Annotated in this window: 52 protein-coding genes (1 of these 52 only partly in view); 16 read left to right on the top strand and 36 right to left on the bottom strand. The window is 61.9% G+C overall.

Annotated elements, in window-relative coordinates:
- A protein-coding gene (locus tag NKJ23_RS16670; protein WP_352471919.1) for a glycosyltransferase family 2 protein crosses the window boundary here: on the bottom strand, positions 1-597 show its 5' portion. The gene continues 177 nt to the left of window position 1, outside the view; only the first 597 of its 774 coding nucleotides appear in the window; the start codon lies at positions 595-597; its stop codon lies beyond the left edge, outside the window.
- 113 nt (positions 598-710) lie between these two features.
- The gene (locus tag NKJ23_RS16665; protein WP_352681191.1) at positions 711-1,874 is read right to left on the bottom strand and encodes a glycosyltransferase family 4 protein; all 1,164 of its coding nucleotides are present in this window, start codon (positions 1,872-1,874) and stop codon (positions 711-713) included.
- Between NKJ23_RS16665 and NKJ23_RS16660 the strand changes: the two genes are divergently transcribed.
- Entirely contained in the window at positions 1,842-3,080 is a 1,239-nt protein-coding gene (locus NKJ23_RS16660; protein WP_352681189.1) for a glycosyltransferase family 2 protein, read from the top strand. The two genes, NKJ23_RS16665 and NKJ23_RS16660, sit on opposite strands and share 33 nt — an antisense overlap.
- A 30-nt stretch (positions 3,081-3,110) precedes the next feature.
- Here NKJ23_RS16660 and NKJ23_RS16655 read toward each other — a convergent pair whose 3' ends face one another.
- The 12 genes from NKJ23_RS16655 to NKJ23_RS16600 form a co-directional block, all read right to left on the bottom strand.
- Positions 3,111-3,806, bottom strand: a complete 696-nt coding sequence (locus NKJ23_RS16655) for a sulfotransferase family protein (protein ID WP_352502415.1) — start codon at positions 3,804-3,806, stop codon at positions 3,111-3,113.
- Positions 3,807-3,820: 14 nt separating this feature from the next.
- Complete coding sequence (locus NKJ23_RS16650; protein ID WP_352681187.1) at positions 3,821-4,615, bottom strand: sulfotransferase domain-containing protein; 795 nt, start codon at positions 4,613-4,615, stop codon at positions 3,821-3,823.
- 300 nt (positions 4,616-4,915) lie between these two features.
- Positions 4,916-6,094 carry a glycosyltransferase family 9 protein gene (locus NKJ23_RS16645; RefSeq protein WP_352681185.1) on the bottom strand — a complete coding sequence of 393 codons (1,179 nt, stop codon included), beginning with the start codon at positions 6,092-6,094 and terminating at the stop codon, positions 4,916-4,918.
- Positions 6,084-7,271 (bottom strand): glycosyltransferase family 9 protein, encoded by a 1,188-nt coding sequence (locus NKJ23_RS16640; protein ID WP_352681183.1) that lies wholly within the window; start codon positions 7,269-7,271, stop codon positions 6,084-6,086. The genes NKJ23_RS16645 and NKJ23_RS16640 overlap by 11 nt, the downstream gene beginning before the upstream one ends.
- 9 nt (positions 7,272-7,280) lie before the next feature.
- Positions 7,281-8,462 carry a glycosyltransferase family 9 protein gene (locus NKJ23_RS16635; RefSeq protein WP_352681181.1) on the bottom strand — a complete coding sequence of 394 codons (1,182 nt, stop codon included), beginning with the start codon at positions 8,460-8,462 and terminating at the stop codon, positions 7,281-7,283.
- Positions 8,463-8,468: 6 nt separating this feature from the next.
- Positions 8,469-10,256 carry an ABC transporter ATP-binding protein gene (locus NKJ23_RS16630; protein ID WP_198023529.1) on the bottom strand — a complete coding sequence of 596 codons (1,788 nt, stop codon included), beginning with the start codon at positions 10,254-10,256 and terminating at the stop codon, positions 8,469-8,471.
- 237 nt (positions 10,257-10,493) lie between these two features.
- Complete coding sequence (locus NKJ23_RS16625) at positions 10,494-11,036, bottom strand: class I SAM-dependent methyltransferase (protein WP_352681179.1); 543 nt, start codon at positions 11,034-11,036, stop codon at positions 10,494-10,496.
- Between the two features lie 462 nt (positions 11,037-11,498).
- Complete coding sequence (locus NKJ23_RS34670) at positions 11,499-11,753, bottom strand: DUF6894 family protein (protein WP_502902541.1); 255 nt, start codon at positions 11,751-11,753, stop codon at positions 11,499-11,501.
- 215 nt (positions 11,754-11,968) lie between these two features.
- A complete protein-coding gene (locus NKJ23_RS16615; protein ID WP_352681177.1) occupies positions 11,969-12,193 on the bottom strand; it encodes a hypothetical protein in 225 nt (74 codons plus the stop codon).
- Positions 12,194-12,456: 263 nt separating this feature from the next.
- Entirely contained in the window at positions 12,457-12,984 is a 528-nt protein-coding gene (locus NKJ23_RS16610; RefSeq protein ID WP_352681175.1) for a hypothetical protein, read from the bottom strand.
- Positions 12,985-13,011: 27 nt separating this feature from the next.
- Positions 13,012-13,260 (bottom strand): hypothetical protein, encoded by a 249-nt coding sequence (locus NKJ23_RS16605; RefSeq protein ID WP_352681174.1) that lies wholly within the window; start codon positions 13,258-13,260, stop codon positions 13,012-13,014.
- Positions 13,261-13,795: 535 nt separating this feature from the next.
- A complete protein-coding gene (locus NKJ23_RS16600) occupies positions 13,796-14,098 on the bottom strand; it encodes a DUF982 domain-containing protein (RefSeq protein ID WP_084640966.1) in 303 nt (100 codons plus the stop codon).
- 255 nt (positions 14,099-14,353) lie between these two features.
- Between NKJ23_RS16600 and NKJ23_RS16595 the strand changes: the two genes are divergently transcribed.
- The 4 genes from NKJ23_RS16595 (at position 14,354) to otsB (ending at position 20,344) form a co-directional block, all read left to right on the top strand.
- Positions 14,354-15,415 (top strand): glycosyltransferase family 4 protein, encoded by a 1,062-nt coding sequence (locus NKJ23_RS16595; RefSeq protein WP_352681172.1) that lies wholly within the window; start codon positions 14,354-14,356, stop codon positions 15,413-15,415.
- Positions 15,416-15,462: 47 nt separating this feature from the next.
- Entirely contained in the window at positions 15,463-17,625 is a 2,163-nt protein-coding gene (locus tag NKJ23_RS16590) for an amylo-alpha-1,6-glucosidase (protein ID WP_352646123.1), read from the top strand.
- Positions 17,626-17,804: 179 nt separating this feature from the next.
- Positions 17,805-19,586, top strand: a complete 1,782-nt coding sequence (locus tag NKJ23_RS16585; RefSeq protein ID WP_023674969.1) for an alpha,alpha-trehalose-phosphate synthase (UDP-forming) — start codon at positions 17,805-17,807, stop codon at positions 19,584-19,586.
- Positions 19,583-20,344: a trehalose-phosphatase gene (gene otsB, locus NKJ23_RS16580; RefSeq protein WP_352681170.1), complete on the top strand. Its 762-nt coding sequence runs from the start codon at positions 19,583-19,585 to the stop codon at positions 20,342-20,344. The genes NKJ23_RS16585 and otsB overlap by 4 nt, the downstream gene beginning before the upstream one ends.
- 17 nt (positions 20,345-20,361) lie before the next feature.
- Here otsB and NKJ23_RS16575 read toward each other — a convergent pair whose 3' ends face one another.
- The 3 genes from NKJ23_RS16575 to NKJ23_RS16565 are packed head-to-tail and all read right to left on the bottom strand — an operon-like array spanning position 20,362 to position 23,288.
- On the bottom strand, positions 20,362-21,033 hold the full coding sequence (locus NKJ23_RS16575; RefSeq protein WP_352681168.1) for an ABC transporter ATP-binding protein: 672 nt from the start codon (positions 21,031-21,033) through the stop codon (positions 20,362-20,364).
- Positions 21,030-22,271 carry an ABC transporter permease gene (locus tag NKJ23_RS16570; protein ID WP_352681167.1) on the bottom strand — a complete coding sequence of 414 codons (1,242 nt, stop codon included), beginning with the start codon at positions 22,269-22,271 and terminating at the stop codon, positions 21,030-21,032. Before NKJ23_RS16570 ends, NKJ23_RS16575 begins: the two co-directional genes overlap by 4 nt.
- Positions 22,272-22,277: 6 nt before the next feature.
- Positions 22,278-23,288 (bottom strand): efflux RND transporter periplasmic adaptor subunit, encoded by a 1,011-nt coding sequence (locus NKJ23_RS16565; RefSeq protein WP_502897767.1) that lies wholly within the window; start codon positions 23,286-23,288, stop codon positions 22,278-22,280.
- Positions 23,289-23,424: 136 nt separating this feature from the next.
- Here NKJ23_RS16565 and NKJ23_RS16560 point away from each other — a divergent pair, with 136 nt between their 5' ends.
- From NKJ23_RS16560 to NKJ23_RS16550, 3 genes are all read left to right on the top strand, one after another.
- Positions 23,425-24,117, top strand: coding sequence for a TetR/AcrR family transcriptional regulator (locus NKJ23_RS16560; RefSeq protein ID WP_352681166.1), 693 nt, complete (start codon positions 23,425-23,427; stop codon positions 24,115-24,117).
- Between the two features lie 27 nt (positions 24,118-24,144).
- Positions 24,145-24,537, top strand: a complete 393-nt coding sequence (locus NKJ23_RS16555; protein ID WP_352474256.1) for an MmcQ/YjbR family DNA-binding protein — start codon at positions 24,145-24,147, stop codon at positions 24,535-24,537.
- Positions 24,538-24,731: 194 nt separating this feature from the next.
- Positions 24,732-26,189 (top strand): NCS1 family nucleobase:cation symporter-1, encoded by a 1,458-nt coding sequence (locus NKJ23_RS16550; protein ID WP_352681165.1) that lies wholly within the window; start codon positions 24,732-24,734, stop codon positions 26,187-26,189.
- A gap of 30 nt (positions 26,190-26,219) precedes the next feature.
- Here NKJ23_RS16550 and NKJ23_RS16545 read toward each other — a convergent pair whose 3' ends face one another.
- The 5 genes from NKJ23_RS16545 to tpiA all read right to left on the bottom strand — a co-directional run bounded on the left by NKJ23_RS16545 (position 26,220) and on the right by tpiA (position 31,252).
- Entirely contained in the window at positions 26,220-26,759 is a 540-nt protein-coding gene (locus tag NKJ23_RS16545; protein ID WP_352448840.1) for a DUF1697 domain-containing protein, read from the bottom strand.
- Between the two features lie 11 nt (positions 26,760-26,770).
- Positions 26,771-28,399, bottom strand: a complete 1,629-nt coding sequence (gene pyrG, locus NKJ23_RS16540; protein ID WP_352681164.1) for a CTP synthase — start codon at positions 28,397-28,399, stop codon at positions 26,771-26,773.
- Between the two features lie 148 nt (positions 28,400-28,547).
- Positions 28,548-29,669, bottom strand: coding sequence for a L,D-transpeptidase (locus NKJ23_RS16535; RefSeq protein WP_352448838.1), 1,122 nt, complete (start codon positions 29,667-29,669; stop codon positions 28,548-28,550).
- 199 nt (positions 29,670-29,868) lie between these two features.
- Positions 29,869-30,321, bottom strand: coding sequence for a preprotein translocase subunit SecG (gene secG / locus NKJ23_RS16530; protein ID WP_254817294.1), 453 nt, complete (start codon positions 30,319-30,321; stop codon positions 29,869-29,871).
- A gap of 163 nt (positions 30,322-30,484) precedes the next feature.
- Entirely contained in the window at positions 30,485-31,252 is a 768-nt protein-coding gene (gene tpiA / locus NKJ23_RS16525) for a triose-phosphate isomerase (protein ID WP_352681162.1), read from the bottom strand.
- Between the two features lie 142 nt (positions 31,253-31,394).
- Between tpiA and NKJ23_RS16520 the strand changes: the two genes are divergently transcribed.
- Genes NKJ23_RS16520 through NKJ23_RS16500 form a run of 5 tightly spaced genes read left to right on the top strand, consistent with a single transcriptional unit; the run spans position 31,395 to position 36,825 of the window.
- A complete protein-coding gene (locus NKJ23_RS16520) occupies positions 31,395-33,287 on the top strand; it encodes a SurA N-terminal domain-containing protein (protein WP_352681160.1) in 1,893 nt (630 codons plus the stop codon).
- Positions 33,284-34,294, top strand: a complete 1,011-nt coding sequence (gene trpD, locus NKJ23_RS16515; RefSeq protein WP_352681158.1) for an anthranilate phosphoribosyltransferase — start codon at positions 33,284-33,286, stop codon at positions 34,292-34,294. Before NKJ23_RS16520 ends, trpD begins: the two co-directional genes overlap by 4 nt.
- A gap of 4 nt (positions 34,295-34,298) precedes the next feature.
- A complete protein-coding gene (gene trpC / locus NKJ23_RS16510) occupies positions 34,299-35,111 on the top strand; it encodes an indole-3-glycerol phosphate synthase TrpC (protein ID WP_352681155.1) in 813 nt (270 codons plus the stop codon).
- A gap of 2 nt (positions 35,112-35,113) precedes the next feature.
- The gene (gene moaC, locus NKJ23_RS16505) at positions 35,114-35,620 is read left to right on the top strand and encodes a cyclic pyranopterin monophosphate synthase MoaC (RefSeq protein ID WP_352681152.1); all 507 of its coding nucleotides are present in this window, start codon (positions 35,114-35,116) and stop codon (positions 35,618-35,620) included.
- Complete coding sequence (locus tag NKJ23_RS16500) at positions 35,620-36,825, top strand: molybdopterin molybdotransferase MoeA (protein ID WP_352681150.1); 1,206 nt, start codon at positions 35,620-35,622, stop codon at positions 36,823-36,825. The genes moaC and NKJ23_RS16500 overlap by 1 nt, the downstream gene beginning before the upstream one ends.
- A 7-nt stretch (positions 36,826-36,832) precedes the next feature.
- On the opposite strand, the gene NKJ23_RS16495 is transcribed toward NKJ23_RS16500, so the two are convergent.
- Together NKJ23_RS16495 and kynU are read right to left on the bottom strand one after the other, a co-directional pair.
- On the bottom strand, positions 36,833-37,663 hold the full coding sequence (locus NKJ23_RS16495) for a hormone-sensitive lipase (protein ID WP_352681148.1): 831 nt from the start codon (positions 37,661-37,663) through the stop codon (positions 36,833-36,835).
- A gap of 96 nt (positions 37,664-37,759) precedes the next feature.
- Positions 37,760-39,007 carry a kynureninase gene (gene kynU / locus NKJ23_RS16490; protein WP_352681147.1) on the bottom strand — a complete coding sequence of 416 codons (1,248 nt, stop codon included), beginning with the start codon at positions 39,005-39,007 and terminating at the stop codon, positions 37,760-37,762.
- A 448-nt stretch (positions 39,008-39,455) separates the two neighbouring features.
- Here kynU and lexA point away from each other — a divergent pair, with 448 nt between their 5' ends.
- Positions 39,456-40,190, top strand: coding sequence for a transcriptional repressor LexA (gene lexA, locus NKJ23_RS16485; RefSeq protein WP_352448829.1), 735 nt, complete (start codon positions 39,456-39,458; stop codon positions 40,188-40,190).
- Here the strand turns inward: lexA and NKJ23_RS16480 are convergent.
- Positions 40,184-42,649, bottom strand: a complete 2,466-nt coding sequence (locus NKJ23_RS16480; protein ID WP_352681145.1) for a ComEC/Rec2 family competence protein — start codon at positions 42,647-42,649, stop codon at positions 40,184-40,186. The two genes, lexA and NKJ23_RS16480, sit on opposite strands and share 7 nt — an antisense overlap.
- Positions 42,650-42,745: 96 nt before the next feature.
- On the opposite strand from NKJ23_RS16480, the gene gltX reads away from it, so the two are divergent.
- Together gltX and gltA are read left to right on the top strand one after the other, a co-directional pair.
- Positions 42,746-44,167: a glutamate--tRNA ligase gene (gene gltX, locus NKJ23_RS16475; protein WP_352681143.1), complete on the top strand. Its 1,422-nt coding sequence runs from the start codon at positions 42,746-42,748 to the stop codon at positions 44,165-44,167.
- 179 nt (positions 44,168-44,346) lie between these two features.
- A complete protein-coding gene (gltA, locus tag NKJ23_RS16470; protein ID WP_023674946.1) occupies positions 44,347-45,675 on the top strand; it encodes a citrate synthase in 1,329 nt (442 codons plus the stop codon).
- Between the two features lie 107 nt (positions 45,676-45,782).
- Here gltA and lpxB read toward each other — a convergent pair whose 3' ends face one another.
- From lpxB to pyrH, 11 genes are all read right to left on the bottom strand, one after another.
- The gene (gene lpxB / locus NKJ23_RS16465; protein WP_352681142.1) at positions 45,783-46,949 is read right to left on the bottom strand and encodes a lipid-A-disaccharide synthase; all 1,167 of its coding nucleotides are present in this window, start codon (positions 46,947-46,949) and stop codon (positions 45,783-45,785) included.
- Positions 46,939-47,841 carry an LpxI family protein gene (locus tag NKJ23_RS16460; protein ID WP_352448825.1) on the bottom strand — a complete coding sequence of 301 codons (903 nt, stop codon included), beginning with the start codon at positions 47,839-47,841 and terminating at the stop codon, positions 46,939-46,941. Before NKJ23_RS16460 ends, lpxB begins: the two co-directional genes overlap by 11 nt.
- Before the next feature lie 6 nt (positions 47,842-47,847).
- On the bottom strand, positions 47,848-48,681 hold the full coding sequence (gene lpxA / locus NKJ23_RS16455) for an acyl-ACP--UDP-N-acetylglucosamine O-acyltransferase (protein WP_352681140.1): 834 nt from the start codon (positions 48,679-48,681) through the stop codon (positions 47,848-47,850).
- A gap of 13 nt (positions 48,682-48,694) precedes the next feature.
- Positions 48,695-49,159 (bottom strand): 3-hydroxyacyl-ACP dehydratase FabZ, encoded by a 465-nt coding sequence (gene fabZ / locus NKJ23_RS16450; protein WP_023674942.1) that lies wholly within the window; start codon positions 49,157-49,159, stop codon positions 48,695-48,697.
- On the bottom strand, positions 49,152-50,210 hold the full coding sequence (gene lpxD, locus NKJ23_RS16445) for a UDP-3-O-(3-hydroxymyristoyl)glucosamine N-acyltransferase (RefSeq protein ID WP_352448823.1): 1,059 nt from the start codon (positions 50,208-50,210) through the stop codon (positions 49,152-49,154). Before lpxD ends, fabZ begins: the two co-directional genes overlap by 8 nt.
- Positions 50,211-50,391: 181 nt before the next feature.
- On the bottom strand, positions 50,392-52,755 hold the full coding sequence (gene bamA, locus NKJ23_RS16440; RefSeq protein ID WP_352625621.1) for an outer membrane protein assembly factor BamA: 2,364 nt from the start codon (positions 52,753-52,755) through the stop codon (positions 50,392-50,394).
- A 217-nt stretch (positions 52,756-52,972) separates the two neighbouring features.
- Positions 52,973-54,115 carry an RIP metalloprotease RseP gene (gene rseP / locus NKJ23_RS16435; protein WP_352455753.1) on the bottom strand — a complete coding sequence of 381 codons (1,143 nt, stop codon included), beginning with the start codon at positions 54,113-54,115 and terminating at the stop codon, positions 52,973-52,975.
- Between the two features lie 104 nt (positions 54,116-54,219).
- A complete protein-coding gene (locus NKJ23_RS16430; protein ID WP_352681137.1) occupies positions 54,220-55,053 on the bottom strand; it encodes a phosphatidate cytidylyltransferase in 834 nt (277 codons plus the stop codon).
- A 3-nt stretch (positions 55,054-55,056) separates the two neighbouring features.
- Positions 55,057-55,779 carry an isoprenyl transferase gene (locus NKJ23_RS16425; protein WP_352681135.1) on the bottom strand — a complete coding sequence of 241 codons (723 nt, stop codon included), beginning with the start codon at positions 55,777-55,779 and terminating at the stop codon, positions 55,057-55,059.
- A 32-nt stretch (positions 55,780-55,811) separates the two neighbouring features.
- Entirely contained in the window at positions 55,812-56,366 is a 555-nt protein-coding gene (gene frr / locus NKJ23_RS16420) for a ribosome recycling factor (protein WP_084640965.1), read from the bottom strand.
- Positions 56,367-56,457: 91 nt separating this feature from the next.
- Complete coding sequence (pyrH, locus tag NKJ23_RS16415) at positions 56,458-57,180, bottom strand: UMP kinase (protein WP_023674934.1); 723 nt, start codon at positions 57,178-57,180, stop codon at positions 56,458-56,460.
- Positions 57,181-57,369 lie beyond the last annotated feature (189 nt).

The following is a 57,369-nucleotide window of genomic DNA, read 5'->3' as shown; positions in this document are numbered from 1 at the left end:
GCCTATCGAGCTTTTTTTGCCCTCGGCAAGCAGTTGCGCGGCGGACGCTTCTGCGTACCGGCCGATCTTGTCGTGCGCATCTGCCAAGTCGGTAATGGAATCGTGCTCGATCGGCTGGGACAATCGGCTGACCTTCCCGTTCACCAATACCTTCTCGTGCACGGTGTCGTCGCTGAACCGCCCGGAGCGGCGACGGAAGAGCCTGAGCACCAGATCGGGCGACCAGCCGCTATGGCGGACAATGTGCCCGCAAAAGCGCGATCTTCTCGGTATTTCGAAGCCGTCATTGGCTTTTGGGTCGGCGATTGCGGCCCTTATTTCCGCGCCGAGCGGCGCCTCCACCCACTCATCGGCATCCAGCGAGAGGATCCAATCCCCCGTTGCCGCGGCCAGCGCACGGTTTTTTTGCGCGCCAAAACCGGGCCAATCGACGGTCATCAGAACCTTTGCCCCCAGAGCACCGGCAATCTCCCTGGTTCTGTCGCTGCTGTTGTTGTCGAGAACGACGATCTCATCGGCAAAATGGACCGACCGAAGGCATTGCGCGATGGATGCCTCCTCGTTGCGGGTGATGATAATGACCGAGAGCGCCGGCACGGTCAGAAGGTTCCGGCATCAAAGCTGCCACTGTCATTCGAATGCATCTGCAGCATCGGCTCCCGGCCCGTTAGCACACTGAGGGTACTAACCTAATTCAACAAAGTCGAAAATCATTTCAGATCAAGGCTTTCATACAGCGCCATCATTCGCTTGATCATGACATTGAAATCATAGTGTTCGGCCGCCGCTCTCACCCGGGCTGCGGTCTCAGGTCGTGACGACAACTGCAGCGCGTGCGCGAGCGCTGCAGCGAGGTCGCTTTCGCTGGCCGCATCGCAAACGAGCGTCGGCTCGAACCGCTCGACAAGCTCGCGCGCTCCACAGCCGGTGCTTACCACGGCGGGCAAGCCGCTGGCCATCGCTTCGATGACCACTGTGCCGAAAGGGTCATAGATGGAAGGCAGCACGGCAATATCGGCCGCGCCGTACCACGGCAGCATGTCTTTCTGCGGCCCCAGCATCCTGAGCCGTGCGCCGAGACCGAGCCTGTCACCGGCCTGCCTGAAGGCGTTGGCGCGCGAATCATGGCCGATGACCCACAATTCAGGCTCGCCATCGAGCCTGGCGACCGCCTTCATCAGTGCAAGAAGTCCTTTTCGCGCAAAGCCCGAGCCGACAAACAGGACGACCGGCCTGTTTTCGTCAACGTCGAGCCGCGCGCGGATTGTCGCCCGATGCTGCTGGCGCAGCTGCGGGTTGAAGCGGTCGAGATCCACCCCGTTGGGAATATGGTGCACATTTTCCGCCGGATAATCGTAGTGACGGACAATGTCCTCTGCCACCATCTTCGAAATGGCAATGACAGCTTTGAGCCTCGGGCTGGCGTAGGTTGCACGTTCAAGGCGCAGCGTCTGGCGGTGAAAGGGGCTCAGCGCCATTGCCGCCCTGCCAAGCCGCGTCTCGAAACGCCGCCGCTCGGCAAGATAGGCGGCATGAACGCCCTCCCCGGCCCGGAAAACATCGCAGCACGGGAGGCGATCGTTGCTCTGCACCAGCGCCGGTGGCATCTCGGCGATCTTGCGGCAGGCGGCTTGAGCAAAGGACGCCGCCCGCAGCGAACGCGGAAAGCGGCGGCCGGCACAATGGATGAATTCTATGCCTTCATAGCGCGGCCAGTCGCCGGAGAGCACGGCCACCGGCCGCTGACGCGCGGCGAATGCGGCCATGATGTTTTCCAGCATGATCTCGCCTCCGCCAAAAGGCGCATAACGCTGGCGCACGAACAGGATCGGCCTGTCGAATTGAATTTCGGTGCCACGAATGCCGGCGTACATGGGGTCTGGGCTCCGGCCTTGTTGCCATCTGACGATGTCTATAGAGGCCAGCTCGCATCGGCAACACTTGGAAAGCTCACCCGCCGGAACTCAGAACAGGCCTGTGTCCATTGTCCGCAACTGCTTGCGATTTGCCTAACGGTGCTGCATGTAGAAATTAACTGCAAACAGCGGATCAGCGCCAGCTCCAGCCGGGCGGTGACCGCCATGAGGGGAATCGATGGCTTGAGCAAAGCAACCTGGCCCGCCATTGTCCGCCGGACGATTACCGACACCGCCATATATCGGCTGAGACACACCTTCGGAAGACGGGCAGAAGTGTCATCGCTGCGGCCGATAACGCCCCTTAAAGCGAATGACCTGCCTTTGATCCTCGTCATCCGCAACGAGGCGGACAGGCTACGCCCGTTCCTGAAGCACTATCGCGAACTCGGCGTCACCAGATTCGCCGTCCTCGATGACCGCTCGACAGACGGAACAGCTGAGCTTCTGGCCGAGCAGCCAGATGTCGATCTATTCAGCTCGCCGATCACCTATTCGCAGTCGGACCTGGGAAACCTTTGGCGTCAGCGGATTGTGCAGATCTATGGTCAGCCTCGCTGGTATCTGACCGTGGATGCCGACGAATATCTTGTCTATGACGGTATGGATCAGCATCCGCTCGGTGCGATGGCCGACTGGCTCAAGCGGCGCGGAATGACACGCCTGCTGGCGCCGATGATCGACATGTATCCGAGCGGAAATATCTGGGACGTACCCTTCGATCCCATCGTGCCGCCATGGCAAGTTGCGGACCATTTCGACGGCAGCGGCTATGAGGTGACGAGGAGCCCCCGGCATCTCAAGATCACAGGCGGGCCGAGAACCCGGCTTTTCGCCAGGCAGCACAAGTTGACCAAGTTTCCTCTGATATATGTTGATCGCCAGACGATTTTTACGTCGATTCACTCACCGCTGCCCTACTGGCGAAACTATATAAAGGGATTGGCTGGCCTGCTTCATTTCAAGTTCTTCGCCGATTTCAACGACAAGGCGCAGGTCGCGGTGGCGGAAGGTCAGTATTGGAACGGCGCTTCCAAATATCGCCAGTATCATGAGGTATCGAGCGGTCAAGCCGCTCTCAGCGCGATGAGCGAACAGTCAATGCGGTACGAAGGCGCTCACAGCCTGTTCAAAACGGGTTTGATCGACAAAATTGATTGGTAGACGGCATTTCAAGCAGATGCCGAACCGACATCATGCATAACCGAATGCTTTCATAAGCTGGGCACCTCGTCCTTGTACCAGGTCCTGTAGCTCGGCGTTTCCAAGTTCGGAGCGCCATCTTCCGCTCCCGTCATAGATCGGCTGATTGACCTGTTGGTTCCGGAGCACCGCATGTGGCGTCTCGCCGCTGGCGTCGGTCGGCTTGAACCACTGCTGCGGGTTCTTGTGATAGTCGAGGAGATCCGGGCTGAAGGTTACGTCGAGAAAGCCGCATATCTGCTCGACGACTTTGGCCGGATTCTCGACCAGGTCCTCATAGCGATAGATCAGCACATCCGGCTTTCCCCGTTCCGCAAGAACCAGCGCGTTGTCGTTGATCCAGCGGTCGAGAGCCTCCGTTGGGTCGCCAAGTCGTTTGATCAGGGACGCTACGACGTCGCGCCCATCTCGCACCGGCATGACGAAACGCGCGCCGGGCACGAGCCGGCGAATGCGGGCGACACGGCGGATATGCCGCGGTGTCTTTTCAAGCAGCACGTTCTTTCCAGCATCGAGCGCCGCCCGCTTCAGTTTCCAGAAGCGGAACATCGCCAGTGGCGTCCACTTGAAGAAAATGTTGGTTTCCTGGAGCGGCAGGTAGACGTCGGGATGCGACGCAAGGATCGTCGCAATCAACGTCGTCCCGCTATGGCCGCAGCCGCAAATGAATCCGGTCCGCATCACCATGTCGGCAATGCTCCCTAACCCAAGGCGACCCGGGCGCGGTTATCGACGCGAGCGTAGCACAAGCCGTTCGTGCTAAAAACCTTGTCCAGCTTCTCCCAATATTCGAACTTAGCCAACTGCTCGCCACAATAGGCCACGTCGTCCTCGGAAAGATATTCGCCGTAACCGCCTATCTTGCCCTTGCGCACCTTGAAGCTTTCGGGATCATTCGCATCGCGCGGCTGTAATATCTTGCCGTATCGATCGGACAGATCACCGGTCGATTCACTCACTTTCATCTTGTCGAACGTTCGGTTGTTCGCCACCTCGACAAGCGTCCGATCGTCAGCCTGCTGGTTCAGGAATCCAAGGATCGCGCGAAGGACACCAGCCGTATCCCGATGCATATCTTCATATTGAAGATACCGGATTTCGCGCATCCGGGGCATGGCCGCGAACCAATGCAGATTAAATCTGATGATCTTTTCAATCCCATGATTGTCGCTTCTGATAAAATCGCTGAACGATCCCGCTGGAAGCATGTGGCGCTTCTGAACCTGAAAGTACCCTGAGACCACCGTATCTCTTGGATCGCGAACAAGCATTATTGTTCTTCTCTTCTTGTATCGAGATTTATTCTCCTTTAGGCCCGATATCGGTCGAAGTAACTTGTGGTCGGTTCCGTCGTGAATGTATTGAACTTCAACTCCGAGATCGTCCAGCATGACACGTAGCCACGTGCGCCCCGATTTTGGAAAGGATACGATAAGAGGAAGAGGCGGCGCTTTGGCCTGGAAAAATTTTAGAAAGGACATGTTTAGAAAGGACATGGAGAGACCTCCTTTAGATTATCAGAGCTGGCGCCCGAACCGCTGCCGGCCAGACCAACCCCATTACTGGGCGCCTAAGCCTACGGCTGATTCGAACACAAGGCAGAAATGCCGGCAAGAATTGCGATCCTCTGCGGGGCGAATTGGCCTTTACTATATCCCGGTTCGGAATGCCTTATGTTTTTTGGCCTGTTGCGACGACTGTTCGACGCGGGCGCTCCGTTCCGCGATCCGGCGGCCGAATCCTTAATGCGCATCGCGTCGAAGCGTATTCAGTGACGCGCTTTCGGACGACATGCATTAGCCACTTACTTTTGTGATCCATGGCGCCAGGATGGCCTCGGCCTCGCCCATCACCACGGACCAGGGGCGTTCCCGTTTCGAGACCAGCACGGCCGATGGATAGTAGGGCGTGCGGTCGCCCTCGACCGGCCAGGAGCGCTTGAAGCCGTCGCCCAGAATGAAAACCGAGGGGATGCCGAGCGCGCCGGCCAGATGCGCTCCGGTATTGCTGATGGTCACCACGGCGTCCATCGCGGCAACCTGCGCGGCGAAAAGATCCATGTCGACGAGCTGATCGACCGATCTGTCATGAAGAATGCGCTCCGGCTCACCGTCGGTCAGGATCTTCAGATCGGTCTCGATCTGGCCGTACTGCAGCGAGACGAACCGGAGGTCCGGTCGGCCGATCAGGTTTCGCCAGGCGGCAAGCGGCGGTAGGTCTTTGCCGGGATTGGAGCTGCCCCATGCGATACCGACCAACGGCCGTCCTTCCTTCCGGTAGCGGGCGCGAAGTTCAGCGACCCGGGCCGGATCCGGCTTAAGGGGCACGAAATGCTCGCGGATCGTCGCCTCGTCGGTTTCGAAAACGGCAGTCAGATGCTGGACGCCGGCGAAGGCCTGCGCCTCGGCATAGGCGGCCTTGCCGCCAGCGCCGACCGGCCGCACATCGGCGGTCGGAAAAGTGCGCTGAAAGAGCGGTACCAGGCGGCGCTCGACCAGCACGATCGAGCGGGCGGCGCGCGCCAGGGCACAGCCGACGGAACTCGCATGATGGATCGCGGTGGCCAGACCCTGCTTTTCGGTTTCCATCAGATCAATCAGCAGTGTCTGGCCAGAAATATCCTGGCCCAGCCACTCGCCATCGACGCGGCCGTTGACGATGTGGCGTCGGGCGATCCTGAGTTCGGCGGCTGCGCCATAAGCGCCCATCCGCATCAGCGCCTTGCTGAGCTCGTCGATCAGGTGGACCTCGCCCCTCGACTTCGCAATGGATCCAAGAGCCAGGGCTTTCGGCAGTGCCGCCGGCCAATCGCGGGACTCGACGCTTCGCCGATAATCCGCCATCTGATCGGCAATGTCGCCGTCGCGCCAGCGAAGGAAGAGCTGCCGGCGGTGACGTCGGAACCAGACCTTGTATTTGTAGCCTGCAAGCGCGACAGCGCGGCGCAACCGGCCGAGAAGTAGGCTACCTTCCATCGCCAGCTCCGCTGATGATTTGCATGACCCGTCCGCCTGCTTCCTGCACTGCCGACGCCCAGGCTCGGCCGCCTTTTCGGGCCAGTCGAACGCTCGGATATGCGGCGACGGTCTCGCCGAAGGCAGGCCAGGACAGTCGAAACCCGTCGTCGAGCATGACAATCGTCGGCACGCCGAGCGCTCCGGCCAGGTTGGCGCCGGTATTGCTGATCGTCACCACCGCGTCGAGCGCCGCAATTTGGGCGGCAAAGCGGTCCATGTCCGTCAACTGATCGACGGAAGCGTCATGGATGATGCGCCCCGGCGCGTGGCGCTCGAACTCGGAGAGGGCCGGCCCGACATCGCCATATTGCAAGCTGACGAGGCGCCCCGGCAGACTGCTGAACAGCGTCCGCCAATCGTCCAGGGCCGGCAGATCCTTGCTCTTGTTGAGGCTTCCCCAAGCAAATCCGATCAGGGGACCTGGGTCGCCATCGAGATAGGTGCCGCGCAGCTCGGCAACCAGTCGGCGGTCCGGCTCCAGCGGAACGAAGGGCGCGCGTGCCGCCGGGTCGTCCGGCCAGAAATGCTTTGCGAGCGTCTCGAAACCGGCAACGACATCGGCGTCCACCGCCGCCATGTCCTCTTCCCCTTCAATCCTGACATCGAGCGCAGGATATGTTCTGCGATAAAGCGGTGCCAGTCGCGGCTCGACGAAGACGATGCATCGACCGGCAGCCGCAGCTGCTGGACCAAGCAAAGACGCGAACTGGAAAAAGATCGCCAGGTCGCCTTCGCGACGATCGACGAGAAGCGTGCGACCCGCAAGATCACTGCCATCCCAATCGGGCCTGCCGCGCAGCTGCTTGCTCGCCGCCATCAACTGCCAGATGCGATTTCCTCCGTCGAGACGCCTCAGTCCACGCCCCGCTTTCTTGATCAGGCCGAGATCGCCAAGCTGCTCACCAAGCACGCCAAGCGCCAGTGCATGGTCGCGAGCAGTTTGCCAATCGCCACGCTGCACGCTTTCCTCCATCAGCCTCATATGCCGTTCGGCGCTTTCGTCGGCGTGGCGCGAAGGACGTCTAAGGAGTTCCTTTGCCCGCTCGAGAACCTTCTGCAGCCGCTTGCCGACGGCGCCCTGCGGGCGCAGATCGGCGGTTTTTGCCTTCTGAAGGATGGTTCGTCTGTTCTGCACGGCGATGTTCTATCGTCCCCGGGGAGCGTCGGAAAGCGTCGTCAGGATCGACGAGAGCCGCCGGCCGGCCTCGTCGAGCACCAGCGACCAAGGGCGCCCCTCCTTGCGAATGACAATGCCCTTCGGATACCAGGGTGTCCGGTCGCCGGTCACTGGCCATGCCGTCTGAAAATTATCGTCGATGAGGAAAACAGTCGGCACGCCAAGGGCTCCGGCAAGATGGGCCGCCGTATTGCTGATCGTCACGACAGCATCGAGTGCAGCGAGCTGTGCGGCGAAACGGTCCATGTCGACCATCTGGTCGACGCTGTCGTCAAAGATCAGACGCGCGTCGTTGCCGTTGCGAAGGCGCCGCAACGCCGGCTTGATCTGTCCGTACTGGAGCGAAACGAATGTCGCTTGTGTCTGGGCGATGAACCGTGCCCATTCAGAAAAATCAGGCACGTCCTTGGTGTGGGATTTGCTGCCCCAGGAGAGACCTGCCAGCGGCAGATACGTCATCGAGCGATAGCGCTTGCGGAATGTCTCGACGAGTTCAGGATCTGCCCGCAGCGGCACGAAGTCGGCAGCAAGTTTTTCGGCATCGCGTCCGAACACCCAGGCGAGATCTTCGAAAGTCGCACGTTTGTTGCCGACCACATCCTGCTGCGCCGGGACCACGGTCGCCTTCGGGAACGTTCGCTGCAGAATTGATACCAGGCGCGGCTCGACCCGAATTGTTGCACTTTGGGCATAGGCAGCGGCAGCGCCGGCCAGTCGCGCGTGGCGGATAACCCGGCCAAGGCTGCGCGGGTCATCCTCCACAAGATCGATCAGCAGTGTATCCGATCCGAGATTCTCGCCGGTCCACTCGTTGGCGCTTTTCCGTTTCCGCAGCCGGCGAGCGGAAAGCCGAAGCTCAGCTGCCCGCGCAAAGTTGCCAAGGCGTTCGAACGCCTGGCCCGCCTTCTGCATCAGCTCCGGGTCGCGATTATGATCGGCCGTGACAGCCATCTCATTGGTACCGGCTTCAAGGCCTTTCCAGTCCCTGCGCACGATCAGGGCCTCAACCTTGGCCTGCAGCTCAAGAATGGAACGAGGCTGCTTGGGACTGAAAAACAACCTGCGCACCGCCTTTTTGTACCGGCGCACCTGAAGGCCCAGTCCACCAATCACATACCGGACATAGGAACCGTGATAAAAGCTGGTCATCGGCCTTCAGCGCAATACGCTCTGCCGCAGCTTTTTGCCGCTTTCGACCATCGGATCGGGCGTCTCCAGGTGGAATATCGAACGATATATCTCGCTGTGCTTGGCAAGCTGGTCATGCGTTCCAGCATCGACAAGCTGTCCGGCGTCAAACACGAGAATACGATCGGCCGCCTTGATTGTAGACAGCCTGTGCGCAATGCAGATCACCGTGCGCTGAAATGTGTTGTCGAAGGCTGCCTCCATAACCGCCCGTTCGTTTTCACCGTCAAGCGCGGATGTCGCTTCGTCATAGACGATTACCGCAGCATTCTTGAGCAGGGCGCGCGCGATGGCAACGCGTTGTTTCTGGCCGCCGGACAGGTTGGTGCCGCTTGGCCCGACAAGCGTGTCGAGCCCGTTTTCGAGCGCCGAAGCAAAGCTGGTGACCCGGGCGAGGTTCGCAGCGGACTCGATTTCCTGATCCGTGGCATTCGGGCGGCCGTCGCGAATGTTGTCGCGGATCGAGCCTTCGAACAGGAAGACGTCCTGGGATACCAGTGCGATGTTATCGCGAACGTCGGCCAGGCTGATCTTCGAAATGTCCTTTCCGTCGATCAGGATCCTGCCCTTGTCCGGCTCCATCAGGCGCAGGATCAGATTGACGATGGTGGTCTTGCCGGCGCCGGAGCGGCCGACGATCGCCAGCTTCTCACGAGGTCGCACGTCGAAGGAAACACCCTCGAGCGCGGGGCTGTTGCCGTCATAGGAAAAGGCCACATCTTCAAAGCGGATACCACCATCGACGTCGGTCAGACGCTCGCCCGCGATCGCGAGTCGCCGCTGCTCGGGCGTGTCGATCAAATCATACATCTGCTCGACGGCGACCATTTGCTTCTGGATGTCGACATTGACCCGGGCCAACCGCTTGGCAGGCTCATAGGCAAGCAGGAACGCGGTAATGAAGGCCATGAATTCGCCGGGCGTCTTGCCGTTGCCGAGGGTCTGCCAGCTGGCGTACATAACGAAAAGCCCGATGATCACGCCGCCGCCGGTCTCCATCAATGGGCTCATCAATGCTGACGTCCGGTTGATCTGGATGCCACGTCTTTCCATCTTGCGGACGGCCTTTGCAAAGCTGGCGACGGCCTTGTCCTCGAGCTGGAAGGACTTGATGGTGCGGATGCCTTCGACGGCTTCCGTGCCGATCGACTGGACTTGTGCGGCCAATTCCGTCTCGCCCCTCGCCAGCGCCTTGAGCTTCCTGGTTATCGCGCCGACTGACAGGAACAGCATCGGCAGAACCGCCACGGATATCAGCGACATCACCGGGTCCTGCTTGACCATGACGCTGGCCAAGGCAATCAGGGTCAGCAGATCAGAGACGGCGCTGCTCGTGAGGGTGAGAATAACGGTCGCCCCGGCGCGCGCGTTGAACATGATTTTGGAGATGAATTTTGCTGGATGCTGGTTCGCGAAACGGCTGATGTCGAAATACACCATTCGGGAAAATTGCCGGTTTTGCAGGTCCGAAACGATAGCCCGGCGAATCTTTCCCGTCGTGATGGTCTGGCAGTAGGCAGCTATGCCCTTGACCAGGAAAATGCCGATGATGACGGCGCTGATACCCGATACAGCGGCAGCGTCTCGCTCGACATAGATGGTGTTGATCATGACTTTCATGATCCAGGCCGCCGCGCCGGTCGCCGCAGCAGCGGCGATCGAGCACAGCAAACCTGTCACATACAGCATCTTGTGCGGCGGCAGATTTTCGCCAATCAGACGCTTGATCAGCGGATATGCCGGGGCCGTTGACACTCGTTTCTTTGTAATCATCTCGTCGCCGCCCGTTGCGATCCCGTCCGGTCTTCGCGTTATCTTGAAGCGCGAGACGGTTTCGATCCCCTGTCTGTGGCTTCGTTCCCGACCGCAGTCAATGCCGAACCGGATCCTTGCATGTCATCGGCTTATGACCGTCGGTTCCTCGCATGCGAGCATAGCGGACCCCAGCCACGCGGCTCTTGCGCCATTCGTCGTCGGCCGCGCTATGCCTGGTCAGTGTTTCGCGAGGACCATGAGATGGCTTCCAAGAGGCGATGTGTGATTGCTTTTGATTGAAAAGCCCACATCCGAAAGCACCGCGATCATCTCCTTATCCTTGCCAGGAGGGACGCGGGCAACGATCGTTTGAGCACGCCCGGCGATTTCGCACAGCACGCGTCGCGCCTTGTCCGCGCCGAGGCTCCACTGCATGTGATGGTAGACCGCCAGCAGCATGACGATGTCGTACTGCGGTTGGAGAACATTTTGCAGCTTCCGGCTGCCAAGATCGAGACAATCGAACCGGCTTTGGACCGGACAACCCAGAAAGATCATCCTGGCCGTCTCGATATGCGGCTTGAGAATGTCGATCCCATGGATCGAACTCGGTCCTAGCTTGGATATCTCATAGGCGACAACACCCATGTTGCAGCCAACATCGAGAATGGATTTCCCGGCGTAGTCGACCTCTGCTGAGAATAGGCCGTCCAGTCGGTCGTCCCACGTTCCCTTGAATCTCTTTTGCTTATTTGACCACCACAAATCATTGTTCTCCAAAAACGGCGCCGGACTGGTTTCCTTGACGGAGGGGACTGTGCGCCCGGCCCAACTCGGTCCAGTTGCTGGCGCGCAAACGACACCGTCCTGAGCGTCCTGTAAACGCAACCGCGGGAGAAAGGAACTCCTGATCACAGCATCCTGCGAAGACGTTTCGGTAAGTTGACGAACACCCGGCCCGACAAATCGACATATTGGTTGGAAATGGCGACGTCGCTTGGCGCCCCTACCCGGGCCTGCCCTCGAGTTCCTGAAACGCGCGGGAGAGCGGGCCGGCACACGCAGGGACATAAGTAATGCCCCGTCGGCAAGGCAAGCCATATTTGTTCTTGCTTTGTGCCGGCAGCTATGCTACTAATTTGGCTATGGTGCTGATTTGCACCAACGACCGTCTTGCCGCGACATGCGGTTTTTCAGCCAGGCTCGATCAAAGCTCGCCCGCATCGCGGGGCTTTTGGCCAATCACGGTCGAGCGCCGGCCTTTTCGGCAGCTTCCGAGAATGGAAATCGGAAAAGCAGCTTCCGGTTCTCGTCGCAGACTTCGAAGGAAAGACCTGTCAGGACCGGGCTGCCGCTGAGCAGGCCCTCGGCCAGGATTTCCTTGGCCGAAGCCATTGCGTTATCCTGAGCCGCGGACAAACCGTCCAACTCCTGACCCTCGAAATCTTCCGTCAAGCGGCCCTCATTGTTTCGGAAATGGAAAAAATATCTCGGCATGGCTGCTCCGGTCGGTCGGTTTCTCTAATGCATTTCGCGCAAAAGTGTGCAGCGGTTTTGCGACAACGACATGCACAAAAACAAGCACTTAAAGCGCGTCGCATGAGGCCGATCGACGCGATGCGCTTTAGTCGCGAGCGCCTCAGGAACAGCGTCGGATTTGTGCACGACAGCACCGTGCGATTTTGGCGTTGGGATTCATGGCGTTTAGGCCTTCATGCGTCAGGTCGATCGAACAGCACCCCCAGCCCGTGTTCGAACGCACATGCCGCAATCATGTCGTCCAGGGCTTTTCCGGAGACCGGGCAATTCGGCATGACAGCCCTGATCGCGACCTCAGCCGCTGCGGTGGAAACCGCATCGTGGCGCCTCTTCCTGGTCTCCATGTATTGCTCGAGCAGAATTTTCAGGCGCCGCGCGGCAATCTCGTCAACGACCATCGTTCTCCCTCGATTCGGCACAATGGCGGTCTTCCGGGTCTGTCCTCCGGATGAAGGTCCGCTGCCATCGGGTAGCAGCGGACCACTCGGCTGGGTGAGCCAATGACCCGAGGCGGGGGTGTCTCGGACCGCCACCACAATAGCTTCGGGAGGCCACTCGTTCCACAGAACGCTGTCGTTGGTAATTTTCGTACACTGAGCATTGCCGCAGACAGTCTGCGACCGTGGGATTTTTGCGCTATGCCCGTAGCCTGATAACCGGATCAGCTTCGGCTTCGATCGACATAGCTGTAGATGCCCGCGCCGATCGCGACCGCTCCTACAGTGATCAGAATCGATGGCACACCCATCGACGTGGCGACGATCCCCCAGACAATGGCGACGGCAATTGCGCCGACCGTTCCCAGCACCAGTCTAAGCCGTTTCGACATTATCCATTCCCCCAAAAGTGCATCTTTGGCCTTTTCCGGTCGAAATACCGCAACGCGGCACCATTGTCTGCGCTTCGTCCAACTTTTTATGCCGCCCCTGAGCCCCGATCGCTGAGGCGTAAGCGATCCGTGTGCGGCCTTGTTGCAAACACCCACTCGACAATCAGGAAGCTTGGGCGCGGGCCCGAGAAGCGAGGCGTCAGAAAGCGAGGTATCTATGCAAAATTTTCGGAATTTACTCCGGTTCTCGATCATGGCCATGGCGGCCACGACAACCGCAATAGTCATCACCGGGCTTACCCCCGAGACAACCGAAGCGACTTTGATTTGCCATAGGTTGGTCTGCCAGAAGGCGAGCAATGAAGGCAGTGCCTTCGGCGCCAAATATCAGCGCAAATGCACATGCGAAAATGTAAGCGAGGGCGCTAACAACCATCCCTCCCCGCACAATGTCAACAAGGGGCCCATCGGCGGCTCAAGCAGCAGCAGCGGATCGAGCGGCGCCAGCAGCTCAAGCGGCACCACCAGTTCGAGCGGCAGCAGCGGTTCGAGCGGCAGCAGCGGATCCAGTGGCGGCAACGACGGAACAAGCAGCGGCGGGTCTAACGGCAGCGGCGGAGTGTAGCGGCTGCTCAAGCGGCTCCGGTGGCGGCGCCACTCGAGTTGAACCGTGGCGGCGACCACGCGGCCGGCAACGACGATCGATCCTCACGACAACGGGAGTAGTAGTATGACGCTCCGACCGAAATCGGCGACCGCGCCCCTCACCGACCTTGCAGGATTGCTTGGTCTTGCGCTCACCGTCGCGATGCTCGCCGACAGAAGCTGGCCTGTGCATTTGCAGGCCATGACTGTCATTGCAGCTACTACTGCAGCAATGATCGCGGTCGACACGGCCTATTTCCAGACGTTTCGAAGGCGTTCAACGGGATTGCAGGCGAAGCCGATGCGAGCGCTTGAAGTCGAGCGTGTCGTGCGCAAGCTCATCGGCTTCATCGTTACGCTCACGACCATTGCCGCAGTCTACTGGATAGTGCCGGAATACCGGCGTGAGTTTTACGCCCCCTACTGGGCAGCGCTCTACGACACCTTGCCGGCGCTGCTCGTCGGTCGCCGATCGGGCGCTCCGGCTGAATGCCACCCTTGCTCGGACCATCTGCGGCAGTCGGCGCTATCGCCTCAAGGCGTGATCGCGATGCCGATCCTCGCCGCTCATCGGCAACGGCCGATCGCCCTCGAGCAGGCGGGTGATCCGGGCGAAGCCGGCAAAAGCCTTTCTCGCTTCCTCGGCCGACATCCGGCCGGCCATGGCCGCAGCGCAGCAATTCACGGCGCACTGGTAAACCGGCCCGCGCCGCCCCGCCGGCCATTTTCGCAAGAATGCCATTGCTTCGGCAACGCTGTCGATCTCCTCCACGGGCTGTCCCTGTCCGCGCAAAACCCGCACGGGCGAAAAGAATTGCAAGCGGTCCATCATTTCCTCCCCGTCGACCGGATGCGTGCGATCGAACCCCACTAAACTCGCGAACCCGACTTTGGTTCCCGGCAAAAGAGGGCTTGGCCTGAAAAATGTTGGCTGCACGAGACGAGCAGCGGTGGACGCGCCCGGCAGCTCCAATTGGGTGACATCTTGCCCCAATTGGGTGACATCTTGCCATTGTGCGGGAACGTTAGCGCGGCTGATGCATTTCGATGCCACGAGCAGTCTTTTTGAGGGAAATGCCAAAACATGAGAATAGCCCATGTGGCGCCGCTCCATGAATCCGTGCCACCCCGGTTCTATGGAGGGACGGAGCGCATCGTCTCCTATCTGACCGAAGGATTGGTCGAGCTTGGCCATGACGTGACCCTGTTCGCCAGCGGCGATACCAAGACGTCGGCGAAATTGGTGGCGTGTCGCGAGCGTGCGCTCCGTCTCGATCCGCGCCCGCACAAATCCGAAACCGCGGCGCATCTCTCGATGCTCGCCGAGGTGAGGAGCCGTGCGCAACAGTTCGACATCATCCATTTCCATCTCAGCCACTTCCTGCATTTTCCTTTCTTCGAACACATGCCCGACCGGACGGTGACGACACCGCATGGCAGGCTCGACTATGTCGACCTGGCCCCGGCCTACGAACATTTTCCGCGCTTTCCGATGATCTCGATTTCGCGCAGCCAGAGAACCGGGCTACCCAGGGCCAATTGGCTGGCGACCATCCATCACGGGCTACCGATCAACATGTACAAGCCGACTTTCGAGACGGAGGTGGACGAGCCGTATCTGGCCTTTCTCGGCCGGCTGTCGCGCGACAAGCGCCCGGAGCGTGCCATTGAGATCGCCTTGCGCTCCGGGCTGAAACTGAAGCTTGCAGCAAAGATCGGCGACGACGACCGCCCTTTTTTCCACGACACGGTCGAGCCGCTGATCGACGGCGACCGTGTCGACTATATCGGCGAGATCGAAGAGGACAGAAAAGCGGAATTCCTCGGCAAGGCGGCCGGCCTGCTGTTTCCGATCGATTGGCCGGAGCCGTTCGGTCTTGCCGCGATAGAGGCTATGGCCTGTGGCACGCCGGTAATCGCCTGGAAATGCGGTGCCCTGCCGGAGATCATCGACCACGGCGTGACCGGTTTCCTTGTCGATACGGTCGATGCCGCAGTCACCTCGATACCGGAATTGCTGCGCCTCGACAGGCGACAGGTGAGAGCCGTGTTCGAAAACCGTTTTTCTGCCACGAGAATGGCCCACGACTATGTGGCTGCGTATACGCGCGTGATCGACGCTCCCGGTGAAGCGAGAGCGTCCTGATCGGCGTCATTGTGGACGTTGGAACGAAACGACAGAGCTTGTGACGTATGAATCAACTCGACGAGCGTAAGCTTGATCCCGCCGTAGCCCTTGCCTCCCTCGACGAGGTTGCGCCCCGGGAGCCGCACCGGCTGTTCGCCCTCAAGCAAGCCGACTGCTTCGCGGTGGCCGACGCCTATGGCGACATCCGCGGCGCCGGCGATGGCTTTTTCCGAGACGACACGCGTGTGCTTTCGGAATTCCGGCTGACGGTCGGTGGCCGGCAAATGTCGTTGCTCGGCGCCTCGCTCAGCCAGGACAATGTGCTTTTCACCTCGAACCTGACCAATCTGCCGATCCAGAGTGTCGGTGGTCGCGACATTCCGCAGGGCGCGATCCACATAGAACGCGTCAGGCTGCTTTGGCAGGACCGGCTGTTCGAGCGCATCACCCTTTCCAACTACAGCCAGGAATCGTCGGCCATTCGGGTTTCCTTGCATTTCGCAGCAGATTTCCGCGACATGTTCGAGGTGCGCGGTTCGACCCGGCTCAAGCGCGGAATAGCCCACGCCGCCGAGACCAGTCCGACATCCGTGGTGCTTCGATATGACGGGCTGGACCAGCTCGTGCGCCTGTCGGCGATCTCGTTCTCGCAGGCGCCGGACAATTTGACCGCCAGCCGCGCGGATTTCCTGGTTGCGGTGACGAAGCGCAGCAGCGAGGTCCTCTATATCGAGGTCGGCCCGGAAGTGGCGGAGACACCCGACCGCGACCGTTTTCGGGCTGCTGCCGCCCGCGCTCGCTTCGGCATGCGCGCCAAACGCCGCCACGGCGCGACGGTGCACAGCTCCGGCCGCGTCTTCAACGACTGGATCGAACGCGCGCGCGCGGACGTGGCGTTGCTGACCACCGAGCTTTCAACCGGACCTTACCCCTATGCCGGCATACCCTGGTTCTCGACGGCATTTGGCCGTGACGGGGTGATTTCCGCACTGCAGATGCTGTGGTTGAATCCTGGGCTGGCGCGCGGCGTACTCGCCTTTCTCGCCCAGCATCAGGCGACCGAAACGTCGCCGTTCAGCGATTCGCAGCCGGGCAAGATCATGCACGAGACCCGCAAGGGCGAGATGGCGGCACTGCGGGAGCTCCCGTTCGGCCGCTATTACGGCGGCGTCGATACCACGCCGCTCTACATTCATCTCGCTTGCGCCTATGCGGATCGTACCGGCGACATGGCGTTCGTCGACAGCCTGTGGCCATCGCTCTGTGCAGCGGCCGAATGGACGGAGGAGACAAGCCGCGCGACCGGCTTCGTTACCTACCAGCGCGGCGCCGAGACCGGCCTTGCCAACCAGGGCTGGAAGGACAGTTTCGATTCCGTCTTCCATGCCGATGGCCGCATGCCCAAGGGGCCGATCGCCCTGGTCGAGGTGCAAGGCTACGTCTTTGCCGCGTTCCGTGGGCTGGCGGCGCTCGCCCGCCGCCGCGGCGAGGACGACAAGGCCGATCATTGGGAGGAACGCGCCGAAACCATGCGCGCCGCGGTGGAACGCCATTTCTGGATGGACGATCTCAATTTCTATGCACTGGCGATCGATGGTGCAGGCGAGCTCTGCAAGGTACGGACGTCGAATGCCGGCCATCTTCTCTTTGTCGGGCTGCCCGAGCCGGAACGGGCGCAGATGGTCGCCGATCAGCTGCTCTCTGCGTCGTTCCACTCTGGTTGGGGAGTGAGGACGCTGGCCGACGATGCGATATTCTTCAATCCGATGTCCTACCACAATGGTTCGATCTGGCCGCACGACACCGCCATGTGCGGTGCCGGCCTGGCACGTTATGGAGTGCGCGAGAGCGTAGTCAGGCTGATGAGCGGCACGTTCGAATCGGCTGTCCATTTCAACATGCGGCTGCCGGAACTGTTCTGCGGCTTTACCCGGTCGCCGGGCGAAGCGCCCATCGCCTATCCCGTCGCGTGCCTGCCGCAGGCCTGGTCGGCGGGATCGGCCTTCATGCTGATGCAGGCCTGCCTTGGGCTCGAAATCGACGGCTGGAACAGCGAAATCCGGGTCACCCGCCCAAGGCTGCCGATCGGCATCGACACGCTGACATTGCGGCATCTAGGTGTCGGCTCGACAGTGGTCGACCTCACATTCCAGCGTGTCGGCGACCGGGTCGTCGCCTTTCTCGCTGATCGGTATGAGGGGATGGTGCCGCTCATCGTACGCACTTGATGCCGCCGCGATGCGGCGCATCGAAAATGACGCGCGGCATTGCAATCGTCCGGAACCGATAGCCTCTTTGTGCGTTGCAAAAATAGGCGGGGCGGGGACGTTGTCGTTGTCATACGGCGGCGAACCAGAAAACAAATAAAAAAACGGCTATCGACCGGCCGGAGGCGAGATCACATTCCATGTCAGATTATACTGTAAACCTGCTCTGGGTTTTGCTGATTGCAAGTTTTGGCTTTTCCGCTTTTGCCATTCTCCTGTCGATATCCCGCCAGCGTCGCGGCCGCGCAACGGCGGCCGCATACACGCCGAGCGAGGATGTCGCGTCGGAAGCGGCACGCAAGGTGCTGCGCGAGTTCGAAAAGAACGGCCAGTCGGCCGATGCGGCACTGGTCACATGGTCGCCCGACACTTTGCGCAAGATCCTGGCCGACGACCTGCCGGACGCACAGGTCATCGTGGTGTCCAACCGCGAACCCTACATCCACAACATCAAGGATGACGGGGTCCAACTTTTGGTGCCGGCCAGCGGGCTGGTTTCGGCACTCGAGCCCATCACCCGCGCCTGTGCCGGCACCTGGATCGCCTATGGCGGCGGCACGGCAGACCGCCTCACCGTCGACAAGGACGACCGGGTGCAGGTGCCGCCAGGCAATCCGTCCTACACGCTGCGCAGGGTCTGGCTGACGGAGGAGGAATATCAGGGCTATTATCTGGGCTTCGCTAATGAGGGCCTATGGCCGCTTTGCCATATCGCCTTCACCCGCCCCGTGTTTCGCGCCTCGGACTGGGACGCCTACGAGGCCGTCAACCGCAAATTCGCCGATACGGTGGTTGCCGAAGCCCGCAACGAACGGCCGATCGTGCTGGTGCAGGACTACCATTTTGCGCTGCTGCCACGCATGATTCGCCAGCGCCTGCCGGACGCGATAGTCATCACCTTCTGGCACATCCCTTGGCCCAATTCGGAAGTGTTCAGCATCTGTCCGTGGCGTGAGCGGATCCTGGAAGGACTGCTCGGCAGTTCGATCATCGGCTTTCATACCCAATTCCATGCCAACAACTTCACCGAAAGTGTCGACCGCTTTCTGGAGAGCCGGATCGAACGGGCAGACGCGGCAATCTCCTATGGTGGGCAGACCACATTGGTCCACGCCTATCCCATTTCCATAGAATGGCCGGCCCAATTGCTGGCAAAACTGCCGTCTGTGGAGGAGTGCCGCGCCAGCGTGCGCGACAGATTCGGCCTGTCTGCGGATACCAAACTATGCGTTGGCGTCGAGCGCCTCGACTACACGAAAGGCATTCTCGATCGCTTCCATGCCTTGGACGAATTGTTCACGAGATATCCCGAATGGATAGGCAAGGTGGTTTTCCTGCAGATCGCCGCGCCGAGCCGGGGGACATTGCCCGCCTACCAGCAACTCCACGACGAATGCCGCCGCTGTGCCGAGGAGCTCAACCGGCGCTATGGCAGCGAGACATACAGCCCTATCCTGATGGTCGCCGAACATCATCGGCAGGAGCAGGTCTACGAGGTCTATCGCGCCGCCGACATCTGTATGGTCACCAGTCTGCATGACGGCATGAACCTTGTCGCCAAGGAATTCGTCGCAGCGCGCGACGACGAACAGGGCGTGCTTTTGCTCAGCACCTTCGCCGGTGCCTCGCGCGAACTGCTGGAAGCGCTGATCGTCAACCCCTACGATGCGGCCATGATGAGCGAGGCGCTGTTGCAGGCGCTGACGATGACGCCGGAAGAGCAGCGCGAACGTTTGCGGCCGATGCGCGAGATGGTCCGCGACAACAATGTCTACCGCTGGGCCGGCAGTATGCTGCTGGACGCCGCGCGCCTGCGCAAACGCGGCGATCTCGACAGGGTGACCGGAACCGGCGAGCGCCCGCCATCGAACACCAACAACGTCATCTCGATGTTCGAGCGGGCTCGGAAGGCAGCGTCGTGAAAAGGTTTGAACAACCGCCGGCGTTGAACCTGTCGGAAGGGCAATGGGCGCTCTTCCTCGACATCGACGGAACCCTGCTGGAACACGCTGCCCATCCCGACGCGGTGTTCGTCGGCGAGGAATTGCGCAATCTGCTCGAACGCATCGAGCGGCGGCTGGATGGTGCGGTCGCCTTCATCACCGGCCGATCGATTCCCGCCGTGGACAAGCTGTTCCATCCGCTGAAGCTGCGGATCGCCGGACTGTATGGGCTGGAGCACCGGCTGACGCCGAGCGGTCCGATCGATGCCGCCGACGCGCCGGCCGACATCGCCGCCCTTGCGGACGAGATCGAGGCCGAACTGGGCAGCGGCAAGGTCTATGTCGAGCGCAAGGGGCCGGTCCTTGCCGTTCATACAAGAGCAGCACCGCAACTGCTTGCACCCGCAATCCAGCTCGTCGAACAGGCATTGGCCCGGCTTCCGAAGGGTTATCGGGTGCTTCCGGGAAACGCCGGCGTCGAGCTCATGCCTTTGGAAGCCGTCAAAGGTGCTGCCATCCGGCGTTTCATGGACATTCCGCCCTTTGTCGGCCGGCGGCCGATATTCCTCGGAGACGATACATCGGACGAACACGGTTTCGAGGCGATCAATGAAATTGGCGGCATCTCCATCCGCGTGAAGCCGAACGGACCGACGGCCGCAAACTATGCCCTCGACGACGTGATCGGCGCAATAGCCTGGCTCGAGGCCAGTTTCGAGACGTCGGCGGTGGCCTGATCGCGCCGTGGCCCGGTTCAGCTGATCTTCCCGTCCACCATGTGAATGCGGCGATCCATGCGCGCCGCCATGTCCAGGTCATGCGTGACTGCCACGACCGTCTTGCCGCGTTCGCGCACCAGATTCTCCAGGATTGTGAACACCTGCTCGGAGCTCTTGCTGTCGAGGCTCCCCGTCGGCTCATCGGCGAGGATAAGCGGCGGGTCGTTGGCGAGCGAACGTGCCACCGCGACGCGCTGACGCTGGCCTCCCGAAAGCTGGTCCGGCCGCTTGTCGAGATGTTCGCCGAGCCCCAGCGATGACAGCAACTCGCCAGCCCGTTCGCGCATCACGGGTCGGGCCAGCCGACCAAGCTTGCGCATTGGAATTTCTACATTTTCGCGCGCCGTGAATTCCGGCAGAAGGAAATGAAACTGGAAGACGAAGCCCAGCGTCGAAAGCCGTGTCTGCGCCCGCTCCCTTTCATTCATAGGCTCGCTATCGCGTCCGCCTATCCTCAAGGTCCCGCCTGTCGGCCGGTCGAGCAACCCAAGCAGATAGAGCAGCGAGGACTTACCGGAGCCGGAGGGACCGGTCACGGCGACGAATTCGTTGTCGTTGATCGTGAGCGTGATGTCCTTGACCAGCGTAACGGGGACCGTCTCTGGCAAGATGCGGGTCAGTCTCTCGGTCTCGATGAGTGCGCTCATGTCGCGCCTCTTATTATGTCGACCGGATTCAGGCGCGCTGCACGGCGCGCCGGCAGGTAGCCAGCCACCGCCGCCGAGCCCAGTGCGAAGGCCGAGGCGATGATATAGTGGGTCAGGCTCCAGGCTATCGGCAGCCGGGTCATCTCCTGGCCGGTCGCGGCGATCTCGAAACGCACCAGCGACAGTGCATAGGTCATGGAGAAGCCAAGCAGCCCGCCGAGAGCGGAACCGGCAGCGCCGATCACCAGGCCTTCGAGCAGAAAGAGCCGGCGCATGTCGGACTCTGGGAAGCCGAGCGATTTCATGATGGCGATGTCGCGCGCCTTCTCATGCGTGATGGTGGAGATGATGTTGTAGATGCCGAAGCCAGCAACCAGCATGATCGCGCCGACCACCGTGTACATGATGACGTTGCGCACAACGAGCGCTTCGAGAATCGATTCGTTGGCTTCTTGCCACGCCACGGCCTTGTAGCCCAGTTCAGCCTCGGCACGGCGCGCCACCGCTGGGGCGCGATTTGGATCGTCCAGCTTGATGCGTATCTCGTTGATGGCGTTTGGCCGCGCTGAGAGAATCTGCGCGTTCTTCAAAAGCACATAAGCTTCGCCTTCGTCGCGCGCGGTGGTGCCGGTGTGGAAAAGGCCGGCGATCTTGAAATTGCGCGTCAGCCCTTCCGAGGAGACCGCCGTTATCGTATCGCCGAACCCGGCACCGAGCCGGCTCGCCATCGTGTTGCCGATCAGCACGTTGTTGCCGCCCGCGGCAAGTGCCGAAAAGCTGCCTTCGACGAACTCTCCGACGATCGGTGAAACGCCGGTCTCGCGCTGCGGATCGACCCCGATGATAGCTGCGCCCACTTCGCGGCTGGAATACCGGATCACGCCCTGCGTCTTGAGGCTTGCTGCGAACCGGCCGGGAATCCAGCTCTCCAGCCAGGAGGTCGCGGCGGTCGGGTTGATGATGCCGCGCCGATCGTCGCGTGGCCGGAGCCCCGAGATGGCGGCGGTCTCGAAGTAGTCCTCGGCCGGCTGCCGGCGGGCGGTGCGCTGCTCGTCGGTGATGTCGACATGCGGCATCGTGTCGACGAGCTGCCTGACGAAATCGTCCTGCCCGCCCTGCATCAGCGCCGCCATGGCGATGGAGAAGCCGACACCGACCGCAACGCCGACTATGGCGACCAACGTCTGGCGGCCGCGGCCGGCGATATGCGTTACGGCAATGTCGACGATCAGCGCCATCGTTGCCTATCTCTCCTGCGCGGCGGCGATGCTCACGCGCCCCCCGTCGCCGAGGTCGGCGGGATAGGGCGAGACGATGCTGACCTTCTCGTCGATGCCTGACTGTACTTCGACGCCATTGGTGCCGCGAATGCCCGTTCGGATTTCACGCCGCCAGGCCTTGTCGCCTTCGACTACGAACACCTTGTTCCCATCCACCGCAACCGACGGGATCAACAGCGCATTTTTCGAAACGCGGATGACGATGTTCACGTCGGTCGACATGCCTATACGAAGCGGCGTATTGTCCGGCAGGCGGAAGCGGACGCGATAGGTCTTCGTCACCGGATCGCCCTTGGGCGTGATGCTGTCGACCACCGCTTCCAGATTCTGCCGAGGGAACGCATCGGATTTAAGCAGCGCGCGCTGGCCGATCTCGACCCGTGGAATGTCCTCCTCGTTGACCTCGGCGACCACCAGCAGCGGCTTCGGCTCGCCGACCCAGAACAACACGGCGCCGAGTTCGGCGATCTCACCGACCTCGCCGTCCTGCCTGAGCACGATACCGGCGCTCGGCGCTCGTAAGACGTAGGTGTCGAGCCGCGCTTTCTGTCCGGCAACCAGCGCTTCGATCTGGCCAAGCTCGCTTTGCGCGCGATCGAGCGCCTGCTGGCTTGCCGCACGCCTTTCGGCAAGCACGGTCAGCCTCCGGAGCTCTTCCTGGGCAAGTGCTTGACGCGCTTCGATCTCGCCAAGCACGGCCCGGGCCTCGCTGTCGTCGAGCTTGGCGAGCACATCGCCTTGTGCCACCCTCGACCCCTCGCAATTACACTGCTCGACGATCCTCTCGCGGACAACGGGAGTCACCTTGGCCCAGGTTCGCGGCTCGACCGAGCCACTCGCGTAAACGATCTCGGCCGCGTCGCCGCGTTGTGGCGTCACGACCGAAACCTTGGCCGGCTGCAACACATACCAAGCGCCGAAAGCAGCGGTCGCCGCGACAAGAACGATGCCGACAGTCCAACGTATCCGTCGCAAGAAGCTCTCCTTCCACCATCGAATGCGAACGTCGGAGCGGTGGCAGACATAGCATTAGACCGACCGTCGGTCTATAAAAGTTGCATAAAGAAACGGTTCGTGCTCCTCTTGCCCCCTGTACTTTGTGAGGTCGATTTTGCCCCGAGTGATAAAGCCGCCGGAGATACGATCCGCCGAGCTCCTCGACTGTGCCCAGCGGCTTTTCTTCGAGCATGGCTACGACAACACGACGGTGAACGACATCATCCGCGAGGCCGGCTTGTCGAAGGGTGCGTTCTATCACTATTTCGCGTCGAAGGAGGCCCTGCTGGAGGCGCTCGCCAGACGTCTCGCACGTGACAGCCTTGCCGAGCTGCAACCCCTCCTCGACGACCCGTCACTCGATGGGATTGGCCGGCTCAATGCACTCTTTGCCGGCTCGCGACGGCTGAACATCGAGCTTGCCCCGCAATTGCGAAAAACGTTCTTCGTCGTATTCCGGCCCGAGAACCTTGCCCTCTTCCATCGGGTCGACCAGGCGGCCAGGGAACTGGCCGAGCCGATAATCACAAATCTGCTCAGGAGGGGAAGCGAGGAAGGCAATCTCGACGTGCCCGACCCGGAAGCTTTTGCCGAGATGTTCCTGCAACTCCGGCTGACCTTTCGGGACGTGATGCACCGCGCCCTGCTACAGGCCGATCAGGGCAATATCGACGAAGCAGCGCGGCTGCTCGAGGACCGATTGCGGCTCTACGGCATCGCAATCGACCGGCTTTTGAAGTTGCCCGATGGAACGATAGAAGCCGTGCAGCCCGGTTTTGCCCGGGCTTTTCTCGAAGCCGGACCGTAAGCCGCTGACAGCGATGGAGGAGAGTTGATGAGTAGGAAATCGCGTGCTTCGACCGATGCTGTTCTCAAGGAACTGCGCGCCTTCGGCCTCACCTATCCGGGCGCCGAGACAAAGAGTCCGTGGCCTGGTCACGACGATCTCGCGGTGAAAGGCAAGACCTTTGCTTATTTGAGCCTTGAAGGCGAACCGTTCAGCATCTCTCTCAAACTCCCCTACAGCGGCGACGAGGCGAGAAAGCTCCACTATGCGTCGCCGACGGAGTACGGCCTTGGCAAGAGCGGATGGGTGACGTTCGAACCAGCACCGGACGAACTGCCACCGATGGGACAACTGAAGTCATGGCTCGATGAGAGTTATCGCGCACAAGCGCCCAAAAAGCTTGCCGCCCTGATCACGCACAAGGTGGACTCTGGAGCTTAGGTCGAGCGATCGGTGTCACCCCACCGAATCGCCGGCGCTAGAAGCTCAACGACGCCACGCCGATAAGGGCGTTTCTCATTGAATGACTTTAAGCCCAAAGCCGGCAAATCGTCTGCCTGCCGGTTCCCCTGCGTCAGGCTTAACCTGCGTGCCATGCGTGGAGGCGCGTGCGGTTGCAAGGGGAGGACATAGCAATGACAATACAAGGCGCATCACCGGACCTGTACAATGAGGATCTCGCTCCGGCGAAGGTTCGAAACTGGGGACCGTTCTCGATCTTCAACGTCTGGACGTCGGACGTCCACAGCCTGTGGGGCTACTATCTCGCTGCCAGCCTGTTCCTGTTCTGCGGCGGCTTCGTCAACTTCATCATCGCCATCGGTATCGGTTCGCTGATCATCTATGCGTTGATGAACATGGTCGGCTATGCCGGCGTGAAGACCGGGGTGCCCTACCCGGTCCTGGCGCGTGCCTCCTTCGGCATCTGGGGCGCCAACATACCGGCGCTGGTGCGCGCCATCGTCGCCTGCTTCTGGTACGGCGCGCAGACGGCGGCCGCCTCCGGGGCGATCGTAGCCCTGCTGATCCGCTCGCAATGGTTCGCCGACTTCAACCAGAGCACACATTTCCTCGGCCACTCCGGGCTCGAGGTGATCTGTTTCGTCATCATCTGGGCGCTGCAGCTCCTGATCATTCAGAAAGGCATGGAAACGGTGCGCCGCTTCCAGGATTGGGCCGGACCGGCGGTGTGGGTGATGATGCTGATCCTGGCGATCTATCTTTGCATCAAGGCAGGCACCTTCGCTTTCACCAGCGACATCCCGATGGATGTGCTGCTGGAAAAGACAAAGGACGCGGGCGTGCCGGGCACGCCGGGCTCCTGGACCTCGCTGTTTGCGGTGGCCGCGATCTGGGTGACCTATTTCTCCGCGCTCTATCTCAACTTCTGCGATTTCGCGCGCTACGCCCCGGACAAGGCATCGCTGCGCAAGGGCAACATCTGGGGCCTGCCGGTCAATCTTATCCTGTTCTCGCTGGTCGCCGGCGTCACCACGATCGCCGCCTTCGACGTCTATGGCGAAGTGCTGCTGCATCCCGACCAGATTTCGGCGAAATTCGACAGCTGGTTCCTGGCGGCGCTCGCAGCCCTGACCTTTGCGGTGGCGACGCTCGGCATCAATGTGGTGGCGAACTTCGTGTCGCCGGCCTTCGACTTCTCCAATGTCTTTCCACGCCAGATCGACTTCAAGAAGGGCGGCTACATCGCGGCGCTGATCGCGCTGGTGCTCTATCCCTTCGCGCCCTGGGAAGGCAGTGCCGCCTCCTTCGTCAACATCATTGGCGCAACGATGGGGCCGATCTTCGGCGTGATGATGGTCGACTACTATCTGATCCGGAAGGGCGAGGTCGACGTCGATGCGCTCTACAGGGAGAATGGCGAATTCCGCTTCCAGGGCGGCTGGCATGTCAATGCCTTCATCGCCGCCGGTATCGGCGCGGTCTTCTCCTCGATCCTGCCCAACTTCACCAGCCTGCTGCCGTCCTGGTGGGGCGTCTATGGCTGGTTTTTCGGCGTGGCAATTGCCGGCGTCATCTATTACGTGCTGCGCACGATGGCACTCGGTGCCGGAGCTAGGATAGCCAAGGCCTGAACGGAGTCGGGGCGGCGCGAGCCGCCCCGTTCATTCTGCGATCATTTCGGCCAGGCGGCGCACGGTATTCCAGTTGCGCGAGGTGCCGATGCCGAGACGTTTGTGGCTCACCGCCGCAAGCAGCCGCGAACTCGGCATCTCGCGGGAAAAGACGATCCAGATGTCGCCGCCGACAATCCGCAGCTTCTCGTCCTTGCCGGCATATGCCTCAAGCGCCGCGGCGGTCTCGGCGGGAACGGGCGCTCGCATCACGCGCACCGCCACCTGGTCCGCGGTCTCAGCCGATTCAGCTGGGAACGGATTGCCGGCCGCCAGCCTTAGCCAGCCGTCGTCGCGGCGCACGATGATGTCGACGTGGCGGCCGAACGTCTTTGCGAACGCCGCCTCCAGCCGCTGCTCCAATGCCGCAAGTTCTGTTTCTTGCGCCTCGAAGACCAGATTGCCGGTCGCTACCAGCGTGCGCGGGTTATTCAGACCCAGGCCTTCGGCCATCGCCTTCAGATCGGACATGACGACCCGCCGCCCCTCGCCCAGGACAATGCTGTAGAGCAGCGCGACGTAAGTTTGCATGGGCGGCTAGTCTAGACCAGCCGCGACTGCTCTACCGCCGCCTCGATGAAGCTGGCAAACAGCGGGTGCGGATCGAGCGGCCGGCTTTTCAACTCGGGATGGTACTGCACGCCGATGAACCAGGGGTGGTCGGGATATTCGACCGTTTCCGGCAGCACGCCGTCCGGCGACATGCCGGCAAACACCAGGCCGCAATCCTCGAGCCGCTCCTTGTAGTCGACATTGACCTCGTAGCGGTGGCGATGGCGTTCGGAAATCTGGGTATCGCCATAGATCTCGGCGATCTTCGATCCTTTGGCGAGGTCGGCCTGGTAGGCACCGAGCCGCATGGTACCACCAAGGTCGCCGGTTTCCCTGCGCTTTTCCAGCATGTTGCCCTTCAGCCATTCAGTCATCAAGCCGACGACCGGCTCCTCGGTTGGACCGAACTCGGTCGATGATGCGTGCTCGACGCTGGCCAGCGAACGCGCCGCCTCGATGCAGGCCATCTGCATGCCGAAGCAGATGCCGAAATACGGCACCTTGCGCTCGCGCGCGAACTTCGCCGCCAGGATCTTGCCCTCCGAGCCGCGCTCGCCAAAACCGCCGGGGACGAGAATGCCATGGACCTTCTCCAGCCACGGCGCCGGGTCTTCCTTCTCGAATATCTCGCTTTCGATCCAGTCGAGCTTGACCTTGACCCGGTTGGCGAGGCCACCATGCGACAGCGCCTCGATCAGCGATTTGTAGGCGTCCTTGAGGCCGGTATATTTGCCGACGACGGCAATGGTCACTTCGCCTTCCGGATTGTGGATGCGGTTGGACACCGCTTGCCACCGTTCCATGCGCGGCTTCGGCGCCGGATCGATGCCGAAGGCCGCCAGCACTTCCGAATCCAGCCCTTCATTGTGATAGGCCATCGGCACGTCGTAGATATGCGGGACGTCGAGCGCCTGGATGACGGCGCTTTCGCGGACATTGCAGAACAGCGACAGCTTTCTGCGCTCTTCCTTGGGGATCGGCCGGTCGGCGCGGACCAGCAGTATGTCGGGTGCAATGCCGATGCCGCGCAACTCCTTGACCGAATGCTGCGTCGGCTTGGTCTTCAGTTCGCCTGCCGTCGGAATGTAAGGCATCAAGGTCAGGTGGACGTAGACGGCGTTGTTGCGCGGCAGGTCGTTGCCGAGCTGGCGGATCGCCTCCAGGAACGGCATCGCTTCGATGTCGCCGACGGTGCCGCCGATCTCGCACAGCACGAAATCGTAGTCGTCATTGCCGTTGAGGACGAAATTCTTGATCTCGTCGGTGACGTGCGGAATGACCTGCACGGTAGCGCCGAGATAGTCGCCGCGCCGCTCGCGCTCGATGATGTTCTTATAGATCCGGCCGGTGGTGATGTTGTCTTGCTGGTTGGCCGAGCGGCCGGTGAAGCGCTCATAATGGCCAAGATCGAGATCGGTCTCGGCCCCGTCATCGGTCACGAAGACTTCGCCGTGCTGATAGGGCGACATCGTGCCGGGATCGACATTGAGATAGGGATCGAGCTTTTTGATGCGTGCGCGATAGCCCCGCGCCTGCAAGAGAGCCCCAAGGGCCGCTGCAGCAATGCCTTTTCCAAGTGAGGAAACCACGCCGCCTGTGATGAATACATATCGCGCCATGGGAGTCATCGCTTAACGCGGCCGAATTGATTCCGCCAGAGAAAAAACCGCCGCGAAGGCTTTTTCCCAAGAAGGCGCTCTGGTCGTTGGCGTATCAAAACAAAAGGGCCGGCGAGGCCGGCCCTTTTTGGCACGATCTGTCAAAGCGTCAGATGATGACGACTTTGGTGCCTACTTTCACCCGGCGGTAAAGGTCCATGACGTGCTCGTTGATCATGCGGAAGCAGCCATTGGAGGCGCTGGTTCCGATCGACTGCGGCGCGATGGTGCCGTGAATGCGCAGGTGGGTATCTTTCTTGCCGTCGTAAAGATAGATGGCGCGCGCACCGAGCGGATTGTCGCCGCCGCCGGGCATGCCGTCCTTGTACTGGCCATAGTGCTTGGGTTCGCGCTTTTGCATATCCAGCGTCGGAATCCAGCGCGGCCATTCCTGCTTGTCCCCGACGGCAACCGTACCCTTGAACTGCAGGCCTTCCCGGCCGACCGCGATGGCATAACGGCGGGCGGTTGACGATGATTCGACGAGGTAGAGACGACGGGCGCTGGTATCGATGACGATGGTGCCGGGGTTGTAGCCGGTGAATTCGACCTCCTGCGGCACGAATTCCGCCTTGACCTTGAACTGCCGCTTGGCCTGCTTCCTTTCGAGCGCGGCGTCGAGCGCGCGTGTTTCCGGAAGCAGCGACATCGACGAAGAGGATGTGCCGCCGAACAGTCCCGCGAACAGCCCGACGCTCTGCGGCTTCTGCCCGACCGGTTCGCTGCGCAACTCGCCATTGTTGCCGGTCAGCGCAACGTTCATGGCCTCGGCCGGGATCGGCTCGGCCGACTGGATCGGCGCAATGGGCGTAATCGGTTCGATGATGTTGACGGTCTTCTTCTTGGCCGGCGTGGCGTCAGCCACCTTGGCCGTTGCGAGCGGCTGGCTCTTCTTGGCAAGGAACGCCTGCCGTTCCGCATCGGCTTTGGCTTTCGCCGCCTCGCGCATCGCCAGCTTCCTGGCTTCGAGTGCCTTGGCGCGAGCGGCTTCCTTGTCGGCTGCGATCTTGGCTTCGATCTTGCGGATCTGCGCAAGGTCGTCCGGCGTCGGATCTTTCTTCTTCTTGAGAAGCTTCAATTGCGCTGCATCGCTTTTGGCAGCGACCTTGACGACGTCGGTTGTTGTTGCGGCTTTGTGGGCCGAGTTTGCCGTCGGCATGGCCGCGTAAGCGGGCGCACCTAGGCTGAGCACGGCACAAAGGCCGGCAAAAATGAAGCTGCGAAGCTGCATGGGGAAGATCCGATCGTTCAATGCTTGTTGCCTACGGCGTCGCCCGGCGCCCCCCAAGGACGCCGAGAATGCCGCGTGCAACGTATAATCGATTAGCCGGAAGCGCCTCAAGCGTGAGGCGCAGTCGAATCTTCGTGATCGTGCGGCATTTGCCGCGACTGTGTTCAAACGACAACAGATCGCGGCATAAGTTGCCCTATTACTGGTTGGGAACCTGCGGCGTGGCCGGCGCGGTGGCGCCGTTTGTCGCTGGCGGCGTCGCCGGAGCGGTTGCCGGCGGCGTCGTTGCCGCGCCATTGCCGGACGGCGGGGTCGGCGCCGTGGTGCCCGAAGGCGGCGTCGGCGTCGTGGTTCCAGGCAATTGGTTGAGTACGCCCTTGCCTGCTCCGTCCGAGGTCGCCGGCACGCGATCGAGAATGTCGATCGGCTTCTCGCCATAGCGCGCAACGATCGACAGTGTCAGCGAAGTGACGAAGAAAGCGGCAGCCAGGATCGCTGTCGCCCGCGTCAGCGCATTGGCGGCGCCACGCGCGGTCATGAAGCCCGATCCGCCGCCGATGCCGAGGCCGCCGCCTTCGGAGCGCTGCAGCAGCACCACGCCGACAAGCGCGAGCACGACCATGAGGTGGACGACGATCAGTACGGTTTCCATAATTTACCCTGGCAAGGCCTTGTGCGGCCGCTGATTTGGAGGCGGCTCAATACAATGCTTTGACGGCATTTCCAAGCCCGTGGCCGGAATATGGGAAGCAATGCGTCCTTTGCAACGATTTCGGCGCCGGCCGTCCGTTCAAATGCAGCAAGCAGCCCTTGTATCAAGCGATGTTTCGATAGGCTTCCGCGATGCCGAGGAAGTCCGCCGCCTTTAGGCTGGCGCCGCCGACTAGCGCGCCATCGACATTCCTGACGCCGAGCAACTCGACGGCGTTGGACGGCTTGACCGAGCCGCCGTAGAGAATGCGCATCTTGGCCGCCGTATTGCCGAGCTTCCGTGCCAGTTCTTCGCGGATATGCGCATGTGCCTCGGCGACGTCGGCGGCGGTCGGGGTCAAGCCGGTCCCAATCGCCCATATTGGCTCATAGGCAATGACGGTGTTGGAAGCCGTGGCGTTTGGCGGGACCGAGCCAGCGACCTGGCGCGACAGCACGTCGAGCGTGGCTCCTGCTTCTCGTTCGGCTCTTGTCTCACCAATGCAGATGATGGCCACCAGCCCGGCGCGCCATGCGGCGGAGGCCTTGGCCTGGACCAAGGCATCGTCCTCCTTGCGATCGGCGCGGCATTCGGAATGGCCGACGATGACATGGCTGGCACCTGCATCCTTCAGCATCTCGGCCGAAATGCAGCCGGTATAGGCGCCGCTTTCCTCGGTGTGGCAATCCTCTCCGCCGGCCCGCACCGGCGTGCGCGACAGAATCTCGGCGGCGTGCGCAAGCAAGGTCGCCGGCACGCAGACCACCGCTTCGGTCTCGGCGTCGAGCCCACTCATGAAGCCGTTGCCGATCATCCTGATCTCGTTGAGCGAGGCGCTAGTGCCGTTCATTTTCCAGTTGCCAGCGACGAGCGGGCGGATTCCAGGCGTCATGGGATTTGTTTCTCCGGGCAATTTCCAGCTGGCCCTCACTATCAAAATCAGGCCACAAAGCAATCGACAGTGGGCAGGAAGGGCGCTATTGCGCTTGTTTCAGACTCGGCGCATGCGAAATGCGCAAAAATCGGAAGTACTCATGCTTGGTATGTTGAGAAGCGCGGCGGGGACCTGGGTCGCTAAACTGCTGCTGTCATTGTTGGTGTTGAGCTTCGCCGTCTGGGGCATCTCGGGCCGCCTGATGGGCGGTCTTGCCGGCCATGATGCCGTGATCACGGCCGGAGGCACCAAGGTCTCGATCAACGAATACCGCCTCGCCTACGATCGCCAGCTCAGCGTCATGTCGCAGCAATTCGGCCAGCGCATCAGCCGTGAGCAAGCGACGGCGCTCGGCATCGACAACCAGGTGCTGGCGCAACTCGTGTCGGGCGCTGTCCTCGACGAGCAGGCCCGCAAGCTCGGACTCGGCCTGTCAAAGGACCGGCTCGCCGAACTGACGCGTGAAGACCCGGCGTTCAAAGGGCCTGCCGGAAGCTTCGACAGGAGAACCTTCGAGTACCTGCTTCGGCAGATCGGCATGCGGCCGGAAGACTATTTGAAGAACCGCGCCCAGGTCGCGGTCCGCCAGCAGATCGTCGAGGCGGTTTCGGACGGCCTCAAGGCCCCGGATACATTCTTCAAGGCGGTCGCGCTCTATCGCGGCGAAGATCGCACCATCGACTACCTGACCTTGCCGAAATCGCTTGTCGAGCCGATAGAAGCGCCGTCCGACAGCGCGCTTTCGGCCTATTTCGAGGAAAACAAGAAAACCTACGCTGCGCCCGAATACCGCAAGTTCTTCTATGTCAGGCTCGAACCGGAAGACATCATGGATTTGAGCGCGGTGACCGACCAACAGGCCAGCGACGACTACAATAAGAACAAGGCGCGCTACACCACGCCGGAGATGCGCACCATCGAGCAGCTTGTGTTCAAGACACCTGATGCCGCAAAGGCGGCGCTCGATTCGCTCAGGACCGGCGCGACCTTCGACAAGATCGTCGCTGCCGAAGGCAAGACGCCGGCCGACACGCTGCTCGGCACGCTGGCCAAGGACAAGATCGCCGACAAGGCGGTCGCCGACGCTGCTTTCAAGCTCAACGTCAATGAGGTCAGCCCGGTCGTACAAGGAGCATTTGGTCCCGTTCTGCTGCGCGTCACCGAGATCAAGCCCGAAGTGGTGAAGCCGCTGGCCGAAGTATCCGAGCAGATCCGCAAGGACCTGGCACTGGGCGAGGCAAGCCGCATCTTGCTGGACGTGCACGACAATTACGAGGATACGCGCGCCTCGGGCAGTTCGCTCGCCGAGGCAGCCGCCAAATTGAAGCTGAAGGTCGTCACCATCGATGCCATCGACCGCACCGGCCAACGGCCGGATGGAAGCATCGTCAAAGACCTGCCGGAATCGCCGGCACTCATCAAGGCGGTGTTCGAATCCGAACCCGGAACCGACAATGAAGGCCTCACCACCGCCGATAACGGCTTCGTCTTCTACGACGTGAGCGCGATCACGCCTGCCCGCGACCGCACATTGGACGAAGTCCACCAGAAGGTCGTGGCCGACTGGACCGCGGCGGAGACCACCAAACGGCTCACCGCAAAAGCACAGGAGCTCGAGAAGCGTCTCAAGGCTGGCGCCACGCTCGAGGTGATCGCCGGTGAGCTCAAGCTCGAAAAGCAGACCAAGCGCGGCGTCAAACGCGATGCTGACGACGTCGATTTCGGCAAGGAAGGCGCCGCCGCGATGTTCGGCGTCGGCGAAGGCGGCACCGGGCTGATCCCCTCGCCCACGGGCGACGGACAGATCCTGTTCAAGGTTGCCGAGGTATTCGAGCCCGCCGGGGCCGACGCCAGCTCAGTACCCGAGGACGCACAGAAGTCCTTCACATCCGGCATGTCCGACGACCTGCTCGACCAGTTGGTAGCGCAGTTGCAGACGCAATATGACGTCCGCATCGATCAGACGGCCGTAACCCAAGCCCTGGCCAGATGAGCGCGCTGAAGATCCACATCGCCAAGGTCGCCGCCGGCAGCGCTCTTTCTTTCGAGGAGGCGCGCGAGGCCTTCGACATTATCATGTCGGGCGATGCTACCCCCGGCCAGATCGGCGGCTTCTTGATGGCATTGCGCGTGCGCGGTGAGACCGTCAGCGAGATCGCCGGCGCCGTCGCCACCATGCGCGCCAAGATGCTGCGTGTCGAAGCCCCCGAGGGCGCCATCGACATTGTCGGCACCGGCGGCGACAATTCGCACAGCGTTAACATTTCGACCGCATCCGCTTTCGTCATCGCCGGCAGCGGCGTGCCCGTCGCCAAGCACGGCAATCGCGGACTGTCCTCGCTGACCGGCGCCGCCGATGTGCTGATCGCATTGGGCGTCAAGATCGACATCCCTCCGGAGACGATCGGCCGCTGCATCCACGAGGCCGGCGTTGGCTTCATGTTCGCGCCGGCGCATCACCCGGCGATGAAGCATGTCGGCCCGACCCGGGTCGAGCTCGGAACCCGCACCATCTTCAACCTGCTGGGCCCGCTTTCCAATCCGGCGAGTGTCAGACGGCAGATGGTCGGCGTGTTCCTGCCCGAATGGATCATGCCGGTGGCAGAAACGTTGAAGGAACTTGGTGCCGACCATGCCTGGATCGTCCATGGCGACGGCTATGACGAGATCACCACCACCGGCGAGACACTTGTCGCCGAACTGGCCGGCGGCGAGATCCGCAGCTTTACGCTGACCCCGGAAGCCGTCGGACTGAAGCGGCACAGCAAGGACGAGTTGCGCGGCGGCGACGCCGCCCACAACGCCCAGGCACTGCGCGACATGCTGGGCGGCGCAGCCGGCGCCTTTCGCGATACGGTGCTGATGAATGCCGGCGCCGGGCTGGTGGTGGCCGGCAAAGCGACGACCCTCGCCGACGGCATGGTAACGGCGGCGCAGGCCATCGACAGCGGCCGCTCGCTGAAAGTGCTCGACAGGCTGATCGAGATTTCGAACGGTTAAAACCATGTCCGACATCCTGCGCAAGATCGAGGCTTACAAGCGCGACGAGATCACGGCGGCCAAGGCGCGCGTGCCGCTCGCCGAGATCAAGGCACGGGCGACGGATGCCGACGCGCCGCGCGGCTTTCTTTCCGCCCTTGAAGCAAAGCGCAAATCCGGCAGGTTCGCGCTGATTGCCGAAATCAAGAAGGCTAGCCCATCCAAAGGCCTGATCCGCGCCGATTTCGATCCGCCGACGCTGGCCAGGGCCTATGCGAAGGGCGGTGCCGCCTGCCTTTCGGTGCTGACCGACGCACCCTCCTTCCAAGGCGCGCCCGAATTCCTCACCACTGCGCGCGCTGTCGTCGAGCTGCCTGCATTGCGCAAGGATTTCCTGTTCGACCCCTATCAGGTCTACGAGGCCAGGGCATGGGGCGCCGATGCCATCCTGATCATCATGGCCAGCGTCGACGACGCGTTGGCAAGAGAACTCGAAGCGACAGCGTTCGGGCTCGGCATGGACGCGCTGGTCGAAGTGCATGACGAGGCTGAAATGGAACGCGCGCTGCAGCTGTCGTCGCGGCTGATCGGAATCAACAACCGCAATCTCCGGACCTTCGAAACCAGCCTACAGACCTCGGAGCGGCTGGTAGCGATGGTGCAGGCCGACCGCCATCTGGTCAGCGAGAGCGGTATCTTTTCGCACGACGATTGCCGCCGGCTGGAGCAGAGCGGCATTGCGACTTTCCTGGTCGGCGAGAGCCTGATGCGCCAGCAGGACGTGGCCGCGGCAACGCGCATGCTGTTGACGGGCAAGGCGCCGGCAGAGGTAGTTTGAGGATGGCGGCCACCCTCACCCATCTTGGCGCGCAGGGCGAAGCCAACATGGTCGATGTCGGCGACAAGGCTGAGACGGTGCGCACGGCAGTCGCAGAAGGTTTTGTCGCGATGCGGCCCGAGACGCTGGACATGATCCTCGCCGGCGACGCCAAGAAGGGCGACGTGCTGGGCACCGCGCGCATTGCCGGCATCATGGCGGCCAAGAAGACGCATGAACTGATCCCGCTTTGCCATCCGCTGCTGCTAACCAGGATATCTGTCGATATCGAGGCGGACGCCGCGCTGCCCGGCCTGAAGGTGACAGCATTGACCCGCGTCACCGGCAAGACCGGCGTTGAGATGGAGGCTCTGAGTGCCGTCTCGGTCGCTTGCCTGACCATCTACGACATGGCCAAGGCGGTCGACCGCGCCATGGTCATCTCCGGCATCAGGCTGGTTGAAAAGACCGGCGGCAAATCCGGCGACTACAAGATCACCGGAGACGGGGCCACCGAGGCAGGCCGATAATGGCGCTGGTCCCAGTTGCCGAGGCGCTCGAGCGCCTGCTGGACGGCGCAGCAGCGCTGCCGGGCGAACGCGTCGCACTGCTGGATGCCGCCGACCGCGTGCTGGCGGAGCCGGTTGTGGCGCTCCGCACCCAGCCGCCGTTCAACGCCTCCGCCATGGACGGCTATGCCGTGCGGGCGGCCGATATCGCGTCCGTACCGGCAAAGCTTTCGGTGGTCGGCATGGCGCCGGCCGGACGCGGCTTTGCCGGAACGGTGCAGCAGCGGCAGGCCGTGCGCATCTTTACCGGCGCGCCGCTTCCCGAAGGCGCCGACACTATCGTCATCCAGGAGAACGTCCGCGATCTCGGTGGCGGCAGCGTCGAAGTGACGGAACCGACGGTGCAGGGGCGCAACATCCGCCGCCTCGGGCTCGATTTCGCCAAGAGCGATGTCCTGCTGCCCAAAGGCCGCCTGCTCGACCCGGCGGCCTTGTCGCTGGCGGCATCGGCCAATCACCCCGAGGTGCGCGTGGTCAAACGGCCGCTGGTCGCCATCATCGCCACCGGCGACGAATTGCTGCCGCCGGGCAGCGATCTTGGCCCCGACCAGATCATCTCCTCCAACGCCTATGGTGTCGCCGCTGCCGCACAGTCGGTCGGTGCGCGCGCGCTCGACCTTGGCATCGCGCCGGACCGCAGGGAGGCGATCGCTGCGCTGGTTGAAAAAGCCGTGAAGGCTGGCGCGAACGTCATCGTCACGCTGGGCGGTGCCTCGGTCGGTGACCACGACTTCGTTCATGACGTGCTGACCGGGCAAGGCATGACGCTCGATTTCTGGAAGATCGCCATGCGGCCGGGCAAGCCACTGATGTTCGGGCGGCTGGGAGACATTCGCTGCATCGGCCTGCCCGGCAATCCGGTGGCAAGCCTGGTCTGCACTCAGCTCTTCCTGAAGCCGCTGCTGGCGCGGCTCGGCGGCCGCGCCTTTCAGCAGGATATACGTCGGGCACGGCTCGGTGCTGCCATGCCGGCCAACGATCTCAGGCAAGATTATGTGCGGGCTGTTGTCATAGATGACGCCGGTACGCTCGTGGCGACGCCGTTCGGCATCCAGGACTCCTCGATGCTGAAAATGCTGGCCGATGCCAACGGGCTGATCGTTCGCGCGCCGTTCTCACCTGCCGCAGCGGCGGGCTCCCCCTGCGACGTGCTGATGTTACGCTGAACCTGCCTCACTCCGAGATCAAGGTCCGGGTCAGCGGATGGTCTGGATCGGCCAAACCGTCGATGATGTTGAAATGATGCCGGTCAGGCTCGACCACCGAGCTGGTCGCGGTACCCAGGCCGATCCAGATGTTGGCCAGCAACGCGCTCTGACGCAGGAATTCGGCGCGCTCGCCGCCGCCGGCCCAGCAGGTCAGGCGGGCCTTGTCCATCGGGCGCAGCAGCACCGGGCTTTCGGCCTGCGCCTCGGCCTCATCGATCGCGATCGTCTCGTTCATGCCGGTGCGCATGATCGGGCGCAAATCATGCACCCCCGAGATCGACACCACGTGACGAACGCGCCGGACCACTTCGGGCGCCAGCGGCGTCGTGGCCGTAACCATCCGGCTAACAAGATGGCCGCCGGCCGAGTGTCCGGTCAGCATCAGCGGCCCTGGGACCATCGCCGCCGCCTTGCCGATCGCCGCGCCGACTTCCTTGACGATGCCGCCAATGCGTATCTGCGGACAGAGCGTGTAGGACGGCATCGCCACCGCATAGCCGCGATCAACAGGGCCAGCGGCAAGATGCGACCAGAAATTCTTGTCGAATTCCATCCAGTAGCCGCCATGAACGAACACCACGAGTCCCTTGGGCTTGATGGCCGGCAGGAAAAGATCGAGCCGGTTGCGTGGGTTGTCGCCATAGGCCATGTCGAGCCGCGCCCTGCCCTCGGTCGAAAGCACGTCGCGGAAAACCCGCGCGGGCTCGGTCCAGGCCGCCGGCCAGCGATCGCTGCCGGCTATGTTGGCGCCGTTGGCATAGGCGTTGTCCCAATCGGCAATGTGACGTTCGAACACCCTGCGCCCTCCCTGGCAATATGGCCTTGCAACGTAGCCGTGAGCATCGCGCGGCGCGTCGTCGCCAGCCTCACGATTCCAGCTCTCGCATCAATCTCAAGTGACAGCTGCTTTGATTGCGAAGCGCGCATCCTTCCACGCACCGGTGCGGAGGATATCCTCAAGCACTTTGACGGCCTGCCAGACATCGGCATAGCTGACATAGAGCGGGGTGAAGCCGAAGCGCATGGTCGATGGCGCGCGAAAATCGCCGATCACGCCACGTTCGATCAGCGCGCGCATGACCTGGTAGCCATGCTCATGCATGAATGAAATCTGGCTGCCGCGTTTTTCCCCATCGCGCGTGCTTTCGAGCGTGAGCCCGTAAGTGCCGCACTTTGCCTCGACAAGCTCGATGAACAGATCCGCCAGCGCGATGCTCTTCTTGCGCACCGCCGTCATGTCGACATCGTTCCAGATGTCGAGCGCGCCCTTCAGCGTGCGCATCGACAGGACCGGCTGGGTGCCGCACAGAAACCGGCGGATGCCGGTGCCGGCCGCATAGCCTGGCTCGAAGGCGAAGGGCCGTGCATGGCCCCACCAGCCGGTGAGCGGCTGCTGGATGTCGGAAAGATGCCGCTCAGCCGCATAGATGAAGGCAGGCGCGCCCGGGCCGCCATTCAGATATTTGTAGGTGCAGCCAACGGCAAAATCGGCGTTTGCCTTGTCGAGCTCGACTGACATCGCGCCGGCGGTGTGGCAGAGATCCCAGACGATCATCGCCCCGGCTTCCTGAGCCCTGCGCGTCAGCGCCGGCATGTCGCGCAGTTCGCCCGACTTGTAGTTGACGTGGTTGACCAGCACCACGGCGGTGCGTTCGTCGATCAGCTCTTCGATGGTCGGCGCGTCGACCCCCGAGAGGCGCAGCAGCGTATCTTTTCGCGTCGAAACCACACCCTCAGCCATGTACAGGTCCGTCGGAAAACTATCGCCCTCGGCGACGATGACCTGCCGCTCCGGTCGCATGGCCATGGCGGCGTGCAGCAGCTTGTAGATGTTGACCGATGTCGTGTCGCAGACCACCGTCTGGCCGGCCGCGGCACCGATCAGGCGCCCGAGCTGGTCGCCAAGTTCAAGCGGCATGTTGAACCAGCCGGCCGTGTTCCATGCGCGGATGAGATCATGCGACCATTCTTCGGTCGCGGCCTTGTGCAGTTCATCGAAAGCGGCACGTGAAGCAGCTCCTAGCGAATTGCCGTCGAGATAGATCACTCCTTGCGGCAACACGAAGCGGTCGCGCATCGCGCGCAGCGGATCTGCGGCATCCATCGCCTTTATGGCGGCGAGATCGGGAATTCCTGTCATGATTTGCCTGCTCCCCCCAAAAGTTCAACGCAACGCCGGACACGCATCGACTGTTCTTCCATCACCTGGTTGCGCGCAGCAAGGCTCCACCGGCGAGAAGCAGCCTGACCAGGCGACTGGAAACCAGGAGTTAACCCGAGGTTGGCGTTTTGAGTTCGTTTCGTTCACGGTGCATTGACCGAACCGCGCAGTCGATACGGGTTCAATTCCGTGCCCTTTGCCGACTGACGGCCGATGCCAGTGCTGCCTTCTGGGAAGCCAGAAGGCGCAAACGAAAGCAGAATCAAGGGGATGACGCTCGCGACGGTGAAAATGCGGCATTCCGGTAGGGGCGTGGTTTGTTTCCCAAGCCTTAACGCATTCATTAAACTTTAAACAGTTGCGGAACACAACTGGAACAGATAGTGTTTGTTCTGGGTTTGTTTTTCTGATTCTGTTGGGGGTCGCTATGCTGACACGCAAACAACACGAACTGCTTATGTTCATCCACGAAAGGTTGAAGGAAAGCGGTATCCCGCCTTCCTTCGACGAGATGAAGGAAGCGCTCGACCTGGCTTCCAAATCCGGAATCCACCGGCTGATTACGGCGCTGGAGGAGCGCGGCTTCATTCGCCGTTTGCCCAACCGGGCCCGTGCGCTGGAGGTGCTGCGCCTGCCTGACTCGATCGCCCCCGGCCTCAATGCGGCACGCAAGTTCTCGCCGAGTGTCATCCAGGGCAGTCTTGGGCAAGGCGGTCCTCGGCAAGGCAAGCCGACATCGTCGCGCGTGCCCGCAGCCGGAAATGACGACGATGTCGTCGCCGCCGTTTCGATCCCGGTGATGGGCCGCATCGCCGCCGGTGTGCCGATCGACGCCATCCAGCACCAGACGCATTCGATTTCGGTGCCGCCGGATATGATCATGGGCGGCGAGCATTATGCGCTCGAGGTCAAAGGCGATTCGATGATCGAGGCCGGCATTTTCGACGGCGACACGGTGATCATCCGCAATGCCGATACGGCGAGCCCCGGTGAGATCGTGGTGGCACTGGTCGACGAGGAGGAAGCGACGCTGAAGCGGTTCCGCCGCAAGGGCGCCTCGATCGCCCTGGAAGCCGCCAATCCGGCCTACGAGACGCGCATCTTCGGACCAGACAGGGTCAAGGTGCAAGGCAAGCTCGTCGGACTGATCCGCCGCTACTGAGCTCCGCCCTTGGCGCCGGCTTTGGGGTTGTCGGCCCTGCGGTATGGCGGCAGGCCTCGTGCCGCGCGTGAAAATTTCCGCTGCACGTGCCAGGGCCGGTATGATTTTTCGACCGCGAAACGGATTTCGGCGCGCGTTGCCGCTTGTGGATCGAAGTAGACGGCGGCACTTCCCGCGTGCGCCAGTTGCCGTTTGGTGACGACGAGGACCAGCCGGTCGTAGTAGCAGGGGTTATGGGCGGTGGCGTCGTCGATGACGATCAAGCTGGCAAAGGCGCAGGCTGGCCGCGCAGTATCGCGGTCCTTGGCTTGCGCGATGATCGCGCCGGATGGATGCCTGGCAAGGCAGAGGCCATCCGTGCAAATGAACGGCATGCCCGGCGGTAGGTCGGCCGGATCGGCAATGTCGAATTGCGGGTCGTTCTTTCCAGGTGTTTCCGGCGCGACGATAGCCTCGGATGTGAGCGCGCGTTTCCAGTTGTCGATGGTGAACTCATTCGGGCGTGCCCGGTTGACCGCGAGTTCACCGCTGCCGATCGGCAGCGCGACCAGCCGTGCGTCCTCCGAGACCAATACGTCGGGTATGCGTGTCTGCGTTGTCGTCAGCAAGCCGGCGAGCGCAAAAGGAAGTGCCGCCAGCCGCAACCAGGTCGTCGCCATGCTGGCAATGACGAGGGCGATCGTCACCAGAAGGACGGATCTCAGCGAAATCAGCCCGACCGCATCGATCGGCGAGCGCTCCGAGATCCACCCGGACAGGGCGATCATCGCCGTCAGCCCCTTGCCCATGACATAGAGGAAAGGGCCATCCGCACCGAACGGCATCGCCAGCGCGCTGAGAACGGCGAAGGGCATGACGACCAGTGAGACGATGGGCATGATGGCCAGATTGGCGAACAGGCTGAGCGGCGCCACGCGCTGGAAATGCCATATGGCGAAAAGCGCTGTGGCGCTCCCTGCAATGATCGAGGTCATCGCCAGACCGCACATGCCCAGCAGGACCTTTCGAGTGGCAAAGCGTTGCGGCGACAGCCGCGGCGGCGGCGTGGTGGCCCTGCCGGCGCGGTAATCGGACCAGCCTGCATAGGCGCCGACAAGGGCCGCCGTCGCGGCGAAGGACATCTGGAAACTCGGACCGACCACCTCGTGCGGCGACACCAGGATGACCGCGATGGCCGAGATCGCCAGGTTGCGCATGGTGAGCGCGGCCCGGTCGAACAGCACGGCGATAAGCATCACCGCCAGCATGATGAAGCTGCGTTCGGCCGCCACGACAATGCCGGAAAAGACGAGGTAGGCCGCAATCGAAAGAAGCGCGGCGGCCGCGGCATATTTCTTGACCGGCCGTCGCGATGAGAAATCGGGAAACAGCGCAAAGGCACCCCGCAGCAGCGCCATGATGGTGCCGGCGACCAACGCCATATGCAGCCCCGAGATGGAGATGATGTGGTAGATGCCGGTGCGCCGCATCGCTTCGTTGATCTCCTCGGGAATGCCGGCGCGCACGCCGACGATCAACGCAGCAGCAATCTCGCCCTCGGCACCGCCGATGCGGCTGCGGATATGGTCGGCGATGGATTCGCGCGCGTCTTCGATCGCGGAAGAAAGCTGCGCGGCAAGCGGCATGCTGCCCGACGACACGACTTTCGGATTGCCGAGAAAAAAGCCGCTGCCGCCGATACCGGCGAAATAGCTGTCGAAGGAGAAATCATAGCTGTCGGGCCGCACCGGGCCGGTCGGCGGCAGCAGCCGCACATAGCCGGTGATCTCGGAACCGGCGGTCAGCTCAGCCGGTATCTTCATCGCCGAAACGCGGACCCGTTCCGGCATGTAGCGCAGTGTCGGCCTGGCGGTTGAGATCACATCGATTGTCAGCCTGATGCGGCCGCTCGCCATGGGCTCGTACGATACGACGCGACCCGTCAGCCGCGTCGAGATTTCGGAACCGAGCATATGCGTTCCGACACGCCATGTCTCGAACTTGGCGGCAAGTACGCCAAGCGCGCAGAGCAGTGCCACCATGAAGCACAGGCGCGTCCTGGGCCATGACCGCGAGACGACGGCACAAAGGGCCGCGAGGAGCGCGATTGCGATCGGCTGTGGAAAGGCCGGCTCCACCGACAGCCCGAAATATACGACCACCCCGCATGCGAGGAACACCGGCACCAGCAGGAAGGCGATGCCGCGGTCGAGTTCCAGGCCGGCTGCCGAGGTTACGCTGTTGCGGATACGGGACGGTGACGGGAGGCGGAAACGCCTGGGCAGGCGTACGATGGGCTCGCCCGCGGGCACGAGAACCGTTGCTGGGTCGCTGGCCGGCAGCGACGGAGCATCGAAGCGCGGAGCGGGTAGCAATGCCGGTGCCGGCAGGACAGGCGGGGGAGCGGCAAACAGCAAGCGTTCGCTGACGCCGCTGCCAACGTCCTCGCCCTCGCCCGCACCACGGCCTCGCACAGCCATCGGGTCTGCCCCTTGCGCCCTCGACCTCCTATGCTACATGAACGCGCAACGCGCGAAAGTCCGCAAACCCACTTCCTTCGCCCGCCTGAGAGTTCCATGCCCGATAAGGTCGTCACCCGTTTTGCCCCCTCGCCCACCGGCTATCTGCACATTGGCGGCGCGCGCACGGCGCTGTTCAACTGGCTGTATGCCAAGCACACAGGCGGCACGATGCTGCTGCGCATCGAGGACACCGACCGCGAGCGCTCCACCGATGCGGCAAGCGCGGCCATTCTCGACGGGCTTTCCTGGCTTGGCCTGACATGGGACGGCGAGCCGGTGTCGCAATTCGAGCGTGCGCCGCGCCATCGCGAGGTGGCCGAGGAGCTCGTTCGTATGGGCAAGGCCTATTATTGTTATGCGACGCCTGCCGAACTAGAGGCAATGCGCGAGAGCGCACGCGCCAAGGGGCTGCCTCCCCGCTATGATGGACGCTGGCGCGACCGCGACCCGTCGGAGGCGCCGCCCGGCGCCAAGGGGGCGATCCGCATCAAGGCGCCGACAGACGGCGAGACGGTGGTGCATGACCGCGTCCAGGGCGACGTGCGCTTTCCCAACAAGGATCTCGACGATTTCATTATTCTGCGCTCGGACGGCAATCCCACCTACATGCATGCCGTCGTCGTCGACGATCACGACATGGGCATCACCCACATCATCCGCGGCGACGATCATTTGACCAACGCCGCACGCCAGACCGTAATCTATCAGGCCATGGGCTGGGAGGTGCCGTCGATGTCGCATATCCCGCTGATCCACGGTGCCGACGGCGCCAAGCTGTCGAAGCGGCACGGTGCGCTTGGCGTCGAAGCCTATCGCGCCATGGGCTACCTGCCGGAGGCGCTGCTCAACTATCTGGCGAGGCTTGGCTGGAGCCACGGCGACGATGAGATCATGTCGATCGCCGACATGATTGCATGGTTCGACATTGGCGACGTCAACAAGGGCGCCGCCCGTTTCGACTTCGCCAAGCTCGAGGCGCTTAACGGCGTGCATATGCGCCGGATGAACGACGCGGCGCTGCTCGACATCTTCATCGCCACTCTGCCCTATCTTGAAGGCGGCCCGTCAATCGCCGCGCGCCTCGACGACAGACGCAGGGCGCAACTGCTTGCCGCTTTGCCGGGCCTGAAGGAGCGCGCCAAGACGCTGGTCGAACTTGCTGAAGGGGCTGCATTCCTTTTCGTCGAGCGGCCGCTGCCGGTCGACGAGAAGGCGGCGGCGCTGCTCAGCGGTGAGGCGCGCGCGATCCTGCGGGGCGCTCATGCGGCACTAGCCACGGTTTCGGAGTGGTCTGCCGCCTCAGCCGAAGCCGCGATCCGCGACTATGCGCAGGCCGCCGGCCATAAACTCGGCGCCGTGGCCCAACCTTTGCGCGCCGCGCTCACCGGCAAAAGTACCTCGCCAGGTGTCTTCGATGTGCTGGCCGTGCTTGGCCGCGAGGAAAGCCTGGCGCGGATCGCTGATCAAATCGATTAGCAAACTGGCCCAAGAAGATTGGCATTGAAAGGTGTGTTTCGCAGTGCAACATTGGGTCTTGGCCTAATCTGCCGCGCAGATTCAATTGCGGGCGCAAATGTGCGTATTCCGATGCTTTTGACGTGTTGGGTTCAGATATTTTGCCTTTGCCGGCCTGAGGAAACAAAAAGGAGTTTGCTATGACCGAACCTGCGACAAAAATGGAATTTGGCGGCAAAACCCAGGCATCGACGGCCAAGCTGGAACTCGGCGGCAAAACCCATGAATTCAAGATACGAAGTGGTTCGGTAGGACCTGATGTCATCGACATCGGTTCGCTCTACAACACCGCCGGCGTCTTTACCTACGATCCCGGTTTTACGTCGACGGCGAGCTGCGAATCGGAAATCACCTTCATCGATGGCGATGCCGGCATTCTTTTGCACCGCGGCTACCCGATCGACCAATTGGCCGAGCACGGCGACTTCCTCGAAGTCTGCTATCTCTTGCTCTATGGTGAACTCCCGACCAAGGCGCAGAAGGACGATTTCGACTACCGGGTGACGCGCCACACCATGGTGCATGAGCAGATGTCGCGCTTTTTCACCGGCTTCCGCCGTGATGCGCATCCGATGGCGGTGATGTGCGGCGTGGTCGGCGCGCTGTCGGCCTTCTATCACGATTCCACCGATATCTCGGACCCCTATCAACGCATGGTCGCGTCAATGCGGCTGATCGCCAAGATGCCGACGATCGCGGCGATGGCCTATAAATACCACATCGGCCAGCCATTCATTTACCCGAAGAACGAGCTGAATTTCGCAGCCAATTTCCTGCATATGTGCTTCGCCGTGCCTTGCGAGGAATACAAGATCAATCCGGTGCTGGCCCGCGCGATGGAGCGCATCTTCATCCTGCACGCCGATCACGAACAGAACGCCTCGACTTCGACCGTCCGCCTGGCCGGCTCGTCGGGCGCCAATCCTTTTGCCTGTATCGCTGCCGGCATCGCCTGCCTGTGGGGTCCCGCACATGGCGGCGCCAACGAGGCAGCCCTGAACATGCTGGGCGAGATCGGTCATGTCGATCACATCCCGGAATTCATTGCGCGCGCCAAGGATAAGAACGATCCGTTCCGATTGATGGGATTTGGCCACCGCGTTTACAAGAATTACGATCCGCGCGCCAAGATCATGCAGAAGACCGCGCACGAGGTCCTGGGCGAGCTCGGCATCAAGGACGATCCACTGCTCGACATCGCCATGGAGCTGGAAAGGATCGCACTGACCGATTCCTATTTCATCGAGAAGAAGCTCTATCCGAACGTCGATTTCTATTCCGGCATCACGCTGAAGGCGCTGGGCTTTCCCACCACCATGTTCACCGTGCTGTTCGCGGTCGCCCGCACCGTCGGCTGGATCGCGCAGTGGAAGGAGATGATCGAGGACCCGCACCAGAAGATCGGTCGCCCGCGCCAGCTCTATACCGGCGCGCCGGAACGGGACTACGTGCCAATCGCGAAGCGGTGAAGGTGGTGAATGGTGAATGGTGAATGGTGAATGGTGAATGGTGAATAGCGAAGCGTCGCTCCCTGTCCATAGAAACCACTATTCACAATTCACTATTCACAATTCACTCACTTCCTCACCATCCCCATCACCACACCCGCGGCAATCTCGCCTGACGGCTTGGCGGTTGCCATACGCCCGGCAATGTCGGCAAAACCGTGCTTCTGCCAGGTGCGGTAGGCGGTATCGGAGAACAGCGCTTCCAACTGCCGCGCCAGATAATGCGGCCGCACATATTGATTGTAGTGTTCCGGCACAACGGGCCGGTCGGCAATGAGATTGGGCAAGGCTGCGCTCCATACTTTGATCAGCGGCTGCGCGATGCGCATGACCGGATCGAGCCGGTAGCAGGAGATCATCGGCACACTCGCCAGTGCCAGTTCCAGCGATACTGTCCCCGATGCGATCAGCGCCGCATCGGCCTTGCCGAAGGCCTGCCATTTGCGTTCGGCATCGAGTATGATCTCCGGCTTCTCGTCCCAGCTCGCGACCGAGGTCCTGACCAGATCGGCGACGTGCGGCACCGTCGGCAACAGCAGGCGCAAGCGGTGCCCGCGCGCCCGCAGGATCGACACCGTCTCGCCGAACGGCCCGACCATGCGTCGCACCTCACCACGACGCGAACCAGGCAGTACAAGCAACGTTTTGACGTGATCTGCGGACAGGTCACGCGGCTGCGCCTGCGCCCTGGCGGCACTGATTATGCCCGGATCGTGTGCAAGGCGATGCCCGACATAGGTGCCGGGCGGCCCGCCCAGGCGAGCGAGTTCCTTCACCTCGAACGGCAGGATGCAAAGAATGTGATCGACATATGGCTTCATCGCCGCCGCCCTGCCCGGCCGCCAAGCCCACACGCTCGGGCAGACATAGTGGACGATCGGGATAGTCGGATCGGCGGCACGCACCTTCTTGGCGACGCGCAGCGAGAAATCCGGACTGTCGATGGTGATAAGGCAATCGGGCTTTTCACCGGCAATCCCGTTTGCCGGCTGTCCGATCCGCCGCATCAGGCGCGGCAGGTCGCGCAGGATGGCGCTAAGCCCCATCAGTGCGATCTCGCTGCCGTCGAACAATGGCGCCAGGCCGAGCGCCTGCAAATGGCGGCCGCCGATGCCGACAAGCCGAACTTCGCGCCCGGTCATGCGCTTGAGCGCCTGCACAAGGTCGGCGCCAAGCAGGTCGCCGGACTCCTCGCCGGCGACGACGGCTATCTTCAACGGCCGCTCATTCGCCATGCGCCGGCTCCGCAGCAGGCAGGCCGATTACGAACAGGCCGAGCGCATTGGCACGTCCGATGGTGGCGGGACCTTCGAGCACTAGCGAGCGACCGGCTTCGACGGCAATGCCGGCCAGTCCGGCGGCATGCGCCGCCTCGACAGTCAGCGGGCCGATGGAGGGCAGATCGGCACGCAGTTCCTGACCGGGCTTGGCGCATTTGACCAGAACACCGCGGCTCCCGCCGGCCAGCCTGCCGTGCCCGCGCAACTCCCTTGTCCGCTCGAGCAGCCCGTCGGTGCCTTCGACGCCTTCCAACGCAATGGCGCGGCCGCCGACCGCAACAGCCGCTTGGCCGATATCCAGCGCGCCGATGGCTTTTGCCGCCGCGTGCGCCGCCTCGATGTCGCGCCAGTCGGATTTGCGTGGCGCCGCCTTGGTCAGCAGGCCTTCGGCGGCGACCAGCTCCGGCACGATCTCGTGAGCGCCGACGACCTTGATGCCGCTGCGCTCGATCCTGCGCACGAACAGTTTCAGAACCGTATCGTCCCCCCGGGTTACACCGACGAAGAGGCTGGGTAGCCACGCGAGCAGGCCCAAATTGAGGCGCATGGCGCTCAGCCTGGGGCGGCGCGTGATATGACCCGCGGTTACGAGATGCGTAACGTGATGCCGCTTAAGGATCGGCAGCAGCGACCCGACGTCTTCCAGCCTCAAGGTTGCCTGCTCATAGGGCTCGAAATCGGCTATGCGATCGACCTCGCCGGCCGCCATCACGACGAAGGGCAATTTGCCTTGCCGGGCGAGCGCTCGGGCAATTTCGACCGGGAGACTGCCGCCGCCGGCGATGATGCCGACCTTGGCATCTGGCGCGAGATCAAGGCCCTTTCCGGCAGCCTCAATCTTCGTCATCTGCCCTCAGTCTTCATCATCGGTATCGTCGCCGTCGCTACCCTTGAGCGACGGCACGGCGTAGTGCCGCTTGCCGCGACCGGCGATGAAGTCGACGATCTTCATGGCAGTCGGCGACGAGGCGAATTCCGCCTTGGCGAATTCGATGTTCTCGCCGACGGTCCGGGAGCGATCGAAGATCGTCTTGTAGGCTTTGCGCAGCAAGTGGATCTCCGAACGCGGCAGGCCGGCGCGCTTCAGGCCAATGATGTTGAGGCCGCGAAGGCTGGCACGGTTGCCAACGGCGATGGCGTAAGGAATGACGTCGCCGACGATCGCCGAGCAACCGCCGAGAAAGGCGTTATCGCCGATGCGGACAAACTGATGAACCGCGGTAAGGCCGCCGATGTAGACATTGTCACCGACTTCGCAATGCCCGCCTAACGTCGCTTGATTGGCGAAGGTGGCGTTCTTGCCGACCACGCAGTCATGGGCAATATGGGCATAGGCAAGGAAATTGCCGTTGTCGCCGATCGTCGTCTCGCCGCGGCTGGAATCGGTGCCGACATGCATGGTGACACCTTCGCGGATCGTGCAGTTCTCGCCGATCACCAGCGTGGTACGGCCGCCCTTGTGCTTGGTGTTCTGCGGCGGCCCGCCCAGTATCGCCATCGGATAGACCTTAGTCGATGCACCGATGGTGGTCGCGCCAATCACCGAGACATGGCTGACCAGTTCGACGCGGTCGCCGATCACGGCGTCGGGGCCGACGTGACAGAAGGGCCCGATGCGGGCGCCTTCGCCGATTTGGGCGCCTGCCTCGATGACCGAGGATGGATCGATGACTGTCTGGATTTTCATTAGCATTCGTTTGTCAGCCGCTTGCGACCATCATCGCCGAGATCTCGGCTTCCGCCGCCTTGGCGCCATCGACGAGGGCCTCGCAAGCGAATTTGAGAAGATTGCCGCGTTTCTTGATTTTCTTCACATGAATTTTCAGCTGGTCGCCTGGAACGACCGGCTTGCGGAACTTGGCATTGTCGATGGTCAGGAAATAAACCAGCGACGGCTTTTCCGTACCAAGGCTGCGGATGCAGATGGCGCCGGCCGTCTGCGCCATCGCCTCGATGATCAGCACGCCGGGCATGACCGGCTGGTCGGGGAAATGACCTTGGAAATGCGGCTCGTTTATGGTGACGTTCTTGATGCCGATGGCGGATTCGTCGCCATCTATGTCGACAATACGGTCGATCATCAAGAACGGATAGCGGTGCGGCAGGAGCTTCATCAGCCGCATTATGTCAACCGCTTCGAGTGTCGCCGCTGCGATGTCAGCCATTTCCCCCCTCACCCTGTTTGCGCGTCCGTGCAAGTCTGCGCAAGGCCGCTATCTCGCGCATCGCTTCCGCCATCGGCTGCGCCGGATATCCTCCCCAAATCTCACCGGCAGGCACATTGCTCATAAACCCGCTTCTTGCCGCAAGCTTGGCCCCGGACCCGATGGTCAAATGATCCGCAAGGCCGACACCGCCACCCATGGTGACGTTGTCGCCTACCGTCACGGAACCGGAAATACCCGAAAGCCCGGCTATTATGCAATTGCGGCCGATGCGAACGTTGTGCGCGATCTGCACCAGATTGTCGATCTTGGTGCCCTGGCCGATGATCGTGTCGGACATGGCGCCGCGATCGACGGTCGTATTCGACCCGATCTCGACGTCGTCCTGGATGATGACGCGGCCGATCTGCGGAACCCGCTCCGGACCCTTGGCGCCGGCCACGAAACCGAAGCCATCCTGGCCGATCCTGGCACCGCCATGGATGATGACGCGATTGCCAATCAACGCATATTGCACGCTGGCACCTGGACCGACATAGCCGTCGCGGCCAATCTGCGAGGACGGACCGATGACCGCATGCGGGGCAATGACGGTCCCGCTGCCGATGGCAGCGCGAGGTCCGATGATCGCACCCGCTTCGATGATCGCACCGGCCTCGACATGGGCAGTCGCATCGATATGGGCGTGCGGCGAGATACCGGTTTCGCCGGTCATCGGTCCAGGCGTTGCAGCCGCCGGAAAAAGCAGACGTCCGACCATTGCGAAGGCCTGCTGCGGGCGCGGATGCACCAGCACTGCGATGCCCGCCGGCGCCTTGCCGGCAAATTCGGCAGGGCAGAGAACCGCCGCCGCCCGCAGTGACTGCATCAGGGCGAAATTGCGCCTGCCATCGACGAAGACAAGGGCGTTCTCGCCGCCTTCGTTGGCGGGCGCCAGAGCCTCGATCGATACATCGGAGAGACCGGAATCAACAAGCGTCGAACCGGTCAGATTCGCGACTTCGCCGGCCGTATACCGGCGTGAGGGCGCGAAGAACACCGGATCGGTCATTCCAGAAGCAATATCCAGCTAGCGCATGACCCCGAAAATCGGAAATCGACCCTCGGAAAGGATCATGCGCAAATCAAAGTGCTACAACGTCCTTTGCGCGTCCGATAGGACGCGCTGCGCTGTAGTGTCGGATCACTGCCATCCGGATCCAAACGAGCCGGAAGCATCATTGCCCGCTACATCAGAAGCGGGTCGATATGCCGAAGTTGAATTCCTGCACGTCGTCGGTCTTTTCTTTCTTGACCGGGATCGCATAGTCGATGCGGATCGGGCCGAAAGGCGATGCCCACATCAAACCGACACCGACGGAAGCGCGCCATTCCATGCCGGTTGTCGAAGAATTGACAAGGCCACTTGCGATTTTGCTGCCGTAGAGCGTTGCCGCATCGGCGAACACAGCGCCACGCAAACCGAAGCTTTCGGGGATGACCGGCAGCGGGAACTGAGCTTCCGCCGAGGCATTGAAGTAGGTAGTGCCGCCGAGATGGTCATTGCTGTTGTCCGAAGCAACCGGGCCGATGCCGCCATATTCGAAACCGCGGATCATACGGTCGCTGCTCTGGAAATGGTCGAAGACGCGCAGATCGCCGTTGCCATATCCCTGGACATGGCCAGCGCCGCCCGAAACGAGGCCCACCAGGTCCAATTGTTCGGACAACGTCTGATAAATGCTGCCGCGCGCCGTGACCTTGATGAACTTGGCATCGCCGCCGACGCCGGCCACTTCGGTGCCGACATTGGCATAAATACCGTCATGCGGGTTCTTCATGTCGTCGATGGTATTGTAGATCAGGCCGAGGCTGACCGAGGACTTGAGCCATGGGCTCTCTTCAACGCCGTTTACGATCGCCTGGGAGACGTCGCAGGTGCCACCATTGATAACGGGAACGCAGCCCTCGTCGAACTCGTACTTCTCTTGCGCAATATTATAAGCCAGCTGCGTTGAGATGTTGTCGGTGATCGGCAGACCGAAGCGGACGGTCGCGCCTGTCGTGTCGCTGTCGTAATGGTCGTAGTTTCGGCTCTGCTTGTAGATGTCGAAGCCGGCCGCGATCCGGCGGCCGAGGAAATAGGGTTCGGTGAAAGAGAAGCTGTAGTCGCGCGAGTTCTTGCCACCGCCCGCCGCCACCTTGATGAATTGGCCGCGACCGAGGAAGTTGCGCTCACTGACGGAACCTTCGACGGACGGACCTGACGTTTCACCGCCGCTCGAATAACCGGCGCCGACCGTGAACTCACCGGTCGATTTCTCGACCACATCGACCACCAGCACAACCTGGTCCGGCTCAGAACCCGGAACGGTGGAAATTTCGACTTTTTCAAAATAATCGAGCGCTTCCAGCCGCCTCTTCGCGCGCTGGATGAGCACCTGATTGAAAGCATCGCCTTCGCTGACATCGAACTCGCGGCGAATGACGTAGTCGCGCGTCCGATCGTTGCCGCGAATCTCGATGCGCTCGATATAGGCCTTGGTCCCCTGATCGACCGTATAGACGACCGAGATCGTGTGGTTCTCGAAGTTGCGGTCGCCGCGCGGCGTCACCTGGGCGAAGGCATAGCCGGATCCAGCGACCTTTTCGGTCAAGGCGATGATCGTGTCCTCGACGTTCTTGGCGTTGTAGACATCGCCCTTGTGGGTCTCGACCACCGATTCAAGCGACTTGGCGTCGACCTCGGGGATCGTGCTTTCGACGCTGACATCCCCGAACGTATAACGCTCGCCCTCCTGTACCGTGATGGTGACGGTGTATTTGTTGGTGGTGTCGTCGAGTTCGCCGACAGCCGAGACGACCTGGAAGTCGGCATAGCCGTGATTATAATAGAAGCGGCGCAGCAGCTCCTGGTCGGCGCGCAGCTTGTCCTCGTCATAAACGTCGTCGCGCAGCACGAACGACAGGAAGGACGAACGCTTGGTGGAGATGATGTCCGACAGCCGGCGGCTCGAATAGGCGCTGTTGCCGACGAAATTGATCGCTGCGATCTGGGTGCGGCCGCCTTCGTTGATGTTGAAGACCACGTTTACCCGGTTGTCGCCGAGATCCATGATCTGGGTGGTCACGGCGGCATCGTCGCGGCCGATACGCCGGTATGCGGCCTTGACCGCCTCGACATCGGCATCGAGCTGCTGTTGCGAGAAGGTGCCGCGCGGCTTCAATTGCACCGCGGCCTCAAGCGCGTTGTCCTTAAGCTTCTTGTTGCCCTGGAACAGCACCTGGTTGACGACCTGGTATTCGGACACCTTGATGACCAGCGTCGATCCGACCTGGTTGATCTGCACATCCGAAAACAGCCCGGTGCCAAACAGCGCCTTGACCGCATCGTCGATATCCGAACTGGAAAACGCCTTGCCGGGCTTGATCGTCACGTAATTGCGGATGGTGTCCGCGTCGACACGCTGATTGCCGGTGACTTCGACTCTGGAGACGACAGCCGCCTCGGCGGCCGATGTGGCAACGAACTGCACTGCGAGCGCGCCTGGTACAACCAGAGCGGCGGACATAGCCACCGCGGACGCGGCGCTCAGAAACTTGGATGCTGCCTTCATCGGGCTTTTGTACCTTTTCTCGAAGTCCCCACGGCGAGAAAACCGGACGTGCGGTAATTTCCCCTACCGTATTAACCGGATTTTCCCTACACGCAAGGCTTCTGGTTAATTTGTATTTACTTAACCCTGAGGCGTGGCTTTCGCGTCACGCATATCCCCACGCATGGTAAACGGCGTCTCAACATTGCTCGTGCCGAAGCCAAATTCCTTCATGATTTCAGCACCCAAACAGATCGTTCCAGAAAACAAAGCCCATGAACCCGAGCACCAATATGAGGCCGCTTCGGTAAGCCATTTCCATCATGCGTTCGGACACCGGCCGCCGGATGACAGCCTCCACGCCGTAGAACAGAAGATGCCCTCCGTCGAGGGGGGGAATCGGCAAAAGGTTGAGAATCCCTATCCCGACTGACAGGAATGCAACAAGCTGCACGAGCCATTCAAAGCCGAGCTTTGCCGCCTGACCCGACATCTTGGCGATCTTGATGGGGCCGCCCAGCTGGCACTTGTCCTCGCGACCGACAACGAAACGTTGCAGGAACTGGCCGGTACGCTGGATGACGTGTCCGGTTTCCTGGACCGCTGCCCCGACCGCCCCGGCCGGACTGTAGGTGATCAGCCGTGGCTGGCCGAGTTCCTTGTTGTTGACGACGCCGATCACGGCCACCTGGACCTTGTTGCCCAGTGCGTCTTGTTGTTCCATCAAGCGCGGCGTCGCCGTGACGGTGATTTCCTTGCCGGCGCGTAGCATGACGAAGGTGATGCTGTCGCCGGCGCGGCCAGAGACCAGACGCTGGACGTCGGCAAAGGTCTCGACCTTGCTGCCGTCGACGCTGACGAATCGGTCGCCGGGCATGATGCCGGCCGCGGCGGCCGGACTGCCGACGGTGACCTCAGCCACCATCGGCTCCAGCACGGGCCGGCCATGGACGGAAAACAGCACGGCAAAGACGGCGATCGTCAGCAGGAAGTTGAACAGCGGCCCCGCCACGACGGTCGCCGCGCGCTTCCAGATCGGCTGCGTGTGGAAGGCAACCTTGCGTTCTTCGTCGCTCAGCGCCTCGATCTCCTCCGAGCTGGGCTGGCTCGACGTCGCGTTCATGTCGCCGACGAACTTGACGTAGCCGCCGAGCGGTATGGCGCAAAGCTTCCAGCGCGTGCCGCGGCTATCGTTGAAGCCGATAATCTCTGGGCCGAAACCGATCGAAAAGGCTTTTGCGCCGATACCGCACCAACGCCCGACGAGGTAATGGCCCATTTCGTGGACAAAAACGACCACGGTCAGCACGAACAGGAAAGGCACCAGCGTGCCGAGGACAAAGCCGTCTGTGCTGAAAATCGCGTGAAAAATCTCGTTCAATTCATGCCCTCAAATTCATCCACGGCACAGATCACGCCGCGACTGTGACATCAATCCAGGCGAATCCATGACGCAGCCCCGCGCCGGCCCACCGACGATGCCGTTCAAACCGGAAACAGCCCCTGTGCCGGATGGTCGGCGGTCGCGGAAATCCAGCCGATGACGTATAGGGCGAAAGCCGCCGCGACAAGCCCATCTACCCGATCCATGATGCCGCCATGGCCGGGTATCAGCGTGCCGGAATCTTTACGGCCGTGGCGTCGCTTGACCCATGATTCGAACAGGTCGCCGGCCTGCGCGACAATCGAAAGCACCAGTGCGACCACGCCAAGCACGACGAGGTTGCCCGTTCCGGCTACGGCGGCCAGAAGCAGCCCGGCCACTACGCCGCCGACCACCCCACCGAGCGCCCCGCTCCGCGTCTTGCCCGGCGAGATCGACGGCGCCAGCCTTGGACCACCGATGGAGCGGCCGACGAAATAGGCAAAGATATCGGTCGCCCAAACCACGGCGAATAGGAACAGAATGGCCAGCAGCCCTGAATGGTCGCCGTTACGCAAGAAGGCCAGCGACAAGCCGGACACGGCCGCATAGGCAAGGCCGGATGCTTCCCACGGTCCTGCCCTGCGCATGGAAGAAGCGACGGCAGTGACAGCAACCAGAGCCGCGACGAGCGGCAGCAGCAAAGACGCAGGCAGGCCGGCGACGAGGGCACCAATAAAGACCACGATCAGCGCCTCGGGCAGAAAGCCGAGACCTGCCGTGGCACCAGCACCTGCCGGGGCAACGGGGCGGCTCATCCGCGTCCACTCGTAGAAGATCACCGCCGCCATGGCGGCGCAAAGCAACCGGAAGGACAGTCCGCCGAGCCAGGTCAGGGCAAGCGTGACGATGGCAAGCACGACGGCCGAAATGACCCGGAGTTGGAGGTTGCTCATTCCTCAGCCTGAGGCGACATCTTGGGCGGCAAGTCCGCCGAAGCGGCGCTCGCGGCCGGCGAAATCGCGCAGTGCATCGGACAGGTGCTCGCGACTGAAGTCGGGCCAGTAGCAAGGCAGGAAAACGAGTTCGCTATAGGCGGCCTGCCATAACAGGAAGTTGGACAGCCGAAGCTCGCCGCTGGTGCGGATGACCAGTTCCGGGTCCGGAATGCCCTCTGTATCGAGCGAGCTGGCAAAGGAATCGGCCGTGATCGCCTCGCTCTCGATCTCACCGCGCGCCGCCGCCGCTGCGAGCTTGCGCGCGGTGCGCACGATCTCGTCGCGCCCGCCGTAATTGAAGGCAATGACCAGTGTCAGCGCCTCGTTGCTGAGAGTGAGCGTTTCGGCTTCCTCGAGCAGCCCCCTTATGTCGGGCTGCAGCCCTGCCCTGTCACCGATGACCCTGATCCGCACCCCACTCTGGTGCAGCTCGGCGAGGTCACGTCGGATGAAAAGCTTCAGCAGGCCCATGAGGTCGCTGACTTCGGATTTCGGCCGTGACCAGTTTTCCGACGAAAAAGCGTAGACGGTCAGGAAGGAGATGCCGAGGCCGGGGGCGGCGCGAACTGTCTTGCGCAGCGCCTCGACGCCGGCGCGGTGACCGGCCAGCCGCGGTAAGCCGCGCGCCTTGGCCCAGCGTCCGTTTCCGTCCATGATGATCGCGACATGCGCGGGCGTTGCCATATTCTCGCTTCCGGGCCAGGCGTGGCCAGACCCTAGACCTGCATGATTTCCGCTTCCTTGTCGGAAAGCAGGTGGTCGATGGTGCTGATTGTCTCGTCGGTCAGTTTCTGAACCTGGTCGGCCCGTTTGCGATGGTCGTCCTCACTGATGTCGCCGTCCTTTTCCGCCTTTTTCAGAAAGTCCATGCCGTCCCGGCGAACGTGGCGTGCGGCGACGCGGGCATTCTCGGCATAACCGTGCGAGATCTTGACCAGCTCCTTGCGGCGCTGTTCGTTGAGCTCGGGCAGCGGAATCCTGAGATTGGTACCGTCGACGATAGGATTGAAGCCGAGATTGGCTTCACGGATGGCGCGGTCGACGGCGCTGACCATCGACTTGTCCCAGACCGAAACCGAAATCATGCGCGGTTCCGGCACCGACACCGTTGCCACCTGGTTGATCGGCATGGTGGTGCCATAGGCCTGCACCTGGACGGCATCGAGCAGGTTGCTCGACGCGCGGCCGGTGCGCAGCGAAGCCAGATCATGCTTGAACGCGGCGATCGCCCCGTCCATGCGCCGTTTGAGATCGTCGTACTCGCCACTCATCATCGTCTCCTCGACCCGTTAACCCGGGTTCACTGCTTAGGCCCTGTTCGAGCCTCATCCGCAACCGGTCCCTTTCGGGTTCATGGTCCGGTCAATCATCTGCGACAACCGTGCAACGGCCGCCGCCCCTCAGGATATCGCCGAAGCCACCCTTCTCGTGGATCGAATAGACGATTATCGGAATGTTGTTTTCGCGCGCAAGTGCAATCGCCGCCGTATCCATGATCGAAAGCCCGCGTTTGATGACTTCGTCATGGCTGATCCGCTCGAAACGTGTCGCATGCGGGTCCTTCTTGGGATCAGCCGAATAGACACCATCGACCTGGGTGCCCTTGAACAGAGCATCGGCGCCGATCTCGGCGGCGCGAAGGGCTGCAGCCGAATCGGTGGTGAAGAACGGATTGCCGGTGCCGCCGGCGAAGATGACGACCTTGCCCTGGTTCATGTAGGCGGTCGCCTGACGCTGCGAAAAACTTTCGCAAAGCTCGGGCATGGCGATCGCCGACAGCACCACGGCGTCGACGCCGATCTTGTTGAGCGAGGTGCGCAGCGCCAGCGAATTGATAACCGTGGCAAGCATACCCATATGGTCGCCGGTGACGCGGTCTCCGCCTTTTGACGCAACCGCGACGCCACGGAAGATGTTGCCGCCGCCTATGACGACACCGACTTCGATGCCCAATGCGCGGGCCTCGGCGATGTCGGCGGCGATGCGGTCGACCACCGATACGTCGATGCCGAAATGCTGCTCGCCCATCAACGCTTCGCCCGACGCTTTCAGCAAGACACGTCGGTAGAGGGGCTTCACCGTCATCTGGTCCTCGTCATCGTGCGTGTGACGCGTTTCGGTGCGCCCCGAAACACTGGGCGTTCCGATACACGAAGGGGGCCCCGCTTACACCCCCCGGCCCCCCCCGGAAATTTTAGAAAGTGGCCCCGAAATCAGAAATACAACACCCGCCCAAATTCAAACCATGACCACCTACCGCAAAAAAAATTAAGA

It is taken from the genome of Mesorhizobium sp. M0184 (genome assembly GCF_040322215.1).
Taxonomy (GTDB): Bacteria; Pseudomonadota; Alphaproteobacteria; order Rhizobiales; family Rhizobiaceae; genus Mesorhizobium.
The sequence above is the reverse complement of the archived record's forward strand: the minus strand, read 5'-3'. Positions and strand labels throughout refer to the sequence as shown.

What these genes read in the sequence shown, in the direction of transcription:
- NKJ23_RS16665 (WP_352681191.1), bottom strand. Translation starts at nt 1,874, where the DNA reads ATGTACGCCGGCATTCGTGGCACCGAAATTCAATTCGACAGGCCGATC.
- NKJ23_RS16655 (WP_352502415.1), bottom strand. Translation starts at nt 3,806, where the DNA reads ATGGTGATGCGGACCGGATTCATTTGCGGCTGCGGCCATAGCGGGACG.
- NKJ23_RS16650 (WP_352681187.1), bottom strand. Translation starts at nt 4,615, where the DNA reads ATGTCCTTTCTAAACATGTCCTTTCTAAAATTTTTCCAGGCCAAAGCG.
- NKJ23_RS16645 (WP_352681185.1), bottom strand. Translation starts at nt 6,094, where the DNA reads ATGGAAGGTAGCCTACTTCTCGGCCGGTTGCGCCGCGCTGTCGCGCTT.
- NKJ23_RS16635 (WP_352681181.1), bottom strand. Translation starts at nt 8,462, where the DNA reads ATGACCAGCTTTTATCACGGTTCCTATGTCCGGTATGTGATTGGTGGA.
- NKJ23_RS34670 (WP_502902541.1), bottom strand. Translation starts at nt 11,753, where the DNA reads ATGCCGAGATATTTTTTCCATTTCCGAAACAATGAGGGCCGCTTGACG.
- NKJ23_RS16615 (WP_352681177.1), bottom strand. Translation starts at nt 12,193, where the DNA reads ATGGTCGTTGACGAGATTGCCGCGCGGCGCCTGAAAATTCTGCTCGAG.
- NKJ23_RS16600 (WP_084640966.1), bottom strand. Translation starts at nt 14,098, where the DNA reads ATGGACCGCTTGCAATTCTTTTCGCCCGTGCGGGTTTTGCGCGGACAG.
- NKJ23_RS16595 (WP_352681172.1), top strand. Translation starts at nt 14,354, where the DNA reads ATGAGAATAGCCCATGTGGCGCCGCTCCATGAATCCGTGCCACCCCGG.
- NKJ23_RS16590 (WP_352646123.1), top strand. Translation starts at nt 15,463, where the DNA reads ATGAATCAACTCGACGAGCGTAAGCTTGATCCCGCCGTAGCCCTTGCC.
- NKJ23_RS16585 (WP_023674969.1), top strand. Translation starts at nt 17,805, where the DNA reads ATGTCAGATTATACTGTAAACCTGCTCTGGGTTTTGCTGATTGCAAGT.
- NKJ23_RS16575 (WP_352681168.1), bottom strand. Translation starts at nt 21,033, where the DNA reads ATGAGCGCACTCATCGAGACCGAGAGACTGACCCGCATCTTGCCAGAG.
- NKJ23_RS16570 (WP_352681167.1), bottom strand. Translation starts at nt 22,271, where the DNA reads ATGGCGCTGATCGTCGACATTGCCGTAACGCATATCGCCGGCCGCGGC.
- NKJ23_RS16555 (WP_352474256.1), top strand. Translation starts at nt 24,145, where the DNA reads ATGAGTAGGAAATCGCGTGCTTCGACCGATGCTGTTCTCAAGGAACTG.
- NKJ23_RS16550 (WP_352681165.1), top strand. Translation starts at nt 24,732, where the DNA reads ATGACAATACAAGGCGCATCACCGGACCTGTACAATGAGGATCTCGCT.
- NKJ23_RS16545 (WP_352448840.1), bottom strand. Translation starts at nt 26,759, where the DNA reads ATGCAAACTTACGTCGCGCTGCTCTACAGCATTGTCCTGGGCGAGGGG.
- pyrG (WP_352681164.1), bottom strand. Translation starts at nt 28,399, where the DNA reads ATGGCGCGATATGTATTCATCACAGGCGGCGTGGTTTCCTCACTTGGA.
- NKJ23_RS16535 (WP_352448838.1), bottom strand. Translation starts at nt 29,669, where the DNA reads ATGCAGCTTCGCAGCTTCATTTTTGCCGGCCTTTGTGCCGTGCTCAGC.
- secG (WP_254817294.1), bottom strand. Translation starts at nt 30,321, where the DNA reads ATGGAAACCGTACTGATCGTCGTCCACCTCATGGTCGTGCTCGCGCTT.
- tpiA (WP_352681162.1), bottom strand. Translation starts at nt 31,252, where the DNA reads ATGACGCCTGGAATCCGCCCGCTCGTCGCTGGCAACTGGAAAATGAAC.
- NKJ23_RS16520 (WP_352681160.1), top strand. Translation starts at nt 31,395, where the DNA reads ATGCTTGGTATGTTGAGAAGCGCGGCGGGGACCTGGGTCGCTAAACTG.
- trpD (WP_352681158.1), top strand. Translation starts at nt 33,284, where the DNA reads ATGAGCGCGCTGAAGATCCACATCGCCAAGGTCGCCGCCGGCAGCGCT.
- trpC (WP_352681155.1), top strand. Translation starts at nt 34,299, where the DNA reads ATGTCCGACATCCTGCGCAAGATCGAGGCTTACAAGCGCGACGAGATC.
- moaC (WP_352681152.1), top strand. Translation starts at nt 35,114, where the DNA reads ATGGCGGCCACCCTCACCCATCTTGGCGCGCAGGGCGAAGCCAACATG.
- NKJ23_RS16500 (WP_352681150.1), top strand. Translation starts at nt 35,620, where the DNA reads ATGGCGCTGGTCCCAGTTGCCGAGGCGCTCGAGCGCCTGCTGGACGGC.
- kynU (WP_352681147.1), bottom strand. Translation starts at nt 39,007, where the DNA reads ATGACAGGAATTCCCGATCTCGCCGCCATAAAGGCGATGGATGCCGCA.
- lexA (WP_352448829.1), top strand. Translation starts at nt 39,456, where the DNA reads ATGCTGACACGCAAACAACACGAACTGCTTATGTTCATCCACGAAAGG.
- NKJ23_RS16480 (WP_352681145.1), bottom strand. Translation starts at nt 42,649, where the DNA reads ATGGCTGTGCGAGGCCGTGGTGCGGGCGAGGGCGAGGACGTTGGCAGC.
- gltX (WP_352681143.1), top strand. Translation starts at nt 42,746, where the DNA reads ATGCCCGATAAGGTCGTCACCCGTTTTGCCCCCTCGCCCACCGGCTAT.
- gltA (WP_023674946.1), top strand. Translation starts at nt 44,347, where the DNA reads ATGACCGAACCTGCGACAAAAATGGAATTTGGCGGCAAAACCCAGGCA.
- lpxB (WP_352681142.1), bottom strand. Translation starts at nt 46,949, where the DNA reads ATGGCGAATGAGCGGCCGTTGAAGATAGCCGTCGTCGCCGGCGAGGAG.
- NKJ23_RS16460 (WP_352448825.1), bottom strand. Translation starts at nt 47,841, where the DNA reads ATGACGAAGATTGAGGCTGCCGGAAAGGGCCTTGATCTCGCGCCAGAT.
- lpxA (WP_352681140.1), bottom strand. Translation starts at nt 48,681, where the DNA reads ATGAAAATCCAGACAGTCATCGATCCATCCTCGGTCATCGAGGCAGGC.
- fabZ (WP_023674942.1), bottom strand. Translation starts at nt 49,159, where the DNA reads ATGGCTGACATCGCAGCGGCGACACTCGAAGCGGTTGACATAATGCGG.
- lpxD (WP_352448823.1), bottom strand. Translation starts at nt 50,210, where the DNA reads ATGACCGATCCGGTGTTCTTCGCGCCCTCACGCCGGTATACGGCCGGC.
- bamA (WP_352625621.1), bottom strand. Translation starts at nt 52,755, where the DNA reads ATGAAGGCAGCATCCAAGTTTCTGAGCGCCGCGTCCGCGGTGGCTATG.
- NKJ23_RS16430 (WP_352681137.1), bottom strand. Translation starts at nt 55,053, where the DNA reads ATGAGCAACCTCCAACTCCGGGTCATTTCGGCCGTCGTGCTTGCCATC.
- NKJ23_RS16425 (WP_352681135.1), bottom strand. Translation starts at nt 55,779, where the DNA reads ATGGCAACGCCCGCGCATGTCGCGATCATCATGGACGGAAACGGACGC.
- frr (WP_084640965.1), bottom strand. Translation starts at nt 56,366, where the DNA reads ATGAGTGGCGAGTACGACGATCTCAAACGGCGCATGGACGGGGCGATC.
- pyrH (WP_023674934.1), bottom strand. Translation starts at nt 57,180, where the DNA reads ATGACGGTGAAGCCCCTCTACCGACGTGTCTTGCTGAAAGCGTCGGGC.